Source organism: Streptomyces sp. NPDC055140 (genome assembly GCF_053607285.1).
Map to the genome: position 1 here is coordinate 115,343 of NZ_JBSGTG010000021.1, position 55,503 is coordinate 170,845.

54 protein-coding genes and 1 pseudogene (2 of these 55 only partly in view) are annotated in these 55,503 nt (G+C 70.4%); 24 read left to right on the forward strand and 31 right to left on the reverse strand.

What is annotated here, in order from left to right; genetic code table 11:
* Positions 1 to 417, forward strand: the 3' end of a protein-coding gene (locus ACWFR4_RS33150) for an RNA-guided endonuclease InsQ/TnpB family protein (protein ID WP_453655864.1). It extends 804 nt beyond the left edge of the window; the window shows 417 of its 1,221 coding nt (coding positions 805-1,221); its start codon lies off the left edge, out of view; its stop codon occupies positions 415 to 417.
* 56 nt (positions 418 to 473) lie between these two features.
* Here ACWFR4_RS33150 and menC read toward each other — a convergent pair whose 3' ends face one another.
* The 7 genes and pseudogenes from menC to ACWFR4_RS33185 all read right to left on the reverse strand — a co-directional run bounded on the left by menC (position 474) and on the right by ACWFR4_RS33185 (position 6,638).
* Positions 474 to 1,580: an o-succinylbenzoate synthase gene (gene menC / locus ACWFR4_RS33155; RefSeq protein ID WP_453469778.1), complete on the reverse strand. Its 1,107-nt coding sequence runs from the start codon at positions 1,578 to 1,580 to the stop codon at positions 474 to 476.
* Positions 1,577 to 2,473 (reverse strand): GNAT family N-acetyltransferase, encoded by an 897-nt coding sequence (locus ACWFR4_RS33160; RefSeq protein ID WP_453655812.1) that lies wholly within the window; start codon positions 2,471 to 2,473, stop codon positions 1,577 to 1,579. Before ACWFR4_RS33160 ends, menC begins: the two co-directional genes overlap by 4 nt.
* Before the next feature lie 85 nt (positions 2,474 to 2,558).
* Positions 2,559 to 3,671, reverse strand: a complete 1,113-nt coding sequence (locus ACWFR4_RS33165) for a M20 family metallopeptidase (RefSeq protein WP_453655813.1) — start codon at positions 3,669 to 3,671, stop codon at positions 2,559 to 2,561.
* On the reverse strand, positions 3,668 to 5,143 hold the full coding sequence (locus ACWFR4_RS33170; protein WP_453655814.1) for an amidohydrolase family protein: 1,476 nt from the start codon (positions 5,141 to 5,143) through the stop codon (positions 3,668 to 3,670). Before ACWFR4_RS33170 ends, ACWFR4_RS33165 begins: the two co-directional genes overlap by 4 nt.
* Positions 5,144 to 5,402: 259 nt before the next feature.
* Positions 5,403 to 5,618 (reverse strand): annotated as a pseudogene (locus ACWFR4_RS33175) (ATP-binding cassette domain-containing protein); the annotation flags it as partial.
* Positions 5,619 to 5,671: 53 nt separating this feature from the next.
* Positions 5,672 to 6,001, reverse strand: a complete 330-nt coding sequence (locus ACWFR4_RS33180) for a branched-chain amino acid transporter permease (RefSeq protein ID WP_116501327.1) — start codon at positions 5,999 to 6,001, stop codon at positions 5,672 to 5,674.
* Positions 5,994 to 6,638 (reverse strand): AzlC family ABC transporter permease, encoded by a 645-nt coding sequence (locus ACWFR4_RS33185; protein WP_453655815.1) that lies wholly within the window; start codon positions 6,636 to 6,638, stop codon positions 5,994 to 5,996. Before ACWFR4_RS33185 ends, ACWFR4_RS33180 begins: the two co-directional genes overlap by 8 nt.
* 218 nt (positions 6,639 to 6,856) lie before the next feature.
* On the opposite strand from ACWFR4_RS33185, the gene ACWFR4_RS33190 reads away from it, so the two are divergent.
* Entirely contained in the window at positions 6,857 to 7,303 is a 447-nt protein-coding gene (locus ACWFR4_RS33190) for an Lrp/AsnC family transcriptional regulator (RefSeq protein ID WP_453655816.1), read from the forward strand.
* A gap of 7 nt (positions 7,304 to 7,310) precedes the next feature.
* Here ACWFR4_RS33190 and ACWFR4_RS33195 read toward each other — a convergent pair whose 3' ends face one another.
* On the reverse strand, positions 7,311 to 7,802 hold the full coding sequence (locus ACWFR4_RS33195; RefSeq protein ID WP_453655817.1) for a GNAT family N-acetyltransferase: 492 nt from the start codon (positions 7,800 to 7,802) through the stop codon (positions 7,311 to 7,313).
* A gap of 59 nt (positions 7,803 to 7,861) precedes the next feature.
* Here ACWFR4_RS33195 and ACWFR4_RS33200 point away from each other — a divergent pair, with 59 nt between their 5' ends.
* Complete coding sequence (locus ACWFR4_RS33200; RefSeq protein WP_453655818.1) at positions 7,862 to 8,440, forward strand: TetR/AcrR family transcriptional regulator; 579 nt, start codon at positions 7,862 to 7,864, stop codon at positions 8,438 to 8,440.
* Between the two features lie 173 nt (positions 8,441 to 8,613).
* Here ACWFR4_RS33200 and ACWFR4_RS33205 read toward each other — a convergent pair whose 3' ends face one another.
* Positions 8,614 to 9,816 (reverse strand): erythromycin esterase family protein, encoded by a 1,203-nt coding sequence (locus tag ACWFR4_RS33205; RefSeq protein ID WP_453655819.1) that lies wholly within the window; start codon positions 9,814 to 9,816, stop codon positions 8,614 to 8,616.
* Positions 9,817 to 9,884: 68 nt separating this feature from the next.
* Between ACWFR4_RS33205 and ACWFR4_RS33210 the strand changes: the two genes are divergently transcribed.
* Positions 9,885 to 10,616, forward strand: coding sequence for a TioE family transcriptional regulator (locus ACWFR4_RS33210; RefSeq protein ID WP_453655820.1), 732 nt, complete (start codon positions 9,885 to 9,887; stop codon positions 10,614 to 10,616).
* A 95-nt stretch (positions 10,617 to 10,711) separates the two neighbouring features.
* On the opposite strand, the gene ACWFR4_RS33215 is transcribed toward ACWFR4_RS33210, so the two are convergent.
* The 5 genes from ACWFR4_RS33215 to hutU form a co-directional block, all read right to left on the reverse strand.
* The gene (locus ACWFR4_RS33215; RefSeq protein WP_453655821.1) at positions 10,712 to 11,554 is read right to left on the reverse strand and encodes a hypothetical protein; all 843 of its coding nucleotides are present in this window, start codon (positions 11,552 to 11,554) and stop codon (positions 10,712 to 10,714) included.
* Between the two features lie 91 nt (positions 11,555 to 11,645).
* Positions 11,646 to 11,828 carry a hypothetical protein gene (locus ACWFR4_RS33220; RefSeq protein WP_453655822.1) on the reverse strand — a complete coding sequence of 61 codons (183 nt, stop codon included), beginning with the start codon at positions 11,826 to 11,828 and terminating at the stop codon, positions 11,646 to 11,648.
* A 325-nt stretch (positions 11,829 to 12,153) separates the two neighbouring features.
* Positions 12,154 to 13,035 carry an alpha/beta fold hydrolase gene (locus tag ACWFR4_RS33225; protein ID WP_453469841.1) on the reverse strand — a complete coding sequence of 294 codons (882 nt, stop codon included), beginning with the start codon at positions 13,033 to 13,035 and terminating at the stop codon, positions 12,154 to 12,156.
* Positions 13,036 to 13,220: 185 nt separating this feature from the next.
* Positions 13,221 to 14,207, reverse strand: coding sequence for a formimidoylglutamase (gene hutG, locus ACWFR4_RS33230; RefSeq protein WP_453469620.1), 987 nt, complete (start codon positions 14,205 to 14,207; stop codon positions 13,221 to 13,223).
* Positions 14,204 to 15,883, reverse strand: coding sequence for a urocanate hydratase (gene hutU / locus ACWFR4_RS33235; RefSeq protein ID WP_453655823.1), 1,680 nt, complete (start codon positions 15,881 to 15,883; stop codon positions 14,204 to 14,206). The genes hutG and hutU overlap by 4 nt, the downstream gene beginning before the upstream one ends.
* Positions 15,884 to 16,116: 233 nt before the next feature.
* On the opposite strand from hutU, the gene hutC reads away from it, so the two are divergent.
* Positions 16,117 to 16,866, forward strand: a complete 750-nt coding sequence (gene hutC / locus ACWFR4_RS33240) for a histidine utilization repressor (RefSeq protein ID WP_453469685.1) — start codon at positions 16,117 to 16,119, stop codon at positions 16,864 to 16,866.
* Between the two features lie 12 nt (positions 16,867 to 16,878).
* Here the strand turns inward: hutC and ACWFR4_RS33245 are convergent, their stop codons facing one another.
* Positions 16,879 to 17,709, reverse strand: coding sequence for an IclR family transcriptional regulator (locus ACWFR4_RS33245; protein WP_453655824.1), 831 nt, complete (start codon positions 17,707 to 17,709; stop codon positions 16,879 to 16,881).
* Between the two features lie 144 nt (positions 17,710 to 17,853).
* Between ACWFR4_RS33245 and ACWFR4_RS33250 the strand changes: the two genes are divergently transcribed.
* Both ACWFR4_RS33250 and hutH read left to right on the forward strand, forming a co-directional pair.
* Complete coding sequence (locus ACWFR4_RS33250; protein ID WP_453655825.1) at positions 17,854 to 19,335, forward strand: amino acid permease; 1,482 nt, start codon at positions 17,854 to 17,856, stop codon at positions 19,333 to 19,335.
* Positions 19,336 to 19,524: 189 nt separating this feature from the next.
* Positions 19,525 to 21,063 (forward strand): histidine ammonia-lyase, encoded by a 1,539-nt coding sequence (gene hutH / locus ACWFR4_RS33255; RefSeq protein ID WP_453469324.1) that lies wholly within the window; start codon positions 19,525 to 19,527, stop codon positions 21,061 to 21,063.
* 112 nt (positions 21,064 to 21,175) lie between these two features.
* Here hutH and ACWFR4_RS33260 read toward each other — a convergent pair whose 3' ends face one another.
* Complete coding sequence (locus tag ACWFR4_RS33260; protein ID WP_453655826.1) at positions 21,176 to 21,976, reverse strand: IclR family transcriptional regulator; 801 nt, start codon at positions 21,974 to 21,976, stop codon at positions 21,176 to 21,178.
* 249 nt (positions 21,977 to 22,225) lie between these two features.
* Between ACWFR4_RS33260 and hutI the strand changes: the two genes are divergently transcribed.
* From hutI to ACWFR4_RS33275, 3 genes are all read left to right on the forward strand, one after another.
* Entirely contained in the window at positions 22,226 to 23,458 is a 1,233-nt protein-coding gene (gene hutI / locus ACWFR4_RS33265; RefSeq protein WP_453655827.1) for an imidazolonepropionase, read from the forward strand.
* A gap of 73 nt (positions 23,459 to 23,531) precedes the next feature.
* Positions 23,532 to 26,276, forward strand: a complete 2,745-nt coding sequence (locus tag ACWFR4_RS33270) for an aminotransferase class I/II-fold pyridoxal phosphate-dependent enzyme (protein WP_453655828.1) — start codon at positions 23,532 to 23,534, stop codon at positions 26,274 to 26,276.
* Between the two features lie 207 nt (positions 26,277 to 26,483).
* Positions 26,484 to 28,037: an acetolactate synthase large subunit gene (locus ACWFR4_RS33275; protein WP_453655829.1), complete on the forward strand. Its 1,554-nt coding sequence runs from the start codon at positions 26,484 to 26,486 to the stop codon at positions 28,035 to 28,037.
* A gap of 2 nt (positions 28,038 to 28,039) precedes the next feature.
* Here the strand turns inward: ACWFR4_RS33275 and ACWFR4_RS33280 are convergent, their stop codons facing one another.
* Positions 28,040 to 28,492: an Lrp/AsnC family transcriptional regulator gene (locus tag ACWFR4_RS33280; protein ID WP_405637629.1), complete on the reverse strand. Its 453-nt coding sequence runs from the start codon at positions 28,490 to 28,492 to the stop codon at positions 28,040 to 28,042.
* Between the two features lie 111 nt (positions 28,493 to 28,603).
* On the opposite strand from ACWFR4_RS33280, the gene ACWFR4_RS33285 reads away from it, so the two are divergent.
* Together ACWFR4_RS33285 and ACWFR4_RS33290 are read left to right on the forward strand one after the other, a co-directional pair.
* On the forward strand, positions 28,604 to 29,221 hold the full coding sequence (locus ACWFR4_RS33285; protein ID WP_453655830.1) for a LysE family translocator: 618 nt from the start codon (positions 28,604 to 28,606) through the stop codon (positions 29,219 to 29,221).
* A gap of 138 nt (positions 29,222 to 29,359) precedes the next feature.
* Entirely contained in the window at positions 29,360 to 29,737 is a 378-nt protein-coding gene (locus ACWFR4_RS33290; RefSeq protein ID WP_453469087.1) for a PaaI family thioesterase, read from the forward strand.
* Positions 29,738 to 30,425: 688 nt separating this feature from the next.
* Here the strand turns inward: ACWFR4_RS33290 and ACWFR4_RS33295 are convergent.
* Positions 30,426 to 31,097, reverse strand: coding sequence for a GntR family transcriptional regulator (locus ACWFR4_RS33295; RefSeq protein ID WP_453655831.1), 672 nt, complete (start codon positions 31,095 to 31,097; stop codon positions 30,426 to 30,428).
* Between the two features lie 94 nt (positions 31,098 to 31,191).
* On the opposite strand from ACWFR4_RS33295, the gene glyA reads away from it, so the two are divergent.
* Genes glyA through purU form a run of 7 tightly spaced genes read left to right on the forward strand, consistent with a single transcriptional unit; the run spans position 31,192 to position 38,747 of the window.
* Positions 31,192 to 32,547: a serine hydroxymethyltransferase gene (glyA, locus tag ACWFR4_RS33300; RefSeq protein ID WP_453655832.1), complete on the forward strand. Its 1,356-nt coding sequence runs from the start codon at positions 31,192 to 31,194 to the stop codon at positions 32,545 to 32,547.
* Positions 32,544 to 33,773, forward strand: coding sequence for a sarcosine oxidase subunit beta family protein (locus ACWFR4_RS33305; protein WP_453655833.1), 1,230 nt, complete (start codon positions 32,544 to 32,546; stop codon positions 33,771 to 33,773). Before glyA ends, ACWFR4_RS33305 begins: the two co-directional genes overlap by 4 nt.
* A gap of 15 nt (positions 33,774 to 33,788) precedes the next feature.
* Positions 33,789 to 34,094 carry a sarcosine oxidase subunit delta gene (locus ACWFR4_RS33310; RefSeq protein ID WP_453655834.1) on the forward strand — a complete coding sequence of 102 codons (306 nt, stop codon included), beginning with the start codon at positions 33,789 to 33,791 and terminating at the stop codon, positions 34,092 to 34,094.
* On the forward strand, positions 34,091 to 36,961 hold the full coding sequence (locus ACWFR4_RS33315) for a sarcosine oxidase subunit alpha family protein (RefSeq protein ID WP_453655835.1): 2,871 nt from the start codon (positions 34,091 to 34,093) through the stop codon (positions 36,959 to 36,961). Before ACWFR4_RS33310 ends, ACWFR4_RS33315 begins: the two co-directional genes overlap by 4 nt.
* Entirely contained in the window at positions 36,954 to 37,583 is a 630-nt protein-coding gene (locus ACWFR4_RS33320) for a sarcosine oxidase subunit gamma (protein ID WP_453655836.1), read from the forward strand. Before ACWFR4_RS33315 ends, ACWFR4_RS33320 begins: the two co-directional genes overlap by 8 nt.
* Complete coding sequence (locus ACWFR4_RS33325) at positions 37,580 to 37,813, forward strand: hypothetical protein (RefSeq protein ID WP_453655837.1); 234 nt, start codon at positions 37,580 to 37,582, stop codon at positions 37,811 to 37,813. Before ACWFR4_RS33320 ends, ACWFR4_RS33325 begins: the two co-directional genes overlap by 4 nt.
* 4 nt (positions 37,814 to 37,817) lie before the next feature.
* Entirely contained in the window at positions 37,818 to 38,747 is a 930-nt protein-coding gene (gene purU, locus ACWFR4_RS33330) for a formyltetrahydrofolate deformylase (protein WP_453655838.1), read from the forward strand.
* A gap of 76 nt (positions 38,748 to 38,823) precedes the next feature.
* On the opposite strand, the gene ACWFR4_RS33335 is transcribed toward purU, so the two are convergent.
* Entirely contained in the window at positions 38,824 to 39,774 is a 951-nt protein-coding gene (locus ACWFR4_RS33335; RefSeq protein ID WP_453655839.1) for a LysR family transcriptional regulator, read from the reverse strand.
* A 9-nt stretch (positions 39,775 to 39,783) separates the two neighbouring features.
* A complete protein-coding gene (locus ACWFR4_RS33340) occupies positions 39,784 to 40,707 on the reverse strand; it encodes an EamA family transporter (RefSeq protein WP_453469313.1) in 924 nt (307 codons plus the stop codon).
* Between the two features lie 68 nt (positions 40,708 to 40,775).
* On the opposite strand from ACWFR4_RS33340, the gene ACWFR4_RS33345 reads away from it, so the two are divergent.
* Positions 40,776 to 41,660: a LysR family transcriptional regulator gene (locus tag ACWFR4_RS33345; protein ID WP_453469314.1), complete on the forward strand. Its 885-nt coding sequence runs from the start codon at positions 40,776 to 40,778 to the stop codon at positions 41,658 to 41,660.
* Positions 41,661 to 41,665: 5 nt separating this feature from the next.
* Here the strand turns inward: ACWFR4_RS33345 and ACWFR4_RS33350 are convergent, their stop codons facing one another.
* The 5 genes from ACWFR4_RS33350 to ACWFR4_RS33370 all read right to left on the reverse strand — a co-directional run bounded on the left by ACWFR4_RS33350 (position 41,666) and on the right by ACWFR4_RS33370 (position 45,657).
* Complete coding sequence (locus ACWFR4_RS33350; RefSeq protein WP_453655840.1) at positions 41,666 to 41,794, reverse strand: hypothetical protein; 129 nt, start codon at positions 41,792 to 41,794, stop codon at positions 41,666 to 41,668.
* 379 nt (positions 41,795 to 42,173) lie between these two features.
* Positions 42,174 to 42,596, reverse strand: coding sequence for an MmcQ/YjbR family DNA-binding protein (locus ACWFR4_RS33355; RefSeq protein WP_453655841.1), 423 nt, complete (start codon positions 42,594 to 42,596; stop codon positions 42,174 to 42,176).
* Between the two features lie 102 nt (positions 42,597 to 42,698).
* Positions 42,699 to 43,208 (reverse strand): hypothetical protein, encoded by a 510-nt coding sequence (locus ACWFR4_RS33360; RefSeq protein WP_453655842.1) that lies wholly within the window; start codon positions 43,206 to 43,208, stop codon positions 42,699 to 42,701.
* A gap of 170 nt (positions 43,209 to 43,378) precedes the next feature.
* Positions 43,379 to 45,019, reverse strand: a complete 1,641-nt coding sequence (locus ACWFR4_RS33365; RefSeq protein ID WP_453655843.1) for an acyl-CoA dehydrogenase family protein — start codon at positions 45,017 to 45,019, stop codon at positions 43,379 to 43,381.
* Positions 45,020 to 45,048: 29 nt separating this feature from the next.
* Complete coding sequence (locus tag ACWFR4_RS33370) at positions 45,049 to 45,657, reverse strand: TetR/AcrR family transcriptional regulator (RefSeq protein WP_453655844.1); 609 nt, start codon at positions 45,655 to 45,657, stop codon at positions 45,049 to 45,051.
* Positions 45,658 to 45,730: 73 nt separating this feature from the next.
* Between ACWFR4_RS33370 and ACWFR4_RS33375 the strand changes: the two genes are divergently transcribed.
* Complete coding sequence (locus tag ACWFR4_RS33375; protein WP_453655845.1) at positions 45,731 to 47,278, forward strand: class I adenylate-forming enzyme family protein; 1,548 nt, start codon at positions 45,731 to 45,733, stop codon at positions 47,276 to 47,278.
* A 65-nt stretch (positions 47,279 to 47,343) separates the two neighbouring features.
* The gene (locus ACWFR4_RS33380; RefSeq protein WP_453655846.1) at positions 47,344 to 47,952 is read left to right on the forward strand and encodes a TetR/AcrR family transcriptional regulator; all 609 of its coding nucleotides are present in this window, start codon (positions 47,344 to 47,346) and stop codon (positions 47,950 to 47,952) included.
* A 190-nt stretch (positions 47,953 to 48,142) separates the two neighbouring features.
* Here the strand turns inward: ACWFR4_RS33380 and ACWFR4_RS33385 are convergent, their stop codons facing one another.
* From ACWFR4_RS33385 to ACWFR4_RS33410, 6 genes are all read right to left on the reverse strand, one after another.
* Positions 48,143 to 49,357 (reverse strand): cation:proton antiporter, encoded by a 1,215-nt coding sequence (locus ACWFR4_RS33385; RefSeq protein ID WP_453655847.1) that lies wholly within the window; start codon positions 49,355 to 49,357, stop codon positions 48,143 to 48,145.
* 241 nt (positions 49,358 to 49,598) lie between these two features.
* Complete coding sequence (locus tag ACWFR4_RS33390; protein ID WP_453655865.1) at positions 49,599 to 50,762, reverse strand: RNA polymerase sigma factor; 1,164 nt, start codon at positions 50,760 to 50,762, stop codon at positions 49,599 to 49,601.
* Positions 50,763 to 50,782: 20 nt separating this feature from the next.
* Entirely contained in the window at positions 50,783 to 51,190 is a 408-nt protein-coding gene (locus tag ACWFR4_RS33395) for a YciI family protein (RefSeq protein ID WP_389531440.1), read from the reverse strand.
* Between the two features lie 168 nt (positions 51,191 to 51,358).
* On the reverse strand, positions 51,359 to 51,931 hold the full coding sequence (locus ACWFR4_RS33400; RefSeq protein WP_453655848.1) for a rhodanese-like domain-containing protein: 573 nt from the start codon (positions 51,929 to 51,931) through the stop codon (positions 51,359 to 51,361).
* A 33-nt stretch (positions 51,932 to 51,964) separates the two neighbouring features.
* Positions 51,965 to 52,828 (reverse strand): sulfite exporter TauE/SafE family protein, encoded by an 864-nt coding sequence (locus ACWFR4_RS33405; protein ID WP_453655849.1) that lies wholly within the window; start codon positions 52,826 to 52,828, stop codon positions 51,965 to 51,967.
* A 118-nt stretch (positions 52,829 to 52,946) separates the two neighbouring features.
* On the reverse strand, positions 52,947 to 54,317 hold the full coding sequence (locus ACWFR4_RS33410) for a rhodanese-like domain-containing protein (protein ID WP_453468536.1): 1,371 nt from the start codon (positions 54,315 to 54,317) through the stop codon (positions 52,947 to 52,949).
* 198 nt (positions 54,318 to 54,515) lie between these two features.
* Here ACWFR4_RS33410 and ACWFR4_RS33415 point away from each other — a divergent pair, with 198 nt between their 5' ends.
* Together ACWFR4_RS33415 and ACWFR4_RS33420 are read left to right on the forward strand one after the other, a co-directional pair.
* On the forward strand, positions 54,516 to 54,833 hold the full coding sequence (locus tag ACWFR4_RS33415; RefSeq protein WP_453468535.1) for a metal-sensitive transcriptional regulator: 318 nt from the start codon (positions 54,516 to 54,518) through the stop codon (positions 54,831 to 54,833).
* Positions 54,834 to 54,998: 165 nt separating this feature from the next.
* A protein-coding gene (locus ACWFR4_RS33420; protein ID WP_453468534.1) for an MFS transporter crosses the window boundary here: on the forward strand, positions 54,999 to 55,503 show its 5' end (the start). 707 nt of this gene lie beyond the right edge of the window; only the first 505 of its 1,212 coding nucleotides appear in the window; the start codon lies at positions 54,999 to 55,001; its stop codon lies off the right edge, out of view.

Here is a 55,503-nt window from a genome sequence, read left to right on the forward strand (position 1 = left end):
TTGATCCGCGAGAATCAAGCGATCGCCGTGGAAGACCTGTCGGTCAAGGGCCTCGCGCGCACCAAACTGGCCAAGTCCGTCCATGACGCGGGCTGGACACAGTTCGTGAACATGCTGAAGTACAAGGCAGCCCGGTACGGGCGGACCTTTATCAAGATCAACCGGTTCGAGCCCACCAGCCAGGTGTGCTCCACCTGCGGACACCGCGACGGGCCCAAACCCCTGCACATACGCGAGTGGACATGCCCCGCCTGCGGCACCGTCCATGACCGGGATGTCAACGCCGCCAAGAATGTGAAACAGGCCGCCGGACTGGCGGCATCGGCCTGCGGAGCGAAGGTAAGACCAGAACCCGTTCTGGCCCAACGCGAAGAAACAGGAAGCCACGGAATCCCAGCAGGAAGCCGTGCCGCATAGCGGCACAGCAACCCGTAGGACGGCCAGAATCCCCGGGCTTCAGCCCGAGGAGCATGTCAAGAACCGAGCCACACTGTCGAGGTGGTGACCTCCGCCAGCAGGTCGGGAATCGGCGTGACACCGAGGCCCGGCCCCCGGGGCACCGGCAGGTGTCCGTCCTTCAGGACGAACGGTTCGGTGATGTCGGTCCGGTAGAACCGGTCCGACGCCGACGTGTCTCCGGGCAGGGTGAACCCGGGCAGCGAGGCGAGCGCGACATTGGCCGCCCGCCCGAGCCCGGTCTCGATCATGCCACCGCACCACACAGGGATCCCATGGGCGGCGCAGACGTCGTGCACCCGCCGTGCCTCGAGGTATCCGCCGACCCGGCCGGGCTTGATGTTCACGATGCGACAGGCGCCGAGCGTGATCGCGTCGGCAGCCGAACGGGCGGACACGATCGACTCGTCGAGGCAGACCGGCGTGCGGATGCGCCGCGCCAGCTCGGCGTGGCCCAGGAGGTCCTCCTCGTCCAGGGGCTGCTCGATGAGGAGGAGCTCGAAGGGGTCCAGACGGGCGAGCTGGGACACGTCGGACAGCGTGTACGCCGTGTTGGCGTCCACCTGCAACAGCACATCGTCACCGAAGCGCTCCCTCACCGCTCGCACCGGCTCGACGTCCCAACCGGGTTCGATCTTCAGCTTGATCCGCACGTAGCCTGCGTCGAGATAGCCGCCCACGACGTCCAGGAGTTGGGGGACGGAGTCCATGATGCCGACCGAGACCCCGCACGGAACGGAGTCCCGGGTGGACCCGAGCGCGGCGGCGAAGGACAGGTCGTGTGCTCGGAGTTCGGCGTCGAGCACGGCCATTTCGAGCGCGGCCTTCGCCATCCGGTGACCCTTGAACCTGGCCAAGCGGGGCGCGACTTGGCTCGCGGTGAACTCGCCCGCCTCCATCAGGGCCGGGACCAGGAAGTTCCGCAGCACGTGTTCGGCGCCGTCGACGTATTCCGAGGAGTAGAGCGGCCCTCCCATGGTGACGCACTCGCCCCAGCCCTCGCCGTTCGGCGTCACGACGCGTACGAGCAGCAGATCCCGTACGTTCTGCGTACCGAACGACGTCCGGAACGGTGCCACCAACGGCATCTGGACACGCAGAAGTTCCACACCACTGGGCTTCATGACGACTTCTCCCTTGAGACCACGTACCAGCCGGCACGATCGAATCCGATGACCCTGGCTTCCTCCGCCATCAGGCCTCCCAACACCTCCCGCAGCGCGACGCGCCACGCCTGGCCCTGACGCGGGTCCGTGCGCCGAAGTGTCTCGATGTCCGGCGGCACACCGACCAGCACGACCGGCCCGTCGGCCACTGCGGTCAGCGGGCCCCCGTCAAGTGCTACGGACAGGGCAGCTGCCGCACCGCGCTCTCGCAGCGCGGCGGCGTCGACCCGGGCGGGCTCACCGAGCGATGCGGCGGAGGCCGCCGGGCCCGACAGGTCCCAACGGACCATCAGCCGGTCGGTGTCACCCGGGCCGTTGATGCCGTCGCGCATCGGCCCGTAGAAGTCGGGCAGGTAGCGCGCCGGATCGGCGCCGAGCTTGGCCAGGTTGAAATGCGCGTTCCGCCGCACCAGGGGATCGAACGTCCAGGTGATCAGCGAGACGTGCTGGCGCAACGCCCAGGCGCGCTGGTGCAGTTTGAGGGAGAACCCGATCCCCCGGCCGAGGCCTCGCGGCGCGACCCCGGCGATGTGACTGTGCAGGCTCGGCGTGGCCGGGCTGCCGAAGAAGCCGAGGCAGGCTCCCAGAAGCTCGTCCCCTTCGTACGCCCCTGCGACGTAGTTCCCCGCCGCGGCCATCGCCCGCAGCAGCTCGGTCGTCACCGGTTGGGCACCGGCGCCCGGCTGCCAGATCGACGCGAAGAGCCGGCAGACCTCGGTCAGGTCGGACACCTCGGTCAGGTCCCGGATTTCCACACGCGAGGCGGCGGCCGCAGCGGTCGCGGCGGCCAGCGCGGCCGCGCTCACGGCCGGGGAAACCAGACCTGACTCATGTGTCGCAAGATCGGTCACGGGACTGTCCTTTCCGGGCTTACCGGGCGGGCCACCGTGGTGCCGCACCAGGGTTGTCCGCCGCGTTGGTCGTGGCGCACGGAGCTCATTTCGCCAACACGGCGTCGATCAGGGCGGTCAGCAGGGCGGTGCGCCGCGGCAGTTCGGCGACGACGACGTGTTCGTCGTCCGCGTGCGCACCGCCGCCCACTGCGCCGAGGCCGTCCAGGGTGGGGACCCCGAGGCCTGCGGTGAAGTTCCCGTCCGAGGCACCGCCGACAGCGGCGGCGGTGAGAATTCCGAGGCCGAGTTCGCCGGCGAGCGTTGCGGCGAGGTCGAACAGCCCCGAGGACGCGTCCTCCTGCAGCGGCGGGCGGTTGATGCCACCCGAGATCCGGATCCGCGAGCCGTCGAGTACGGGCCGGAGGTCCCGCACGGCCTGATCGACCCGCCGCTGCTCCGCCTCGTCCCACACACGCACGTCGACCGCCACGCCTGCATGGGCGGGAACGGTGTTGGTGGTGGTGCCGGCGGACAGTGCCGTCGGCACGACGGTCGTACCCCGTTCGGCATCGGCAAGTGCGGCGACGGCGAGGATCTGGTGCGCCACCTCCACCCCGGCGTTCACACCCTTTTCCGGTTCGAGCCCGGCGTGCGCGGCCCGGCCGTCCACGTCGATCCGGTACAGGGAGACGCCCTTGCGGCGGCACTTGAGCGCTCCGCCGTCGGCCGATGCCTCCAGCACGAAGACCGCGTCGCAACCGCGAGCCTCTTCCTCGATCAGGCGCCGCGACGACGGGGAGCCGATCTCCTCGTCACCGGTGACGAGGACCGAAAGACCCGACCGGTTCCCGGCGGCCGCGGCGGCATGCAGCGCCATGACGACGCCCGCCTTCATGTCGAAGCAGCCCGGCCCGCGCAGCACTCCGTCCAGGACGGAATACGGGTGCGTCTCCAGCGATCCGGTGGGCCACACCGTGTCGTGGTGTCCGAGCAGCAGCACACGCGGCGCCTCGCCGAACCGCCACCTCAGATGCGTACACCCGTCGATCACCACGCGATCCGGTTCCGCGTCCAGCAGCCTGCGCCCCAGCGCCGCCACGACGTCTGCGCTGCGGGCGACGGCTTCGTGGTCGGACGACGGCGACTCGCACCGCACCAGGGTCTCGATGTCGGCGAGGAGCGCCTCCACCGTCACTTCGGCGCGCGTCGCCGTCATCGCGCCTCACCTCGCAGCGGCTGTCCGGCAAGCGCGTCGACCTGAAGCTCCCCCGCGCTGACCACCGGGACACCACCGACGAACAAGTGCCGCACGCCCACGGACGGCCGCGTGGAGTCGAAGTAGGTCGCGCAGTCGGTGATCGCCACGGGGTCGAGTACGACGATGTCGGCGTCCGCACCGACGCCGAGGTGTCCCTTCGCCCGAGCGCCCGGCGCCACGTCGTCGAGGACTCGCGCCGGCAGGTGGGCACAGCGCCGGAACGCTTCCGGCCAGTCCCAGGCGCCACTCTCCCGCACCATCACGCGCAGCGTCTTGGTGAACGTTCCCGCGGTGCGCGGGTGCGTCGTTCCCCCGGGCGGCAGCGGCCACTCGGTGCTGTCGTTGCTGCCGTCGGGCCAGTAGACCGGCATCGCGTCACTGGCGACGATCGCGTCCGGGAAGGCCAACGCCTGGTGCAACATCGCGAGTTCGCGCGGGTTTCCCTCGTCGAGGAACTCCAGAATGCAGGGCGCCCCGGGGTCACTGTTGCGCAACTGCCGCAGGCGCCCCGCGTCGGCGATGCGTTCCCCCGATTCGAGCATCACGACGCTCGACGGGGACAGGCCCTTCATCCGCAGCCGTTCGGCGTCGAGGAAGGCCGCACCGATCGCGGTGCTGCCCGCCCCGTACGGGTAGGCCTCGACCGTCACCCGGGACCCCGACCGCCGTGAACCGTCCAACGCGCGGAGTACCCGGTCGATGTGGTGGCCCGACGTGCTGTTGACGTGGCAGTGGTGCATCGCGGCGCCGGTCTCGGCCGCGGCGATGACGATCTCCTCGGAGCCGTCTGCCGGAGTGCCGGGATCCACCTCGACCAGCTCACGGACGTGGGTGTACGTCGGCACACCGGCCTTCGCGGCAAGCCGGGCGACGGCGAGGAACTCGGCCGGCTCGCTGTGGGGCGCGTACCCGAGGAGGACTCCGATGCCGAGCGCTCCGGCGGCCAGTTCACCCTCGATCAGGGCCAGCCACTCGGCGAGTTCACGATCGGTGGAGGAGCGCTGCCACTCGTGGTTTCCCAGCATCGCGAGGCCGCTCCCGATCTGTGCGTCGGGCTGGATACCGGCGAGCACCTGGGCTCTGGCGCCACCCCACGAGGCGGAGAAGCCGTAGTGCAGCGGGCGTCCGTCGGCGGCTGCCTCGGCGTACGCACGCCCGATGGGCATGAGGCCCGATTCCAGGTCGAGGGCCGTCGTCACACCGTCCATGGCCTGCAGCCGCTGCCCCGCGATGGAGTGCACGTGGCTGTGCAGGTCGACGAACCCCGGACCGACGACCAACCCCGTGACGTCGACGACCTCACATCCCGGCGGCACGTCGAGCCCTGCGGCGACAGCTCTGACCACGCCGTCGGACACGAGGACGTCGGCGATGCCGTCGAACCCTGTTCCCGGATCAATGACACGGCCGCCACGCAAAAGCGTCTGCATGCTTTCGTCTCCTCGTCGAGGATGCACCGGAGCACCTGCTGGTCTCCAGTGCGACCCTAGGAGGGGGATCAGGCACCGCTGTTGGTCCATGCCGACGAATCCGTGACGGCCTGTTCATGCGCGCCGACGAACCCGGCCCGGAGCACCGTGGCGGCCCCGGGCCGAACGTGAGTGGCTACTGGCGTCCGGCCGCCGCTTCCGTGGGGTGGCTGCGGAGCAGCGCACGCGTGGGCAGACCGGTGGCAGCGAGGCCGAGGAGAACGGGTGTCCAGCGCGCCGGTTGGCTCGTCCGCGAACACCACCTCGGGCCGGGTGATCAGGGCGCGGGCGACTGCCACGCGCTGCTGCTGACCGCCCGAGAGCCGGCCGGGCCGACGGCTGCCGGGTCGGCGAGGCCGACCTCGGTCAGCAGTTCCTGGGCCCGCTTGCGGTCCTGGCGCACACCCGCCAGCCGCTGCGGCAGCAGTACGCGCTGCAGGATGTGTTTTTGCCGGACCCGGGCAGGCCCATCACCGCGGTGAAGCTCCGTCAATGCGCGAAGACGGTGCTCGCGAGGATCACGTGGACCGCGGTGCCGCCGAGGATGCTCAGCAGGGCGTTGCGTCGCCATAGGTGCAGGCCGACGGTGACCGCCAGGGCTGCGAGTGGGGCGATGGCGCGTGACTGGGTCACGGGAAGGTCGCGCAGGCAGTAGGCGAGCAGGATGACCATGACGCCGGCCGGCATGCGGGTGCTGAGGTACTGGACGGTGGCGCTGGCGCGCATGGGGGCCAGGGCTGCGAAGGGCAGGGCGCGCAGGGCCCAGGTGATGGCGGTGGAGACGGCGACAGCGGCGAGCAGGTAGGGGGTGTCAGGCATGGCTGGTCCTCGTGCGGGCGCTGAGATGCCGGGCCAGGAGGCCGACCGTGAACAAGGCGAACGCGACCGGCAGCATCTCGGCGGGGAAGAGAAGGCGGGCGGCAAGTGCGCTGAGCAGAGCCAGGACGGGAGTCGGCAGGTCATCGTGCCGGCCGCGGATCGCGTCGAGGGCCAGGACGGTGAACAGGGCGGTCAGAGCGAAGTCCAGGCCGGTGACGCTGTCAGGGATGAGTGAGCCGAGCAGTCCGCCTGCGGTGGCGCCGCCGACCCAGTACAGATGCATGAAGAGTTGGAGCCACAGGATGCGTCGGCCTGACCAGGATCGGGCGTGTGCGCCGGTCGTCAGGGCGTATGCCTCGTCAGTCAGGGCGAAGGTGCTGTAGGCCTTCGCGAAGCGCCCGTTCACACGGTGCAACGGGAAGGACAGCGTGTAGAAGACGTGGCGGATGTTGACCAGGAAGGCCGTCAGGGCGATGGTCCCCAGCGGTGCGACCGCGGCGACCAGGCCGACGAGCACGAATTCGAACGATCCGGCGTAGATGAGCGCCGTGAACGCGCTCGCCCACCACCACGCCAAGCCGGACTGGGTGACGACGACCCCGAAGGCGACGCCGAGCGGCACCAGCCCCAGGCCCACGGAGGCGGAATCCTTGAACGCAGCCGGCACCGCCACTTTCCGAGACGGAACCGGCAGCGATGGAGGGGACGGGGGTGCAACAGAGGCCGGGGTTACGGTGGCAGGCCGAAAGGCGTCGTCGACAGCGGACGGAGGTATTCCCATGCGGAAATATTAGGACAGAAATGACCTAATATGGTTGCCGATAATGGCTCAGGGATCTGGCAAAGGGCAATCAAATGCATGTCGATCGTATCGACCGTGAAATTTTGTTTCATCTGAGTCAGGACGGCCGACTCACCAACGTCGAACTCGCCAAACGAGTCGGCCTGACCCCACCCCCGTGCCTGCGCCGGGTCAAGCGACTGGAGGAGGCCGGCGTCATCAGCGGATACCGGGCCGTCATCGACCCCGTGGCACTCGGCCGCGGGCTGGAAGTCCTCGTCGACGTGGAGGTCAGCGCCACCGACCGCAAGACGTTCGAGGAGTTCGAGGAGACCGTCTCGTCCTACGAGGAAGTCATCGAGATCCGGCGCATGTTCGGCCGCCCCGACTACTTCATCCGCGTCGCCGTCGCCGACCACGCCGCCTACGAAGCCTTCCTCACCGGCAAGCTCAGCGGCCTGCCTTGCGTTCTCCGGCTCGAATCCCACCTCACCATGAAAAACGTCAAGACCAACCCCTGACGCCCTCCTACAGATTGCGCTGCCAGGTCTGGCCGACCAGGTCCTGGCCGAAACTGTGATGGGACTCTTCGGCGACGAGTTCGAAGCCGTGCTTCTGGTAGATGCGCCGGGCCGACCCGAGCACGTCGTTGGTCCACAGGGTGATCGCCTCGTATCCGGCTTCCCGCGCGAACTCCAGGCACTCCTCGACCAGGCGGGCTCCCAGCCCCAGGCCGCGCGCGTTCGGGTCGACGAGCAGCAGGCGCAGCTTCGCCGTCCGGTCGTCGTGGCGGACGCAGAAGACGCAGCCGGCCCGCACCCCGTCGACCTCGGCGATCCAGGCCGCCTGTGGACCGGGTGCCTTCCCCTCGGCGAAGTCGGCGACGATCCGGCTGACCAGCGCCTCGAAGCCGGTGTCCCAGCCGAACTCCCGGTCGTAGAACTCTCCGTGTGCCATCACCACCCAGCCCAGGTCGCCGGATCGGCCCAGCGGCCGGACAGCCACTTCACGCTCTGCCATGTCGACCCCGACTCCCGCGTCTTCGCTCACTGAAACAACTGTTTCAGTAGACTAACGCGGTGAGCCGATCCGAACCAACCCCCTCCCCGCGCCGGCAGGAACTGCTGGAAGCGGCGTACGCCTATGCCCTGCGCAGCGGCCTGGGCGAGCTGTCCCTGCGTCCGCTGGCCGAAGAAATCCACTCCAGCCCGCGCGTACTGCTCTACCTGTTCGGCAGCAAGGACGGCCTGATCCGCGCCCTGCTCGCGCGGGCCAGAGCCGACGAACTCGCACACATCCAGCAGGTCGCCGAGTCTCGGGACGGGGCCGTGGGGCTCCAGCCAATCGCCCGGGAGCTGTGGCGATGGCTTTCCGACGAGGCCCACCGAGGGCTCCTGACACTGTGGGTCGAGAGCTACGCCCGTTCCCTCATCGAACCCGACGGGCCGTGGGCGGGGTTCGCCCGCGACACGGTCAGCGACTGGCTGGCGCTGCTCGCCTCCGGCCAACCTCCCGCGCTACGTGACACCGAGGCCGCTCGCACCCAGCGCACCCTCGTACTCGCAGTCCTGCGGGGCGCGATGCTGGACCTGCTCGCCACGGGCGAGACCACGCGCACCACCGCGGCGGTCCGCCATCAGTTGGCCGCACTGGGGTGACACGGGCCCGTCTCGGTCACGCGGTGCCGCGGTGGTCTTGCCTTCAGGGCTACGTGCTCCGGTCACCTCACCCGCCGTGCAGCCAGGTCGAGTTCGAGCCGGCCGTTCATGTCGAGTTCGAACCGGCCGAACCGGCTGTTGGCGCCGCCGCCTCGATCGGGTAATTGCTGACGCTAGCTCTGCGGGACGTCCTTGACGTACACGATCCCGTCATATCCGGCCAGGTGGGCCGGGTCGAGTGGGGCGTAGCCGTAGTAGGGGGACACGCGGGGGGCCGGCTGCGTACCGCCGAGGGCGGCGGCCAGGCGGTGGGCGTCGACGACGAAGCGGTCCTCCGGAAGCGCGTACAGGAGACCTTCGACGGTGTCCGGGGGCGGGGTGTCCACCCCCTTGTGCCGGATCGCGCCGAGGGCCGTGGCCAGGAAGGCGTACCCCTCGCCCAGACGAGAGCTCACGAGCGCACCGGCGCTCCACCACTCCACCAGCCGGCCGCCCATCCGCATCGAGCTCTTGTCCCGCTGAAGGTGACCATTGTGGGCGTGGATCAGTGCCGGGTCCCGTTCGGCGAGGGCGAGGAGGTTGGCTGCCATCATCGAATCCCGCAGGCCGACGAGCCGCGTCATGCGGCTCGGGGAGGTGTCGGCCATCCAGAAGTGGTAGCGCAGGAGGCCGGTTGCGGTACGCCCGTACAGGCGCGCCCGGTCCCAGTCGTCCCTCGATGTCGCCGTGATGATGAACGGCGTCTCCTCGTCGAGCAGCGCCACCAGATCGTCGGCGAGCAGCCGCAGCTCCCTCGCCTCGGCAGATTGCCCCACGGACTCGGCCGGGTCCGTCATCGCCGCGGGATTGGTCCACCGGCCGTCGGCGCCGAGCAGGCGGTCGAGTGTTTCCGTCGTACAGGGAAGCAGGTCGGCGTCCACCCGGGCCGAAAGGCAGCCGTGCAGTGCGGTGAGGGCCTGCCGGGGGCTCGCGGCGCCGGTGATCTCCAGCGGGCCGTCGAAACCGGCGAAGCGGAGCCGCTCGGGCGCGGGCCGGCCGTCGTTGTGGGCGCGCATCCAGCGTACGAGCTCGCGGTTGGCCGCAGACGCGCCCCAGCCGTGGCTGAATCCGTGCTCCATGACTTCGTCGAGGGTGCCCGTGCCCGTGGTGACGTAGTCGTCCACGACCAGGCCCATCATGCAGTCGCTCTCGATCGCGATCGTCCGGTAGCCCTCCTGCTCGACGAGTTGCCGGAAGAGCTCGTTGCGCAGGTCGAGCAGAGCTTCCTCACCGTGGGTGGGTTCCCCCAGAGCGAGCAGCCGCGGCCGGGCCGGGAGCAGCCCCATGACGGTGGTCGCCTCAACGGGGCGGGCGGTGTCCTTGATGTCAGTAGCCATGCCTTAAACGCTATCGTTGAACTTTCGATTGAAACTTTTTCGCGATATCGGCAGGATTTGGCGGGCTCATGGGATCAAACCTTCAAAGCCATGTGCGGCTCAGGCCGGTCGATCTGGCGCGCGAGCACGGTCTGTCCACACAGGCGATCAGGAACTACGAGGAGGCCGGCATCCTTCCGGCTGCCCGTCGCACACCCCACGGCTACCGCACCTATACGCCGCTGCACGCGGGAGCCCTGCGCTCGTTCCTCGCCCTGCTGCCCGGACACGGCCACCGGACGGCGACGTCGATCATGCGGGCGGTGAATCAGGGCACGGCCGAGGAGGCGTTCCGCCTCATCGACGAGAGTCACGCCCAGCTCCTCGACGACCGCCGGACCCTCCGGGCCGTGGAGAGCGCACTTGGCGACCTGGAGCCCACCACGGCGCCCGAGCCCGGTGCGGGGTCCGAGCCCGGCGGCACGTTCATCGGGCCGCTGGCCGGGAAGCTGGGAATCCGGCCCGCGACACTGCGCAAATGGGAGGCCGCCGGGCTGGTGCGCCCGCGCCGCGACCCGCGAACCGGATACCGCGTCTACGACGACGCCGACATACGGGACGCCCGGCTCACCCATCAACTCAGGCGGGGCGGCTACCTGCTGGAGCAGATCGCCCCGCTGATCGCCCAGGTGCGGGCGGCCGGCGGCCTTGAGCCGCTGGAGGCCGCACTGAGCGACTGGCACGGCCGGCTGTCCGCCCGCGGGCGGGCAATGCTGACCGGAGCCGCAGAGCTGGAGGCATACCTCCGCGAGCGCGGTTGAGACTTCGGTAGGCATCCGCAGAGAAGCAAGGACCAGCGGCGGTCCTTCGCGGCTGACCCGTCCACCGGTGGCTCAGGACGGCTTCCCGCCCTCTGTCATCCGCCGGAATTCCTGCGGCCGCGTCGGCGTAGGTGCCACACTGCGCCGACCGCGACGGAGGCAATGAACAGGACGATGCCCACGACCGGCCAGTTACTGTCGGCGATCCGCGCGCCCGTCAAGAGAGTGGCCGCGACCAGGACGACCGGCAGCAGCAGGGAGAGGAGGGTGCGGGCGGCGCCGGCGATCAGGGAAGGGTCGAGGTGCGACCGCCGCCGTGAGACCGGCGCGGAATCGGTGAAGTAGAAAGCTGTGGCCCGGTCTGTCAATCGAGTGGTGGCCTGGTGGTACGACATCGCCATGTAGGGCAGCCAGATCAACGGGGCGACGAACCCCACCACGAACACCAACCCCAGCAGAACCCATCGACCTGCCTGCACCAGCCGGTGTGACCAGCCGGTGTGCTCGGACGTAGTGAGCAGTCCCAGCACGCGAGCCATGCGCAGGGTCAGGTACCACAGCACAGCGGGACGCCGTAACGCGGATCGCTCGCCGGCTGCCTGTTTCCGATGGCAGGCCGCGAGGGCGTCCCGGGCCTGGTCGACGTTCTCGTGCACGCCCTGGAGGACGAGGAGTTCGGCGGCGCGGTCGTCGACCGTGGGATCGCCGCCTTTCAGAGCGGCCAGCTCCAGGACCGTACGGGCCTGGCGGAGCAGCGCAGCACAGAACGCGACCGGCACGAAGATTAGGAACGGGCCGCCGACGAAGGCGCCCTCGGACACCGTGGCACGCCACCCCCTGGCGATCACCAGTGCGCGGAGCCCCGTCGCATCCATATCCGGGTGGTCCTTCTTGATACGGGCGACCGAGCGGGCGGCGGTCGGGCCGAACCGCCGCACCGCAAAGCCGGCCAGGGTCTCGGGAAGGCACTGCGGATCGTGGAGTGTCGACCTGAGGAGCCACCGTGCGGGCGACAGCGCCGGCGCGGTGTCAGGGGGGACTGATCGCGAGTCTGGCACGGGGTGGCTTCGGTTTCATCGCGTCCTGCGGCCAGGTGACGACCGCCGCGTATCGAACCTTGATCAGTTCTTGCTTCTGCGACTGGAGCAGCGTGGCCTCGACTGCTTCGGCACTGCAGGACGCGTCGAACTTCGAAACGGTCAGCGTGGCCACGCTCGTCCTCCAGCGATCAGCCGGTCCTGGGGCAGTGCACATCAGTAAACGCCGAAGGCCCAAAAGGTGCATCTTGGGTGTGTTTCGAGAAAGAGCACTGTGACGGCGACCCCCGCCAGGACCCCACAGCCCAGGAGGCTCGCGTATAGCGCGGTTTCACCAGCGTGGCCTTCGTCATCGCACGCTCCCTCGTGACACCGAGACCCCCTAGTGGACTGACGGCCACGGTGTTCCACGTGTGACACGCCTTCGGCGGGATCGCTTCTACAGACGTGCCCTGTCCAGCACACCCACACGGCACGTCGGCCTGCCCCGACAGTGGCACTCAGGCAGTGTGCGCCTCCACCGCGTCGATGATCTCGGGCCAGAGTTCGCGCGGGCGGTCGTGGCCCATGTCGGGGATCAGCAAGAGCTTCGCTCCGGGTACGAGTTCCGCGGTGCGTTCGCCTCCGCTCGGGGTGATCAGCGTGTCGTCCAAGCCGTGGATCACCAGAGTTGGCACCCCTAGGGTCCGGAGCACCTCCGCACGCGAGCCGTCGAGGATCATCGCTCCGAGTTGGCGCCCGACTCCCGCCGGGTAGTAGGCCCGGTCGTAACTGTCGGCAGCCAGCTCGCGAAGGAGTGCGGCGTCTCCGTATCGCCTGGACGCCCACACCAGTTCGCGATCCGCCGCTGTGATGTATCCCTCGCGGTCCGCCGGCTTCGGGCTCAGGAGTACCGCTTGGGCCTCGGGATCGGACCGGCCGTATTCGGGTTCGCCGGTCGAGGACATCATCGACGTCAGGGTCAGGACCCGGGTGGGCTGGGTGATGGCCATCTTCTGGGCGATCATTCCGCCCATCGAGGTCCCGACCACGTGAGCGCCTTCGATGCCGAGCGCGGTGAGCAGGTCGAGGCCGTCGGCTGCCATGTCCGTCAACGTGTACGGGATCATGGCGAGGGCGGAGGCAATGTCTCCCGCGCTCACAGCCGCGATGAACCGGGCCATGTCGACGGGGTGGTCGTCGAATTTGGTGGACAGCCCGCAGTCGCGGTTGTCGTAGCGGATCACGTAGCGGCCACGGTCGGCCAGTGCACGGCAGAAGTCCTCGTGCCAGGCGATCATCTGGGCGCCGAACCCCATCACCAGCAGGACGGGCGGGTCGGCAGGATCACCGAACGTCTCGTACGCGAGAGACATTCCGGGCGAGACTTCGACAAGTGGCATGCCGGGATCTTCCCAGCATCGCGTGTCGCCGCGCATGTGGAATATGGGCCGCCGGATATTGGTGGTGCCGATGCCTTCCACACCGCACACCGACCTGTCGCGCCCAGCACTCCTGGCCCGTGGCCGAGGGTTCGCAATGCTCCCCCGGCCACGGGCCCTGCCCGTGCGGTCGGTGATGTGTGTGGTCAGACCTTCGTGGTCCTCGCCTGGTGTGTCGTCAGGATGCGGTGGATCAGGCGGGCGCCCGCTCGGGCGGTGCGGTGGTCGGTGTCGAGGTCCGGGTTGAGTTCCGCGACGTCGACCACGAGCGGCTTTCCGCTTGCCGCCACCTTGACGCAGACACGCTCGACGATCTCCATCTGCACGCCGTGGGCGGCCGGGGCGCTGACGCCGGGGGCCACTGCGGCCGGGAGCACATCGAGGTCGATGCTGAGGTGCAGCACGTCATGGCTGTCGATGAACTCGTCCGTGAAGGCGTCGACCGCCGGGAGGTTGAGCACACCGCACTCGGTGTCCGGCAGGTAGCGCACGCCGAGCCGGTCGGCGGTGCGGAACAAACGCGCGGTGTTGCTCGGCTGGCTGACGCCGAGCACCCGGTAGTTGAGCCGGTGCCCGCGCCGCTCCTCGCTCTGCGCCATCTGCAGGAACGGCGTTCCCGAGCTCGCACGCACGTCGTCACGGAGGTCGAAGTGCGCGTCGAGGTTGAGCACTCCGAGCCGCCCGCCGGCCTGGACGGCCCGCGTGGAGACGAGGCCCAGGTACGTGCCGTACGCCACTTCGTGGCCGCCGCCGAGGACCACGACGGGAACACCCCGGTCGACGAGTGGGCCGACGACCTGCCCGAGGCGGTGGTGGCCCAACTCCAGCTCTCCGTCGGTGACTTCGATGTCTCCGGCGTCGAGCGCGGTCAGCGGGGCGGGCAGAGCCATCGAGGCCAGGGCGGCGCGCAGTTCGCCCGGACCGTTCGCCGCGCCCTGGCGGCCCTTGTTGCGGCGTACGCCCTCGTCGCTGCGGAAGCCGACGAACGCGGCGTCCCACGGCCCCGCAGCGCCGGTGTCGGTACTGATCGCGTGGTGCCAGCGCAGATGCTCGTTCCCCGGGCCGTCGTCCCGGCCGTGCCAGCGTTCGGGGGCCGCGTCCACGGTGAGTTCGATCGTGGCGACAGCACTCACTGGGAGTCGTCCCCCTCGGTCATCGGGATGCGCACGCCGCGGTCCTGTGCCACGGAGGCGGCGTGCTCGTAGCCGGCGTCGACGTGGCGGATGACGCCCATGCCGGGGTCGTTGGTGAGCACACGCGACAGCTTCTGCGCGGCGAGTTCGGTGCCGTCGGCGATGCAGACCTGACCCGCGTGGATGGAGCGGCCCATGCCGACACCGCCGCCGTGGTGGATGGACACCCAGGAGGCGCCGGAGGAGGTGTTCACCAGGGCGTTGAGCAGCGGCCAGTCGGCGATGGCGTCGGAGCCGTCGAGCATCGACTCGGTCTCGCGGTACGGGGAGGCGACGGAGCCGGAGTCGAGGTGGTCGCGGCCGATGGCGAGCGGGGCGGACAGCTCGCCGCTCGCGACCATCTCGTTGAACTTGACGCCGGCGCGGTGGCGTTCGCCGTAGCCGAGCCAGCAGATACGGGCGGGCAGGCCCTCGAACTCGACGCGTTCGGCGGCCATCTTGAGCCAGCGGTGCAGGTGCTCGTTCTCAGGGAAGAGCTCCATGATCGCGCGGTCGGTGGCCTCGATGTCCTTGGGGTCGCCGGACAGGGCCGCCCACCGGAAGGGGCCGAGGCCCTCCTCGAACAGCGGGCGGATGTGGGCGGGGACGAAGCCGGGGAAGTCGAAGGCGCGCTGGTAGCCGGCCTTGCGGGCCTCGTCGCGGATCGAGTTTCCGTAGTCGAAGACCTCGGCTCCGGCGTCGAGGAAGCCGACCATGGCCTCGACGTGGCGGGCCATCGACTCGCGGGAGCGGCGGGTGAAGTCGGCGGGGTCCTTGCGGGCCTGCTCGTGCCACTCCTCGACGCTCACGCCGACGGGGAGGTAGGCCAGCGGGTCGTGCGCGGAGGTCTGGTCGGTCACGATGTCGATCGGCGCGCCCATGTCGAGGAGCCGCGGGAAGAGCTCGGCGGCGTTGCCGGTGAGGCCGATGGACAGCGGGCGGCGGGCTTCCTTGGCCTCGATGGCGAGGCTCAGCGCATGGTCGAGGTCGTCGGCGGCGACGTCGAGGTAGCGGTGGGCGATGCGGCGCTCGATGCGGGTGGGGTCGACGTCGACGCAGATCGCGACGCCGTCGTTCATGGTCACCGCGAGGGGCTGGGCGCCGCCCATGCCGCCGACGCCGGCGGTCAGGGTGATGGTGCCCGCGAGGGTGCCGTTGAACTTCTTGCGGGCGACGGCGCCGAAGGTCTCGTAGGTGCCCTGCAGGATGCCCTGGCTGCCGATGTAGATCCACGAGCCGGCGGTCATCTGCCCGTACATGGTCAGGCCGCGGGCCTCGAGGGAGCGGAACTCCTCCCAGTTGGCCCAGTCGCCGACCAGATTGGAGTTGGCGAGCAGGACCCGGGGCGCCCACTCGCTGGTGCGCATGACACCGACCGGCTTGCCGGACTGCACCAGCATCGTCTCGTCGTCCTTGAGTGTCTTCAGGGTGCGCACGATCGCGTCGAAGGACGCCCAGTCGCGTGCGGCCTTGCCGGTTCCGCCGTAGACGACCAGGTCTTCGGGGTGCTCGGCGACCTCGGGGTCGAGGTTGTTCATGAGCATGCGCAGGGCGCCCTCCTGCTGCCAGCCGAGGCAGTTGAGTTCACTGCCACGGGGGGCGCGGATGTGGCGGGACTCGGGGGAAACGCCGGTCATGTTCTCTCCTGGTCGATGGCGGTGCAGTTGCGTGTTCCATGACAGGCGGGGCGCCGGACGCGTTCCAGCGGCGGCCGACGAGATTCTCGGATCCGAGAACGTCGCTGGCTGCCGGTGATGTGGGGCGCCCAGGGGCGCGGGTTCCGTGCGGGCCGCCTCGCCTAGGATTGCCGTGGTGTTCGCGATGTGGCGCGACGGATCCATGGGGTACGAGGACGGTGGACGGCTTGGTCGTGGACGCTGCGGAGATCGCCCGGCTCTATGAGCGACAGACGCCCGGTTCCGCCCCGGCCTATCAGCGGATCAAGGACCTCGTGGCCGGGGAGATCGTGGGTGGGCGCTGGCGCGAAGGCGAGGCGCTTCCCTCGGAGAGCCAGTTCGTGGAGTCGCTGGGCCTGTCGCGTATGACGATCAACCGCGCCCTGCGCGAGCTGAGCGCCGACGGGCTGCTCCGGCGCGTCATGGGCGTGGGCACGTTCGTGGCGCGGCGCAAGAGCAGTTCCGCGCTGGCCGGGGTGCACAACATCGCCGACGAGGTCCGGGACCGCGGCCATGGCTACTCGGCCAGGGTGCTGTCCCTGCGCGAGGAGCTCCCCGACCCCGAGATCAGCGCACAGCTCGGCCTCGACGGGCGGCGCAGCGCGTTCCGCTCACGCGTCGTGCACCTGGAGGACGGTGCGGCGGTCCAGTTGGAGGACCGCTACGTCCACCCGGACTTCGCCCCCGGCTATCTGGACCAGGACTTCACCGCGGGTACGCCGTTCACGTTCCTGTCCGAGGTCGCCCCGCTGGGCAAGGGCGAGCACATCGTCGAGGCGGTCCTGCCGTCCGCCGAGGAGTGCGAGATCCTCGGCATCGGCCCGTCCGAGCCGTGTCTGCTCATCCAGCGCCGCACCTGGTCCGGGGATGCTGTCGTGAGCGTCGCGCGGCTGATCCATCCCGGGTCCCGGTACCGCCTGGTGGGGACGTTCGACGCCCACTGAGTCGGGCTGCCGTCAGCGTGCCCGCGTCGGGGCCGGTTGCGCGGTCGGGCGTCGACCGGACATCGCGGCCGTCAGCCGTGCCGCCCCCTGCTCCAGGACCTCGCGGACGTGGTCGGCGTCGTGCCGGCTGTAGTGCCGTTGCCAGGTGCTGCTGAGTGCGGCGACGGGCCGTTCGTTGTGGTCGAAGGCCGCGACGCCCAGCGACCGGAAGCCCTCGGAGACCAGCTCGACCTCCTCGGACCAGCCGCGTGCGCGGTCACGGGCCAGCAGGTCGAGGAGTTCTGACAGCGAGCGGGGTCCTTTGCCGGTACGCGTGATGAGATCCGCCTGCCGGGGGAAGAGAGCCCGCACCTGTGCCGGGGACACGTGGGCGAGAAGGGCGCGCCCGTTGGCCGTCAGGTGGGCGGGCAGCCGGACGCCGACGTCGGTGACGAGGGAGATGTCCACGTCGCCGGACCGGTTCGACGGGGGCCGTTCCTTGAGCAGGTAGACGGTCTCCGCGCCGTGGACGATGCCCAGGTGCACGGTCTGGCCCAGACGTGCCGAGGCGGTGCGCAGGATGGGGCGCGCGAGGCGCTCCAGCGGTTCGTGGCGCAGATAGGCCGAGCCGATCTCGAAGGACGCGACCCCAAGGCCGTACGCCTGCTCCTTGGGGAGGTAGGTGACGAAGCCGCGGTCCACCAGGACCGAGAGGACGTGGTAGGCGGACGATCTGGGGATGTCGAGTTCGCGGGCCAGGGCCGCGGCCTGGACGGGGCCCGAGCGTCCGGCGAGGTGCAGCAGGATGTCCAGCGCGCGGCCGACGGCAGGCGAGGCGCTGGACGCCGTTGTCCGTTCACCCATTGGTCCACCTCTTGACTCATCTGTATATACAGGAATATACAAGGGGCCTTCGTCATGCGGGAGTGCTGACGAACGCCGTCGACCGGCAAGTGATTCAGCCCCGCCACCTCACCCGGAACCCGGCGTTCCCAAGGAGGACCTGCTTTGTCCACCGACACCACGTCCCTGCAACGCGGGCTCAAGTCCCGGCACATACGCTTCATCGCCCTGGGTTCCGCGATCGGGACCGGTCTCTTCTACGGCTCCTCGGAGTCCATCAAGGCGGCGGGGCCCGCCGTCCTGCTGGCCTATCTGATCGGTGGCGCCGCGGTCTTCCTCGTCCTGCGCTCGCTGGGCGAGATGGCGGTGAGCCGCCCGTGCGCCGGATCCTTCGGCGAATACGCCACAAAGTACCTCGGACCGCTGCCGGGTTTCCTCACCGGCTGGACGTACGCCCTCGAAATGGTCTTCGTCTGTCTGGCGGACATCACGGCGCTCGGCGTCTACATGAGCTTCTGGTTCCCGGACGTGCCACGGTGGATCTGGCTCCTCGCGGCCGTCGGCATCATCGGCGCGATGAACCTGTTCAGCGTCAAGGTCTTCGGTGAACTGGAGTTCTGGCTCTCCTTCGCCAAGGTCGTCGCCATCATCGCGATGATCCTCGCCGGCCTTGCGATCATCGTCTTCGGCTTCGGCAGCAACGGCGACGCGGGCATCTCGAACCTGTGGAGCAACGGCGGGTTCATGCCCAACGGCATCCAGGGCCTGGTCCTGTCCTTCGCCGTGGTGATGTTCGCCTTCGGCGGCACGGAGATCATCGGCGTCACCGCCGGCGAGGCGCAGAACCCGGAGAAGACCATTCCGAGCGCCGTGAACTCCATCCCGATCCGCATCGTGCTCTTCTACGTGCTGACGCTCGCGGTCCTCATGTCGCTCAACCCGTGGGAGCACATCGGCGCAAAGGGCAGCCCGTTCGTCGAGATCTTCGCCGGCATCGGCGTCGCCTCCGCGGCCACCGTGCTGAACGTCGTGGTCATCATCGCGGCCCTGTCCGCGATCAACAGCAACATCTTCGCCGCCGGACGCATCATGTACGGCATGGCCGAGCGCAACCAGGCGCCGTCCGTCATGCGCCGCCTCTCCCGCAACGGCGTGCCCTGGATGACCGTCGTCATCATGATCGGCGCACTCCTCTTCGGTGTGCTCCTGAACTACCTCATGCCCGAGCGGGTGTTCCTCGTCATCGCCTCGATCGCGACCTTCGCCACGGTGTGGGTCTGGCTGATGATCCTCCTGTCCCAGGTCAGCGCGCGCCGCAAGATGTCCGCGCAGGAGGTCGCCGCACTGAAGTACCCGGCGCCGTTCTGGCCTTACGGCCAGATCATCACCATCGTCTTCATGGTCTGCGTGGTGGTGCTCCTCGCGTTCTCGGACAGCACCCGGATCGCGCTGGTCGTCGGCGGGGTGTGGCTGGCCCTGATGACATGCGTGTACTACCTCTGGCTGCGCCCCCGTGCCCGGCTGGCGGCAGCGGCCGACACCGCGCCACAGGTCTCGTACGAGAACGAGTCCGCCGAAGGCCAGGAGCCCTCGGACGACGACGAGGATGGCGTCAGGGCCGGCATGGAGCCCGTGCACCAGCGATAACGGCGACAGAAAGGGCCGGCGGAACCGCGAGAGCGACGGTTCCGCCGGCCCTTTTACGTGGGGCCGAGACCACCACCGCGCCCGTGATCAGCGCGAGATCCCGGCGCAGGCGGCAACTGTCTGGGATCCCAGACAGTAACCCTCCGCAGCCACTGACGAAGACGTTCCGTTTTCGGGCTTCATGGAGTCATGAACGAAACCTTCGTAGGGGTCGGCCCCCTCTCCGTCGCCGATGTCGTGTCCGTCGCCCGGCACGGGGCCCGTGTGACCCTCACCCACGAAGCCCTGGGCGAGATATCCCAGAGCCGCAAGGTGGTCGAGAACCTCGCCAACGACGTCGTGCCCCACTACGGCGTCTCCACGGGCTTCGGTGCCCTGGCCACCCGTCACATCCCGCTCGAGCTGCGCGCGCAGCTCCAGCGCAGCCTCGTGCGCTCGCACGCCGCCGGCTCCGGCGCCGAGGTCGAGCGCGAGGTCGTCCGCGCCCTCATGCTGCTGCGTCTGTCGACGCTCGCCACCGGCCGCACCGGCGTGCGCCCCGACACCGCGCAGGCCTACGCCGACCTGCTCAATGCCGGCATCACCCCGGTCGTCCACGAGTACGGCTCGCTCGGCTGCTCCGGCGACCTCGCCCCGCTCGCCCACTGCGCCCTCGCCGTCATGGGCGAAGGCCAGGTGCGTGACGCGAAGGGCGACCTGATGCCCGCCGCGGACGCGCTCGCCGCCGCCGGCCTCTCCCCCGTCACGCTGCACGAGAAGGAGGGCCTGGCCCTCATCAACGGCACCGACGGCATGCTCGGCCAACTCGTGATGGCCGCACACGACTTGCAGATGCTGCTGCGCACCGCCGACATCGCCGCCGCCATGAGCGTCGAGGGCCAGCTCGGCACGGACGCCGTGTTCGCCGCCGACCTCCAGGCCCTGCGCCCGCACCCGGGCCAGGGTTCGAGTGCCGCCAACCTCACCGCCCTTCTGAAGGGGTCGGAGATCGTCGCGAGCCACCGCGGTCCGGAGTGCACCCGGGTCCAGGACGCGTACTCGCTGCGCTGCACCCCGCAGGTCCACGGCGCCGCCCGCGACACGCTGGCGCACGCCGAGACGGTCGCCGCGCGTGAGCTGGCCAGCGCCATCGACAACCCCGTCGTCACGCCGGACGGGCGCGTCGAGTCCAACGGCAACTTCCACGGCGCGCCCGTGGCCTGTGTCCTGGACTTCCTGGCCATCTCCGTCGCCGACGTGGCCTCCGTCAGTGAGCGGCGTACCGACCGCTTCCTCGACGTCGCGCGCAACCACGGCCTGAACGCCTTCCTCGCCGACGACCCGGGCGTGGACTCCGGCCACATGATCGCCCAGTACACCCAGGCGGGCATCGTCTCCGAGCTCAAGCGCCTCGCCGCGCCCGCCTCGGTCGACTCCATCCCCTCCAGCGCCATGCAGGAGGACCACGTCTCCATGGGGTGGGCCGCGGCCCGCAAGCTGCGGCGCGCCATCGACGGCCTGACCCGCGTGGTCGCCGTCGAGATCCTCACCGCGGCCCGCGCGCTCGACCTCCGTGGCCCCCTGGCCCCCGCGCCCGCCACGGCGGCCGTCCTGGCCGGACTGCGCCGCGATGTCGAGGGCCCCGGCACCGACCGGTACCTCGCTCCCGAGATCGAGGCCGCCGTGCAGTTCGTGGCCACCGGCGGCGCCCTCGCGGCCGCCGAGTCGGTGACCGGCCCGCTGGGCTGAACCGTTCGGACCTGGTTCCTGTGACCGTTCGGGCCTGGTCCGAACAAGCCGAACTCCCGCCGCCGGCCTGTCCGGCGGCGGGAGTTCGGCTTCTGTGTGAGGCGTACTGCTTCTAGGTGAGGTGTCCCGCCGTCTGCGTACGGGCCTGTGCGTCGGCCACCCCACCGATGCGCCGGCTCAGTTGGTTCGCCGTACGGGTCACCTGCGCGGCGATCCGCCGCTGTTGCTCGGCCCCGACCTCGTCGCCGCGAAAAGTGACCGCGACACCGGCGACGGGGTGCGCGCCGTGGTCGAGGACCGCGGCCGCCACGGACGAGAAGCCCGGCGTCACCTCGCCGTCCTCCGTGGCGTACCCCCGGCGCCGCGCCTCCACGAGGAGTTGGCGGAGTGCGGTCAGCGAGCCGGGACCGGACTCGTTGCGCAGGACGAAGGCCGACGCGTCGGGGAACAGGGCCCGCACCTGCGCCTGCGGCAGACGGGCCAGGACCGCCCGGCCGCTGGCGGTGAGGTGGGCCGGCAGCCGGACACCGACCTCGGTCACCAGGGGCGCACGTCCGGGCGCCCGCTCCTCGATCACGTAGATGACCTCGCGGCCGTGCAGTACGGCGAGGTGCGCGTTGTGGCCCGTGCTGTCGACGAGCTTGGCCAGCGGCACCCGCGCCATGCGTTGGAAGGGCGCCTGCCTGCTGTATCCGGAGGCGAGTTCGAAGGCGCTGACGCCCAATCCGTAGCGTCGCTCCTCCAGCAGGTGCACGACGAAGCCCTCGCGCTCCAGGGTGTCGAGCAGGTGGTACGTCGTCGAACGGGGAAGCCCGACGTCACGGCTGATCGCCGCGGCGGGTACGGGCCCTGCCTGGCCCGCGAGATAGCGGAGGATGGCCAGCACCTGGGCGGCGGCGGGAACGGGAGACATACCGGGAGGTTACGTCCGCCCGCCGGCCCCGCCCCGGACCACCCGTACGAAGTCTGGGATACGAGACGCAATGCGGGCGGCGGCCCTGGCACCGCCCCCGGCGTCTGGTGCTTGATGGAAGCCCCCGGTGCGGACGCGCGATGGAACGCCGTCCGCACCGGGGCACTCACTCATCCGCTGCCCGGCCGTGTGCCCACGGATCACGCCGCGCCGCCAGGACCTGGCGGCAGCATCCACGGAGAGATTCACATGCCAGTCCCCCAGCCCCTCGCCGAAGCCGGACGCGCCGGTGCTGATCAGTCCGGCGCCTCCACGCTCATCACGAACATCGGCGCCCTGGTCACCAACGACGCCACGCGCGGGACGGGTGCGCTCGGCCTGATCACCGACGCCGCGCTGGTCATCGACGGCACCGACGTCGCCTGGGTGGGCCCCCGGGCCGATGCGCCCGCGACCGACCGCAGCTTCGACGCCCAGGGCCGGGCAGCCATCCCCGGATTCGTCGACTCGCACTCCCACCTGGTCTTCGTCGGCGACCGGACCGCGGAGTTCAACGCGCGGATGTCGGGCCGCGCCTACAGCGCCGGCGGCATCCGTACGACCGTCGAGGCCACCCGGGCCGCGCCGGACAGCGCGCTCCACGCCACCGCCGGGCGCCATGTGTCCGAAGCGCTGCGGCAGGGCACGACCACCGTCGAGATCAAGTCGGGCTACGGCCTCACGGTGGAACACGAGGCCCGGTCGCTGGCCGTCGCCGCCGCCCACACCGACGAGGTGACGTTCCTCGGCGCGCATGTCGTGCCCGCCGAATTCGCCGAGGACCCGGCCGGCTATGTCGACCTGGTGACGGGCCCGATGCTCGACGCGTGTGCACCGCACGCCCGTTGGGCGGATGTCTTCTGCGAGCAGGGAGCCTTCGACGCGGACCAGGCACGCGCGATCCTCAAGGCAGCGTCCGCGCGCGGACTCCTGCCGAGGATGCACGCCAACCAGCTCAGCCACGGGCCGGGCGTCCAGCTCGCCGTCGAACTCGGCGCCGCCTCCGCCGACCACTGCACCCACCTCACCGACTCCGACGTCGACGCGCTCGCGCACGGCGACACCGTGGCGACTCTGCTGCCGGGCGCGGAGTTCTCGACGCGGGCGACCTACCCCGACGCACGTCGTCTGCTCGACGCGGGCGCGACCGTGGCGCTGTCCCCCGACTGCAACCCCGGCTCCTCCTTCACGAGTTCGATGGCCTTCTGCATCGCCCTTGCCGTACGGGAGATGGGCATGACGCCGGACGAGGCGCTCTGGTCGGCGACGGCGGGCGGCGCACGGGCGCTGCGCCGCGACGACGTCGGCACGCTGTCGCCCGGGGCGCGCGCCGACCTCGTACTCCTGGACGCGCCCTCGCACGTGCACCTCGCCTACCGCCCCGGTGTTCCCCTCGTCTCCGCCGTCTGGCGCGCCGGCCGGTGCGTCGTCCGGCCCACCTGAGGCATCCCGCGCGCCACCCCCGTTCGATCACCGCCCTCCCGAGACACGACGTCACAAACGAGGAAGCCACACCATGGGTGACACACCCGCCAATCCGCCTGCCGGCGTGTACAGCAGCGTCCGTCAGCTGCGCGCCGACGCCTGGAGCTCACTGACCGAACTCGCACGCCAGTGGGCGTCCGACACCTCGAGCGCAGCACGCCGGCAGGCGACACAGGAGCGGCTGGACGAACTCTTCCGGCAGTTGCTGCCGATCGAGAACTGCTGGGCCTTCCCCGGCAGGTCCGCCTTCACCGAACTGCGCCGCCTGCGCACGGCCGAGGACCGGTACGGCCTGGCCCGGCGCACGGACGAACTGCATCGCGCCCTGGGCACGGAGTCGTACCGCAGCGCGACGCCCCGGAAGGCCGAGCCGACCGCTCCGGTCGGGGAGGAGCCACTACCTGGCGGGACAACGCCCAAGCCGTACTTCGAGGTCCTCGTCGTCGGCGAACTGACCGCGGCGGAAGAGCAGGCGCTGCGCATCTCGCTGCGCGGCCGGCGCCGCGCCGAGGACGAGTTCGTGTACGAGATCGTCGTCGCGCCCAGCTTCGAGGACGCGGTGATGGCGGTCCTGGTCAACCCCGGTCTGCAAGCCGTGGTCATCCACCGGAGGTTCGCCGACCGTTCCCCGTACGACCTGAGTGTCGTCGCGGGCCTCGTCGAACAGCCGCAGGCCGACCCGTTCGCGCAGGACGGGCCCTACGAGCAGCGGGCGCAGGCGCTCGGTGCGCGGCTGCTCGAGCTGCGGCCCGAGATGGATCTCTATCTCATGACCGACGGCTCGGTGGAACGGATCGCCGGTGTGCTCAGCAGCGGATTCGCCCGGGTCTTCCACGCCCGCGAAGGACTGCTCGAACTCCACCTGTCGATTCTGCACGGCGTCAGCGAACGCTTCCGCGCACCGTTCTTCACCGCGCTCAGAGCACACAGCAGACGTCCGACCGGTGTCTTCCACGCGCTGCCCATCTCCCGCGGAACGTCGCTGCTGACTTCGCACTGGATCCCCGAGATGGTCGAGTTCTACGGGCTGAACATCTTCCTCGCCGAGACCTCCGCCACCTCGGGCGGCCTCGACTCCTTGCTGGAGCCGACGGGCCCGCTGCGGGAGGCCCAGGACCTCGCCGCCAAGACGTTCGGAGCGCGCCAGTCGTACTTCGTCACCAACGGCACGTCCACCGCCAACAAGGTGGTCGTACAGGCGCTGGTGCGGCCGGGCGACATCGTCCTCGTCGACCGCAACTGCCACAAGTCCCACCACTACGGGCTGATGCTCGCGGGCGCCCAGGTGGTCTACCTCGACGCCTATCCCCTGGACCGCTACGGGATGTACGGCGCCGTGCCGGTGAAGGAGATCAAGCGCAAGCTGCTGGAACTGCGGCGAGCCGGACTCCTCGACCGCGTCAAGATGCTGATGCTGACCAACTGCACCTTCGACGGCATCGTCTACAACCCGACGCGGGTGATGGAGGAGTGCCTGGCGCTCAAGCCCGATCTGGCGTTCCTGTGGGACGAGGCGTGGTTCGCCTTCGCCCGCTTCCACCCGGTCTACCGCCGGCGCACCGCCATGGCCGCCGCTCGCACCCTCACGGAGAACCTTCGCGGACAGGGCCTCGCCGACCAGTACGCCCGGCAGCACCAGGAGTTGGGCGACGACCCCGACGACGAGACACTCCTCGACCGCAGACTCGTCCCCGACCCCGCCAAGGCCCGGATCCGGGTGTACGCCACGCAGTCGACGCACAAGACGCTCACCTCGCTGCGTCAGGGTTCCATGATCCACGTCTTCGACCAGGACTTCAGTCACCGCACGGCGGAGACGTTCCGCGAGGCGTACATGACGCACACCTCCACCTCCCCCAACTACCAGATCCTCGCCTCCCTCGACCTGGGCCGAAGACAGGCCGCGCTGGAGGGCTACGAGCTGGTGCAGAAGCAGCTCGAACACGCAGGGGTACTGCGTGACGCGATCGACCAACACCCCGTACTCAGCCGGTACTTGCGCTTCCTGACGACACCCGACCTGATCCCGGGCGAGTTCCGGGCCTCCGGCGTGGAACAGCCGTTGCGGACGGGCCTGGCGCGGATGTCGACCGCGTGGGAGGACGACGAGTTCGTGCTCGACCCGACCCGGGCGACCCTGCACATCGGTCTCACGGGCATCGACGGGGACACGTTCAAGCACGAGCACCTGATGGACCGCTACGGGGTGCAGGTCAACAAGAGCACCCGCAACACGCTGCTGTTCATGACCAACATCGGCACCACCCGCAGTGCCGTCGCCTACCTCATCGAGGTGCTCCTCAAGATCGTCGAGGAACTGGAGGACCGCAAGGACGAGTTGGGCCCGCCGGCCCTGCGTCGACAAGACGCCGACGCCTCCCGGGACACGGTCGTCGCCCTGCCCGACTTCAGCTCCTTCCATCCCGCCTTCCGACCGGGAGGCCGTACACCCGAAGGGGACATCCGCCGGGCCTTCTACCTGGCGTACGACGAGACGCAGTGCGAGTACCTGTCGGCGGACGAGGTCACCGAGGCCATGACCGGCGGCCGGGACGTCGTCTCGGCCACCTTTGTGACGCCGTACCCGCCCGGATTCCCCGTGCTGGTCCCCGGCCAGGTCGTCAACGACGCCGTACTGGACTACATGCGGGCCCTCGACACCCGGGAGATCCATGGATACCGGCCGGAGACCGGGTACCGGGTGTTCACCGAGCAGGCGCTGAAGGAGCAGCAAACGCTCCTGGAGTCCGGTAACGGCCCCTGGGCGGCGGCCTGATCGGTCCGGTCCGGTGTCGGAGCGCCCTCCTTGCCGCGTTTTGACGAGACCGACGCGCGCGGGAGCAAGGTCGATGCCTCGACACAAGGTTACCGACCGCTTAGTATCCGCAGGCAGCGCACGCAATCCTCGCGTATCCCACGACAGACAGTCGCCGGCCGTCAGCCCTGGCAATCAGCGCGGACGGCCACGACGGAGAGGCCGCCCATGAACGGCGCGCAGTCGCTGATCCGTACTCTCGTCCGTGCCGGTGTCGAAGTGTGCTTCGCCAACCCCGGCACATCGGAGATGCACTTCGTCGCCGCGCTCGACTCCGTACCCGAAATGCGCGGCGTGCTCGGCCTGTTCGAGGGTGCCGTCACCGGGGCCGCCGACGGATACGCGCGTATCGCCGACAAGCCGGCCGCCACGCTGCTGCACCTGGGCCCCGGCCTCGGCAACGGGCTGGCCAATCTCCACAACGCGCGGCGGGCCCACACCCCCCTCGTGAACGTGGTGGGCGACCACGCCACCCACCACAAGAAATATGACGCTCCCCTGGAGTCCGACATCGATCCGGTGGCCGGTTCGGTGAGCGGCTGGGTGCGGCGCAGCGACCGGGTCGCCGAGGTCGGGGCGGACGCTGCGGCCGCGGTGGCGGCCTCGATGGTGGCGCCGGGACAGGTCGCGACGCTGATCCTGCCCGCCGACGCGTCCTGGGACGAGGGCGGCCAGGTCGCCGACCCGGTGCCCTCGCGCACTCCTGCGGCCCCCGATCCACAGACGGTGTCATCCATCGCCGACATCCTGCGCAGCGGCGAACCCGCCGCGCTGCTGATCGGCGGCCCGGCCTGCCGTGAGCCCGGCCTCCTCGCGACCAGCCGGATCGCGAACGCCACCGGCGTGCGCGCACTGGTGGAGACCTTCCCCGCGCGACTGGAGCGCGGCGCGGGTCTGCCCGCCCTCGAGCGCCTCCGCTACCTCGCCGAGCAGGCCGTCCGCCAACTGGACGGCGTCAAGCACCTGATCGTGGCGGGAACCCGCTCCCCGGTGTCGTTCTTCGCCTACCCCGGCAAGCCGAGCGACCTGGTACCGGAGTGCGCCCTTGTGCACACCCTCGCCGATCCGTCCCAGGACGTGGTGGCCGCTCTGGAAGCGCTGGCCGAACAGGTGGCCGCGGACACGCTCCCGACCCTGGCCGAGCCTGCTCTCCCGTCGCTCCCGAGCGGCCCCCTCACCGCGAACAACTGGGCCGAAGTTGTCGGCGCCCTGCTCCCCGCCGGCGCGATCATCTCGGACGAGGCGAACACCTCCGGCGCGGCCCTGCCGGCGGCGACGGCCGGCGCGCCCCGGCACGACGTCCTCACGCTGACCGGTGGCGCGATCGGGCAGGGCATCCCGGTGGCCACCGGGGCGGCGATCGCGGCACCGGACCGGCCGGTCATCAACCTGGAGGCCGACGGCAGCGCGATGTACACGATCTCGGCCCTGTGGACCCAGGCACGCGAGAACCTCGACGTCACCACCGTCATCCTGAACAACAGCGCCTACGCCGTACTGCGCCTCGAAATGCTGCGGGTCGGCGCCGACCTCTCAGGCCCTGCCGCGAAGACCCTGCTCGACCTCTCCTCCCCCGACCTGAACTTCGCCAAGATCGCGGAAGGGATGGGCGTCCCGTCGTCCCGGGCGACCACCTGCGAGGAACTCGCCGAGCAGCTCCGCCGCGCGTTCGCGGAACCGGGCCCTCATCTGATCGATGCCGTGGTCCCGCCTCATCTGTAGGACTACTCGGGCAGAGGCCGGTCCTGCACCACGTTCTTCATGACGAGGGTGGAGGTCAGGCGCTGCACGCCGGGCAGTTGGGCCAGTTGCTGGTCGTAGAGCTGCTGGTAAGCGGCGAGATCTGCGGTGGCCACGCGCAGCAGGTAGTCGGGGTCGCCGAAGAGGCGCTGGGCCTGGATGACGTGAGGGATGGCGGTCACGGCCTCCTCGAAGGCGGTGACGGTGTCACGGTGCTCCCAGCGCAAGGTGGCGAAGACAAGGGCTTCGAAATCCAGGCCGACGGCCGCAGGGTCGACGACTGCCCGATAGCCGCGGATGGCGCCCTCGCGTTCGAGGTCCCGCAACCGGCGGTGGCAGGGCGAGACGCTCAGCTGTACACGCGCGGCCAGCTCGGTGATGGTCAGGCGGCCGTCCAGTTGCAGCTCGGTAAGAATTTTCCGGTCCATGGCGTCCATGGGGAAGATTCTCCCTCAGATGGCGCGATCATGAAGTAAAGACAGGAACACTTTCGGACACATCGCGCCTAACCTTCCCTCTCAAGCACGGAAAGCGAGAGGGATCGATCGATGGACACGACAACAGTGGCGGCATTTCTGGCGGTGGATCTTCTGCTGGTGTTCACACCGGGCGCCGACTGGGCCTACGCGATCTCGGCCGGGCTGCGGAACCGGTCAGTCGTCCCGGCGGTCACCGGACTGATAGCCGGATACGTGGGCTACACGCTGCTCGCCGTCGTGGGCCTGGTGGCGATCGTGGCGAGTTCGGCGACCGTCCTCACCGCGCTCACCGTCGCCGGCGCGGCCTACCTGATGTGGCTGGGCTGGGGCGTTCTGCGCCGGCCGGCGGCCCTGGGCGCGTCCACCGAGCCGATGGCCACCTCGCGCGGGCAGATCATGCTCAAGGGCGCCGGGATCAGCGGGCTCAACCCCAAGGCGCTGCTGCTGTACTTCTCGCTGTTCCCGCAGTTCATCCACCCTGCGGACGGCTGGCCGGTCGCCGCACAGACGGGGTTGCTCAGCGCGCTCCACATAACGGCGTGCGCCGTCGTCTACCTCTCGGTCGGCGTTCTCGCCCGCACCGTCCTGAAGACCCGGCCTTCGGCAGCCCGGGCCGTCACCCGCGCTTCCGGAGCCATGATGATCGCCATCGGCGGCTTCCTTCTGGCCGAACGCCTGGCCGTCTGACGAAGGCGGCCTCACCGCGCTCACCCACAGCACCCGATATCCGACGAAGGAGAACACGTGGAACGCCACGAGCACCAGGAGCATGCGAGCACCGAGGTGCAGGAGCGCGTACGGGCCAGCTTCGACCGACAGGGACTGATGGCCCACCTCGGTGCGCGGCTCACGCGCATCGCACCGGGCGTCGTGCACATCGTGCTCCCGGCCCGGCCCGAAGTCACCCAGCAGCACGGCTACTTCCACGCCGGCGCCACCAGTTCCATCGCCGACAGCGCCGGTGGCTATGCGGCCTTCACCCTGTTCCCCGAGAACACCGACGTACTCACGGTCGAATACAAGATCAACCTGCTCGCGCCCGCCCTCGGGATCCACCTTGAGGCCGTCGGTACCGTCCTCAAGGCCGGGCGGACCCTGACCGTCTGTCAGCTGGAGGTTTTCGCCGCCCGGGACGACGGCACGCGCAAGCTCGTGGCCAACGGGCAGCAGACGCTGATCCGGGTGAACAGGACCGAGCAGTGAACGAGGGCGACTCGGCCACGCCCTCTCATCAGACGTTCCCTCGACCTCAACTTTAGGGTGAGACTTCGGCGCCCCTCCCCTGCCGGCCACGCAGTCTCGGCGATGACCCGGAGGCTGTCCACGTACCGGCCGTGGCCTGCGCCTTTGCCGCTCTGCGGGGCGAACCGCGCAAGGCGGACGCCCCTGAGGCAGGCCACTTCGACCTGCGCACGTTCGTGGAACAGGTGGCATCGGCCGCGGGTCCGGGCACCACGGTGCACCTGCCGGCACACGGCATACCGACGACCGCAGGCACCGACGACCAGTCGGACACGGTCGGCCCCGTGCGTCTGCGCCGGCACCACGCACCCGCCCCGGCGACCCGGACCGACGAGGCCCGCCGCCTTCTCACCGCCGCCTCCTCACCGCCTGGCACCGAGGCCCCGCGTGAGGTCACAGCAGCCGGTCTGCCCCTCCTGCGTGACGCGCTCCTGCCGTGGTCCACCACACGGACCTCCTCGGCAGCCCCCTTCAGCCGGACTGTCGGGCCGCGCCCTGGTACGAGATCCCCGCCATCTGCGGCCCCGAAAATGACTCGGATGCCCGTGAGCCGCGCGCACCCGGCCGAAGAGCTTCCGACTCGTCAGGACTTCGTCGACTCGCCCCCTGCTGAGCGAGTTGGACCGGCGGCCAGGGCCACGAGGCACGATCAGATGGCGTCGCGCACGGCCCGTTCGAAGCCCTCGACATGCGCGCGGGCGATCTGGGCCGCCGCATCCGGCTCACCGGCGACGATCGCGTCGATCAGCGGTCCGTGCTCCTCGACGTGGCCGGCCATGTCGGCGAGCCGGTCGATGAACAGGCACCAGATCCGCGTGGCCAGGTTGTCGTGGCGGATGAGGGTGTCTTCCAGGTACGGGTTGTGCGTGGCGGCGTACACGGCACGGTGGACCTTGAGGTCCAGGTGCATCAGCTCGGCCGCATCGCCGTGCCGGGGATCCACGCCTGCCAGTTCACGCCGTACGGCCGTCAGGGCCGCACGGTCCTCGGCCGTGGCCCGCCGCGCCGCACGGGCGGCGGCCAAGGGCTCGAGCTCCAGGCGGACTTCGGAGATATGGGCCAGGTCGGTGATGTTGACTTCGGTGGCGAAGGTGCCGCGCCTGGGGTAGGTCGTGACGAGGCGCTCGTACTGGAGCCGCTTGAGGGCCTCGCGCACCGGGGTGCGGCCGACTCCGAGGGCCTGGGCGAGCTGGTCCTCGTTGATGGGCGCGCCCGGGCGGATGTCGAGCATGACGAGCTGGTCGCGGATGGCGCGGTAGGCGCGCTCGGCGAGGGACAGCTCCCCGCCACCGACCGTCGGCTCGGTCGCCACGTGCTGCATGAGGCCCCCTTGACCTGTCCATCGAGGTCCCATACCTTACCGCACAGACTGATATATCAGTTGCTCATTAGTCGGCTCTCAGAATGGTGTGCAGATGGCAACGGACGCCCAGTCGATCACCACGCCTACGACCCCTGCTTCGCTCCACGCCCTTCCGCTCAGCGAGCTCGACCCGGACATCGCCGCCGCCGTCGACGCCGAGCTGCACCGCCAGCAGTCGACGCTGGAGATGATCGCGTCGGAGAACTTCGCCCCGGCCGCCGTCATGGAGGCCCAGGGCTCGGTCCTCACCAACAAGTACGCCGAGGGCTACCCCGGCCGGCGCTACTACGGCGGCTGTGAACACGTGGACGTCATCGAGCAGTTGGCCATCGACCGGGTCAAGGACCTGTTCGGCGCCGAGGCCGCGAACGTACAGCCGCACTCGGGCGCCCAGGCCAACGCCGCCGCGATGTTCGCACTCCTCAGCCCGGGCGACACGATCCTCGGCCTCGACCTGGCGCACGGCGGTCACCTGACCCACGGCATGCGCATCAACTTCTCCGGCAAGCTCTACAACGTCGTGCCCTACCACGTAGGCGAGTCCGACCTGCGTATCGACATGGACGAGGTCGAGCGGCTCGCGCGCGAGCACCGGCCCAAGCTGATCGTCGCCGGCTGGTCGGCCTACCCCCGCCGCCTCGACTTCGCCGCGTTCCGGCGGATCGCCGACGAGGTGGGCGCCTACCTGATGGTGGACATGGCGCACTTCGCCGGGCTCGTCGCGGCCGGACTGCACCCAAGTCCCGTTCCGTACGCGGACGTTGTCACGACCACCACCCACAAGACGCTCGGCGGCCCGCGCGGCGGAGTGATCCTCAGCCGGGCCGGCCTCGCCAAGAAGATCAACTCCGCGGTATTCCCCGGGCAGCAGGGCGGGCCCCTCGAGCACGTCATCGCGGCGAAGGCGGTGGCCTTCAAGGTGGCGGCGAGCGAGGAGTTCAAGGAGCGCCAGCAGCGCACCCTGGACGGCGCCCGCATCCTGGCCGGGCGACTGCTCAGCGACGATGTGGCCGAGGCCGGGATCACCGTGCTCACCGGCGGCACCGAGGTCCACCTGGTCCTCGTCGACCTGCGGAACTCCGCGCTCGACGGGCAGCAGGCCGAGGACCGCCTGCACCGCGTCGGCATCACCGTCAACCGCAACGCGGTGCCCTTCGACCCGCGCCCGCCGATGGTCTCGTCCGGCCTGCGGATCGGCACGCCGGCGCTGGCCACGCGCGGCTTCGGCACCGAGGAGTTCCGTGAGGTCGCCGACATCATCGCCGGGACGCTCACGCCCGAACACCTCGACGAGGAGCAGGCGAGCCTGCTGCGCGACCGGGTCGAGAAGCTCGCCGACGCGTTCCCCCTGTACCCCCACCTGCCCCAGCCGCCCCACCTGCCTCGCCTGAACGGAGACGCGGCATGACCGCCCAGCCGCAACCGACGCTGCCGGAACACCCGGACTTCCTCTGGCGCAATCCCGAGCCGCGCTCCTCGTACGACGTCGTCATCGTCGGCGCGGGCGGCCACGGCCTGGCCACCGCCTACTACCTCGCGAAGGAACACGGCATCACCAATGTCGCGGTCCTGGAGAAGGGCTGGCTGGCCGGCGGCAACATGGCCCGCAACACCACCATCATCCGCTCCAACTACCTCTGGGACGAGAGCGCGGCGATCTACGAGCACGCGCTCAAGCTGTGGGAAGGACTCCCGGAGGAGCTGGACTACGACTTCCTGTTCAGCCAGCGCGGCGTCCTCAACCTCGCGCACACCCTCCAGGACGTCCGCGAGGGCATGCGCCGCGCCAACGCCAACCGGCTCAACGGCGTCGACGCCGAATGGCTCGACCCGGACCAGGTCGCCGAGGTCTGCCCCATCCTCAACGTCTCCCCGGACACCCGGTACCCGGTGCTCGGCGGCACCTTCCAGCCCCGCGCGGGCATCGCCAAGCACGACCACGTCGCCTGGGCGCTCGCCCGCCGCGCCGACGAGATGGGCGTCGACCTGATCCAGGGCTGCGAGGTCACCGGCTTCGTCAAGGACGGCGAGAGGGTCGTGGGTGTCGAGACCAACCTCGGCCGCATCAACGCCGGCCGGGTCGGCCTCGCGGCCGCCGGGCACAGCAGCGTGCTCGCCGAGCGGGCCGGAGTCCGCCTCCCCGTCCAGTCCCACCCGCTCCAGGCACTGGTCTCCGAGCTCCACGAGCCGGTCCACCCCACCGTCGTCATGTCGAACCACGTCCATGTCTACGTCTCCCAGGCCCACAAGGGCGAACTGGTGATGGGCGCGGGCGTCGACTCGTACAACGGATACGGGCAGCGCGGATCCTTCCACGTGATCGAGCAGCAGATGGCCGCCGCCGTCGAACTGTTCCCGATCTTCGCACGGGCGCATGTGCTGCGGACCTGGGGCGGCATCGTCGACGTCACCCCGGACGCCTCGCCGATCATCAGCGCCACTCCCGTGGAGAACCTCTTCGTCAACTGCGGCTGGGGCACCGGCGGCTTCAAGGCCACGCCGGCCGCGGGCCGGACCTTCGCACACACCATCGCGACGGGTGAGGCGCACCCGCTGAACGCCCCCTTCGCCCTCGACCGCTTCACGACGGGCGCACTGATCGACGAACACGGCGCCGCGGCCGTGGCCCACTGAGAGGACGCTGCTGCGATGCTGCTGATCAACTGCCCATGGTGCGGTCCCCACAACGAGAGCGAATACCACTACGGGGGCCAGGCCCACGTCCCGTACCCCGAGAACCCCGCCGGCCTCGACGACCGGCAGTGGGCCGAGTACGTCTTCTACCGGGACAACCCGAAGGGCCCCTTCGCCGAGCGGTGGATGCACAGCCACGGCTGCCGCCGCTGGTTCAACGCCCTGCGCGACACCGTCAGTTACGACGTGCTCGCCACCTACCGGCTCGACGAGCCGCGCCCCGAACCCCGCGTCACCGACCCGGCCGGAGAGCAGCGATGACCGACCAGCAGTTCCGGCTCGGCGACGAAGGCCGCGTCGACCGCACCACTTTCCTCCACTTCACCCTCGATGGAAGGGAGCTGACCGGCCACCCCGGCGACACCCTTGCCTCCGCCATGCTGGCGAACGGCATCGTGGAGGCCGCCCCGTCGCTCTACCGCGGCCGCCCGCGCGGCATCGTCTCGGCGGGCGTCGAGGAGGCCAACGCCCTGGTACAGCTCGGTGGTTCATGCTCGGAGGGCATGCTCCCGGCGACGACGGTGGAGCTGTACGACGGCCTGTCCGCGACCACGCTGTCCGGCATGGGACGGCTCGACCCGACCCCCGACCCCGCCGTCTACGACAAGAAGTACGTCCATACCGACGTCCTGGTCGTCGGCGCGGGCCCGGCCGGGCTCGCGGCCGCCGCCGCGGCAGCCGGGTCCGGCGCGCGCGTGATCCTGGTGGACGACCAGCCTGAACTCGGTGGCTCACTGCTGTCCGGACGCACTCGGTCGGGGTGGGTGGCCGAGGTCCGCGCGACGCTCGACGCGGCCCCCGAGGTCACTGTCCTGACGCGCACCACGGCGTTCGGGTCGTACGACGACAACTACGTCCTCGCCCTGGAGCGGCGCACCGACCACCTCGGAACCGACGCACCCGACCCTTCCTCGGGTGTCTCGCGCCAACGGCTGTGGCACATCCGTGCCCGCCAGGCAGTCCTGGCGACCGGCGCGCACGAGCGTCCGCTGACCTTCGCCGGCAACGACCGTCCCGGCGTGATGCTCGCCGCCTCCGTACGCACGTACATCAACCGGTACGGCGTGGCCCCGGGCAGGCGAGCCGTGGTCGCCACCACCAACGACAGCGCGTACGACACGGTCACCGATCTGCGCGCAGCCGGGATCGACATCGCCGCCGTCGTGGACGCCCGGCCCGAACTGTCGCAGCGGGCTGCCGAGATCGCCACGGCGACCGAGGTACGGGTACTGACGGGCAGCGCAGTGGTCGACACCACGGGCGAGTCCCGGCTCACCGGCGTGACCGTCCAGACCCTCGATGCGGACGGGCAACTCTTCGGCGAGGCCGCGGAGTTCGACTGCGACCTGCTCGCCGTCTCCGGCGGCTGGAGTCCGGTCGTCCACCTGCACAGCCAGCGCCAGGGCAAGCTCCGCTGGGACGACGACCTGGTCGCGTTCGTGCCCGACGGCACGGTACGCGACCAGCAGATCGTCGGGGCGGCGCGTGGGACATACGGTCTCGACGGGGCTCTGGCCGAAGGCGCACGGGCCGGTGCACTGGCGGCGACCGAGGCGGGCTTCCCCGTTCCGGTGCCCGCGGCGCCGTCCGAGGACGCACGGCCCGACGTCCGCGCCCTGTGGCTGGTGCCCTCCCCCACCGGCGAACCCGGCACCTGGGACACCCACTTCGTCGACCTCCAGCGCGACGTCACCGTCGCCGACGTCTGGCGGTCCACCGGCGCCGGCATGCGCGGCGTCGAACACGTCAAGCGCTACACCTCCCTCGGCACGGCGAACGACCAGGGCAAGACGTCCGGCGTCAACGCGATCGGCGTGATCGCCGAGGCCCTCGGCGCGGGCGCGTCACCCGGCGAGATCGGCACCACCGCCTACCGGGCGCCCTACACTCCGGTGGCCTTCGCCGCCCTCGCCGGGCGTGAGCGCGGGGACCTCTTCGACCCGGAGCGCACCACGTCCATCCACGGCTGGCACGTCGCCCACGGCGCCGAGTTCGAGGACGTCGGGCAGTGGAAGCGGCCCTGGTACTACCCCCGGCCGGGCGAGGACATGGAGGCAGCCGTCGCCCGCGAGTGCCGCGCGGCCCGTGAAGGCGTGGCGGTCATGGACGCCACCACCCTCGGCAAGATCGAGATCTGGGGCGCGGACGCGGGCGAGTTCCTCAACCGCGTCTACACCAACGCCTTCAAGAAGCTCAAGCCCGGCATGGCCCGCTACGGCGTGATGTGCAAGCCCGACGGCATGATCTTCGACGACGGCGTGACGCTGCGCCTCGACGAGAACCGCTACTTCATGACCACCACGACAGGTGGCGCCGCCGGGGTCCTGGACTGGCTGGAGGAGTGGCTGCAGACCGAGTGGCCCGAGCTCGACGTCCACTGCACCTCGGTGACCGAACAGTGGGCGACGGTCGCCGTCGTCGGCCCGAAGTCACGTGACGTCATCGCAAAGCTCGCCCCCGAACTCGACGTCTCCGCCGAGGCGTTCCCTTTCATGGCCTTCCGCGAGACGACGCTGGCCTCGGGCATCCCGGCCCGCGTCTGCCGGATCTCCTTCTCCGGTGAACTCGCCTTCGAGATCAACGTCTCGTCCTGGTACGGCCGAGCCGTCTGGGAACAGGTGCACGAGGCCGGGAAGCCGTACGACATCACTCCCTACGGCACCGAGACGATGCACGTCCTGCGCGCCGAGAAAGGGTTCATCATCGTCGGCCAGGACACCGACGGCACCGTCACCCCGCAGGACGCGAACATGGACTGGGTGGTCTCCAAGCGCAAGGACTTCATCGGGAACCGGTCCCACTCCCGAGCCGACACGACGCGCGCCGACCGCAAGCAGCTGGTCGGCCTACTGCCCACCGACCGTACGACACGACTGCCCGAAGGATCCCAACTCATCGCGCAGCACACGCCGTTGACCCCCGAGGCCGGGCCGGTGCCCATGCTCGGCCACGTCACCTCCAGCTACCACAGCGCCGCACTCGGCCGCCCCTTCGCCCTCGCCCTCGTCGCCGGCGGGCGGGCCAGGATCGGCTCGACCCTGCTCGCCCCGGTGGGCGACGACCTGGTGCCCGTCGAGGTCACCGACTCCGTCCTCTACGACCCGGAAGGGACCAAGCGCGATGGCTGAGCCCACGAACGATGCGCGCACCGGCCTGTCGGCATGGCGCGTGAGCCCTTTGGCGCATCTCGCGAAGCGGATGCGGGACGCGGCCGTCACCGGGGCCCGCGGTGTCACGCTGACCGAGTGGCCCTTCGTCAGCATGGTGAACGTGCGCGTCGACCCCGCCTCCGCGGCGGCGACCCGCATCGAGAAGACCTTGGGGGCACCACTCCCCCGCGAGCACGGCCAGACCACCACCTCCGGCGGCCACACGGCGTTCTGGCTCGGCCCCGACGAGTGGCTCGTGCTGACCCTGGGCGAAGCGGGGTCTGTGGTCGCCGAGTTGGGGGAGGCGCTCGCCGCGGATCCGGGTTCGGTCGTCGATGTCTCGGCGAACCGCACCACCCTCGAACTGAGCGGCCCGGCCGCCCGTCAGGTGCTGGAGAAGGGCTGCCCGCTGGACCTGCATCCTCGGGTCTTCGGTCCGGGCCGGGCCGTGTCGACCACGGTGGGACCGATCGCGGTCCTGCTCTGGCAGGTCGACGACGGGCCGACGTACCGGCTGCTGCCGCGCTCGTCGTTCGCCGATTACCTGGCGCGCTGGCTCATCGACGCGATGAGCGAATACCGCGGCCCCGAGGTGCGTTGACCGCACCGGGCTCGTTCGGCCCGCACTCGGTCCGTGTCGGCCCCTCCTCGCGCACGGTGGGGCCGACACGGGCGGCCCGGCGCTTCGCCAGTAGCTGGGCCGACCACCGCACGTACACGGACAGCCTCGCCAAGGTCACCACGACCATGCGCGACACCGGCCGGGACATGAAGGCCACATGCCAGGAGGCCGCCCGCGGCTGCCTCGCCGTCAACGTCACCGAATGCTGACACCTTGACTGATTCCCCGGCTTCCGCCGCGTCCCCCGCCCCCGCTTCCCCCACCCCTTCTCCGACCGGCCCCGCCACGGCGCCGGCCGAACATGTCCTCACCCTCGACTGCCCCGAGGCGCCTGGCATCGTCCACGCCGTCTCGCGGTTCCTCGTCGACCACGGCAGCGACATCATCGACAACCAGCAGTTCGGCGACCGCCGGGACGGCCACTTCTTCATGCGGGTGCACTTCGCCGCAGCCGGCGGCGAGAACACCACGCAGCCCACGCGCGACGACTTCGCCGCCGTGGCCGCCCCCTTCGCCATGCGGTGGCACCTCGAACCGGTCGGCACCCGCCGACGCGTGCTGATCATGGTGTCCCGCTACGACCACTGCCTCAACGACCTGCTCTTCCGCACCCGCAGTGGCGACCTGCCCATCGACGTGGTCGCGGTCGTCTCCAACCACCGCGACCACGAGCCACTCGTCACCTGGCACGGCATCCCCTTCTTCCACGTGCCGGTCACCGCCGCGACCAAGCCCCAGGCCGAGGCCCGACTCCTCGACCTCATCGACTCGTTCGACGTCGACGTAGTGGTCCTCGCCCGCTACATGCAGGTGCTCTCCGACGACCTGTGCACCCGGCTGCCCGGCCGGCTGATCAACATCCACCACTCGTTCCTGCCGAGCTTCAAGGGCGCCAAGCCCTACCACCAGGCCCACGACCGCGGCGTCAAACTCGTCGGCGCGACGGCCCACTACGTCACCGCCGACCTCGACGAAGGCCCGATCATCGCCCAGGAGGTCATCAGCGCCGACCACAGTCACACCCCCGAGGACCTGGCCGCCATCGGCCGCGACGCGGAATCGGCAGCCCTGGCCCGGGCCGTCCGCTGGCACTGCGAAGGCCGGGTGTTCGTCCAGGGGAGGCGCACGGTGGTGCTCCGCTGAGGGCGAGGGACAAAAAACCAGAGGGACAACGGACCGAAGAGACAGGGGGCAGAGGGGCAGCCACTTGCCGTGGGCCTCACGACCTTCTGGCTGTCCGCTGCCTCCATGTCGGTTCCCACACCTCGACGTCCGGGGTTCGTGCTCGTGTCGCCTCCAGGTGGGCGCGGAACGCGTCGAGCACCGGATGCCGATTGTCGCCGCGCCAGATCAGTGACATCGGGTAGACCGGCGTCGGGTTCCGCACCGGGATGCGCCGCAGGTCGTAGCTGTCGGGCCAGAGATAGCGCGATCCTTCGCCCACGAGGGTCGCCAGGTCGGCCGAGTCGGCGATCTCGTCCAGCAGCGCCTCGTTCCCGAAGACGGGCCCGACGACGTCGATCGTGAGCCCGAATGCGGCGGCGAACTCGTCGTAGTAGTCGGCCCACTCGGTGCCGGGTGCCATGCCGGGCATCCAGATGCGGTGTCCGGCGAGTTGTGCGGGCGTGACGCTGTCGGCGTCGGCCAGCGCATGGGAGGGGCCGACGAGCAACTCGTGCGGGTCGTCGATCACTCGGGCGGTCTTGATCGAGGCCGGCAGGTGATGCTCGGGGACGGTGATCGCGTGGAACGTCGCGTCGATCGTCCCGGCTTCGACGGCGGCGATCGCTGTGTCGACGTCGGCGTTCAGGGTGACGACGTCGAGCTCGATCTCGGGACGCGTGCGGTAGAAGTCCTGGAGGAGCACGGCCGGAGCGATCCGCCGGTTGAGGACGTCGACGCGCAGGGGGCGCCGGCCGGGGCGCACGGATGCGTCGGCCCGGTCTTCGGCCCGGAGGAGTTCGCGGGCGTGGGGCAGGAACGCCTGCCCGTCGATGGTGAGCTCGGCTCCGCGCGGGGTACGCGTGAACAGCCGCACCCCCAGATCCTTCTCCAGCACGGCGATGCGCTTGGAGACGGCTTGCTGGGTGATCGACAGGGCCACGGCGGCTTCCTGGAACTGGCCGGCGTCCGCAGCCGCGACGAAGGTGCGCACAGCGTTGAGATCCACCCGCCCACTCTATTCACACAGCATCCGGGGGGCCGTAGGGGCCGGAGCGCGGTGCGCTGCCGTGCCCACGGCCACGGCGTTGGCGGCAATGATCACGGCGATGGCCGTCCATGATGCCGGGTCGAGGTGCTGACCGAGTATCAGGAGACCCACCAGTGCCGCGCACACCGGGTTGACGCTCATGAAGATTCCGAAGAAGTGGGCGGGGACGCGTCGCAGCGCGAGCAGGTCGGCGAGGAAGGGCACCGCGGAGGACAGCACACCGGCTGCCAGCGCGCACAGGAGTGCGGTTGCGGTGGGCCGGTGCAGCCACAATGCGGTGATGCCGACCGGCACGTAGAGGGCGCCGGAGACGAGTGCGGCGGCCGCCGATCCTTCGATTCCGGGCAGGCGCTGCCCCACCGTGCGGTTGAGCAAGATGTAGCAGCCCCAGCACACGGCGGCGAGCAGGGCCAGTGCGATGCCCAGGTAGTCGGTGCTGGGCCGGGGCCGGGTGAGGACCAGTACGGCCGCGCAGGCGACGAGCGCGCAGACCAGGTCGACGCGGCGGCGGGAGCCGGCCAGCGCGACGGTGAGTGGCCCGAGGAACTCCAGGGTGACGGCCAGGCCGAGCCCGATCCGGTCGATCGCCATGTACAGCGTCAGGTTCATCGTCGCGAACACCAAGGCCAGTCCCATCACCGGCCGCCATTGTGTCGCGGTGAATCCGCGCAGGTTCGGCCGACCGGCGCTCAGCAGTACGCCGGCGGCGACCCATTGGCGCACCGCGACCACGCCGACCGGGCCCAGGACCGGGAAGGCGAGTGCAGCGACGGAGGCTCCGAGCTGGTTGGACAGGCCGCTGCCCAGCATCAGGGCCACCCCGGACCAGCGAGGTGAGGCGAGCTGCGGTGCGGTGGACACGGTCGGCTCCGCGCGAGCATCGGTTTTCATGCCGCGACCATCCGCCTGGTGGGCTCATACGCAAAATGCATCCGACGCCGGACCTATACGCTGGACGTATGGATGGTTCTACGGGTCTGGAGCTGCGGCACCTGCGTTGCCTGGTCGCGATCGTCGACACCGGAAGCTTCACCGACGCCGCGATCGAGCTGGGCGTGTCCCAGGCGTCCGTGTCCCGCACCCTGCTGGCCTTGGAGCGGATCCTCGGCGTACGGCTGCTGCACCGCACGAGCCGTACTGTCTCCCCCACCACCGCCGGCGTGGAGGTCCTGGCCCGCGCGCGGCACATGCTCGCCGATGCCGACGAGCTGGTCCGCCAGGCCACCACCGGTCACACGCGTCTGCGGATCGGCCACGCCTGGTCCGCGATGGGGCGGCACACCGCCGAGTTCCAGCGTCGCTGGCGCGACCGCTATCCCGACGTCGCACTTCACCTGATTCGCCACAACACTCCCACCGGCGGGCTCGCCGAGGGCCTGTGCGACCTGGCCGTCATCCGGACCGCCATCGACACCCGGCGCTACGCTCACGCCCTGGTCGGGCACGAGCGCCGCTACGTCGCGCTCGCCTCTGACGACCCGTGGGCCAGGCGCCGCGGCATCCGCCTGTCGGAGATCCGCGAGCGTACCCTCGTCGTGGACCGCCGCACCGGCACCACCACCCTGGACCTGTGGCCCGAAGGGGCCGGCCCCGACGTGGAGTACATCCAGGACGTCGACGACTGGCTCGCCGCCATCGCCACCGGCCGCTGCGTCGGCATCACTCCGCAGTCGACCGCCACCCAGTACCGTCGCGACGGCATCGCCTATCGCCTTCTGCGCGACACCGACCCGGTCCCCGTCCACCTCATCTGGCCCCTGCAGAGCCCGCATCCCGCCACCCATGCCGCCGTAGCCCTGCTGGCCGACCTCTATCGAGAGGACGCACGCAGCCCAAGGGCGTGAAGGGCTCAGCGGTGCGACCTGCCCGGCAGCCACAGCAGATACGGCGCTCTCACGAGCGCGGTCAGCGCGCCGACCGGCACGTCGAGCGGTACGGGAATGAGGCGGGCAGCGAAGTCGGCCGGCGTCAGCGTCACGGCGCCCCGTCAACGCCGTCCAGACGAGAGGCAGTTGGGACGTACGGGTCAGGAGGCGGTCGAGCTGCGGCGCGGGCAGGGCGACGAAGCCGGTGGGACCCGCGGCGCCGGTCGCGCTCGCCTCCGAGGACCACGCCGATCACGGTCAGACCGAGCCGGGCCCGGCGCACCCGGAAGCCGAGCACGGCGGCCATGTCGGGGCAGCCCTGAGGGGCGCAGGGCGCGGCTCGCCCACACGAGGGCGAGCAGGCCGAGCAGGAGGACGAGCCCATGCGGTCCGGCCTGGTCCGAGCCGCGCCCGTCGAGGCTGCCGGTCAGCCACAGTTCGACATCTCGGCCTGCCGGGTGCTCCGCTCGGCTCCAGTCACGCGTCAGCCGGTCACTGCTCCCCTCGGGCCTTGAGCCAGTTGGCGGCTCTGGTCGCCGAGGCCTGGGACAGCCAGGCGTCCTGGACGACTTCGGTCAGTTCCCTCAGCGTGAGTTCGCCGATCCGGCCGGCCCGGAGGAGTACCGAGAGATGACCGTCGAAATGGGGCGTGGTGAAGAACGGTGACGCTTGGTCCTGCACCAGGGCCTGCTTGTCGGATTCGGACGGCACCCAGAAGACGATCACGTCCGGGTAGCGCTCGCCGGTCCCGGGATCGAAGGCGTCCGGGCGAGGAGTGCGGAAGAAGACGAACGACTTGTGTCCAACCTGGTAGACCGGGTTACCGGCGGATCCCTGGACGACCGTGACGTGAGGCATCCCCAGTGCCAGCTCGTGCACGTCCTCGACCCGCGCCCGGCGCGATCTGGGCGACATGGCGGCAGGATACAAGGGGCACTCGGTGCGTTTCGGTCCACTCGGACCGGAGTTTCGTCGGCCGGTACGCCGGACCGTCTCACTGGATGCCAGGGCGGGGCGTCATTCACTGTCGCCACGGACCACGGCGGCGTAGCGGTCCCCCAGCGTGGTGCGAAGGTTCCTCAACTGCTGGGCGGCAACGGACGCAACATGTGATGAGGCGGGCTGTATCGCGGTGGTGATCCACCAGCTCGCGTCAGGCCGGCCATCCTCCATCCTGGTACGGAGCACGGTGTCGATCTCCGTCACATGTCGCGCGAAGGCCGTTGCCCACTCCTGCTCATCGGGACGCAGGAACGGTGAGCGCCTGAGAAGGAGCAGATTGACCCGCGTCAGTCGTTCCGTCGCGTCCTGGGCGTCGTACTCGACGACCAGGATGGATGCCCGCTGAGCCTCCTCCAGGTCGGAGAGCGCCTCCCACACCGCCCTGAGCGCCTCCACCCTCTGCACACGGAACTCCGCGCGCTGTTCACGCGCTTGGACGCGCCGCCACTGCCACAGTCCCGTCAGGGTGGCCAAGGCAGTTCCGACGAAGGTGAGGACTCCTACAGCGACCGCATCGGAAACCATACGGCGAAGCTACCGGCGTCCCGGATCAGGGAACCGGTCTTCAGACAAGGTTGCGGTCAATCCGAACCGACGGGGCGACGGTGGCCGCGAAGCTGTTGCCCGACGCGGCCACCCGGTGAAGGCCACCCCCGCCCGCGCGTCCGCTCCGCGCGGGCCAAGGCCCGCGAGGGTCACGCAGGCAGTCGCTCCAGCAGCGCCGTGAAATCGGTACCCGGCGGCAGCGTCCCGAAGGCGAGTCCGCGGTCCCCGGCGAGCCGCGAAGCGCAGAACGCGTCCGCGACGGCGGCCGGGGCGTGCCGGACCAGGAGCGCACCCTGCAGGACGAGTGCCGCGCGTTCGATGACCCGGCGGGCCCTCAGCGGCGCGTCCTCGGTGAGGACGAGTTCGCCCTGCAACTCCTGCCAGGCCGCGTCGAGCCGCTGATCGCGGCCCGCCGCCGCCTCGATCTCCGTACGGAACGCCTCCAGGGACTCGGGCTCACGGGCCAACGCACGCAGCATGTCCAGGGCGTTGACGTTGCCGGAGCCCTCCCAGATGCCGTTGAGCGGCGCATCGCGGTACAGGCGCGGCATACCTGAAGCCTCGTCATATCCGTTGCCGCCAAGGCATTCCAGGGCCTCTGCCACCGCTACGGGCTGCCGCTTGCACACCCAGTACTTGCCGACCGCCGTGGCGAGGCGCAGGAAGGCTCGCTCACCCTCGTCGCCGCGCTGGGCGCGGTCGGCGGCACCGGCCAGGCGCAGGGCCAGGGTCGTAGCCGCCTCGGACTCGATGCTCAGATCCGCGAGCACATTGCGCATCAGCGGCTGGTCGATGAGCTTGGCGCCGAACACCGAGCGGTGCCGGGCGTGGTGGGCGGCCTGGGCGAGGGCGGCACGGGTGCCGGCGGCGGAGCCGAGGACGCAGTCGAGCCGCGTCATGGTCACCATGTCGATGATGGTGCGGACCCCCTTGCCCTCGGCGCCGACGAGCCAGGCCACGGTGTCGTCGAACTCGGGCTCGCTCGAAGCGTTGGAGCGGTTGCCGAGCTTGTCCTTGAGGCGCTGGATACGGAAGGTGTTGCGGCTGCCGTCGGGCAGCACGCGCGGGACCAGGAAGCAGGACAGGCCGCCGGGTGCCTGGGCGAGTACGAGGAAAAGGTCGTTCATCGGGGCGCTGGTGAACCACTTGTGTCCGCGCAACCGCCAGGTCCCGTCGGCCTGTTCGGTGGCGGAGGTGGTGTTGGCGCGCACGTCGGTGCCGCCCTGCTTCTCCGTCATCCCCATGCCGGCGAGCAGGCCTCGCTTGCCGCCCGGGGCGTGGAGACCGGGTTCGTAGACACGGCTGGTGAGCAGGGGTTCGTAGATCTTGGCCAGGTCGGGGGCGTGGCGCAGGGCGGGGACGACGGCGTACGTCATGGAGACGGGGCAGCCGTGTCCGGCCTCGGTACTGCTCCACACCATGAAGGCGGCGGCCCGCGCCACATGCGCGCCGGGCCGTTCGTCCGCCCAGGCGCTGCCGGCCAGGCCCGCACCGACCGCCACGTCCATCAGTGCGTGGTACGAGGGGTGGAAGTCGACCTCGTCGATGCGGTTGCCGTAGCGGTCGTGGGTGCGCAGCACCGGCTCGAAGCGGTTGGCCTCGTCGGCCCAGCGCTGCACCTCCTCGCTGCCCGCGCGGCGGCCGATCCGGTGGAGGTCGTCGAGAGACCATGCGGCGCCCTCGCGGCGCACACCCTCCAGGAGGACCGGGTCGTCGGCGATGTCGTGGCCGGCCAACGGCGGTACCTGGTTGGTCACTTCGTGCGTCACGGCGGTGGGATTGCTGGACATGGGGCCTCCTCGGGGGGAGCGGGTGGGATTCAGGCGGTCGGGGCGCCCGCGCAGCGCAGCGCCGCGGCGCTGAGGTCGGCGAGGAGTTTCTCGGTGGCGTTCTCGTCGGGGGTACCGAGCGGGTCGACGAGCACTTCGCCGATGGCTCCGGTCAGGGCGGCCGCGGTGATCTCGGCGTTCTGCGGGGGCAGCCGGCCCGTCGCCGTACCCTCGCCCACCACCTCGGCCCACAGCGCGCGGTAGCGGCGGCGGAAGTCGAGTCGCTCGGCGCCGACCGCGGGTTCGGCGGGGGCGGCGAGCAGTGCGTAGGCGAGGCCGCGGTTCTCCAGGGCACGGCGGGCGAAGACCTCGACGCCGCGGCGGAGCCGTTCGACAGGGTCTCCCGGACCGTGCAGCACCTCACCCAAGACGTCGACCTCGCGTCCCGCGGCGCGCCGGAACACCTCCACGGCGAGGGCCGCCTTGGACGGGAAGTGCTGGTACACGGAGCCTGCCGCGATGCCCGCCGAGTCGGCGACAGCGGTCACGGACGCCTGTGACCAGCCCACTTCCGCCACGACCGAGGTGGCGCAGGAGATGAGGCGCTCTCTCGCGGCTTCGAGCCGACTGATTTCGGCTGGGGTCTTGCGGTAGGCCATGAAAGAAGTGAACCATGATTCAGAGTTTCCCGCCACGGTCGGTTCCGCCGGCCCGGCTCGTCAGGAGAACGTGATGCACCTCAGTGCCCTGCTGGACAGCGTGGTTCGCTCGGCCGGCGACAAGGAAGCGGTCGTCTATCGCGAACAGCGGTGGAGCTACCGGGAGTTCGACGAAGCCGCCCGGCGCGCCGCGACGGTACTGAGCGAGGCCGGACTGCGGCCGGGAGACCGTCTCGCGGTGATGACGTACAACACCCCCGCCTTCCTGTTCGCGGCGTTCGGCGCCTGGTATGCGGGCGCCACCCTGGTGCCCGTGAACCACAAACTGCAGACGGCCGAGGTGACGCGCCAGCTCCAGCACTGCGGAGCCCGGCTGATGCTCGTCGACGCGGAGATCGGCGAGCGCGCGACCGAGGCCGCCGACGCGGTGGACGTGCCCTGGCTGGTCAGCCATCCCGACGCCTACCCGGACACCCGTCCCGTGGACTGCTTCGAGTCCCGCTTGGCGCGTGCCGAGCCGTATCGCGGGGAACCGGGCCCGGACAGCGGCATCGCGCAGATCCTCTACACGTCGGGCACCTCCGGGACCCCCAAGGGCTGTGTACACACGCACCGCGGTGTCGCCCTGACGGCCGAGTACACCGCAAACGCCATCCCCCTCCGCCGCGACGAGCGGTTCCTGATCTGCATGCCGATCTGGCACGCGTCCCCGCTCAACAACTGGGCGCTGGCCACGCTGTCGCTGGGGGCCACGGTCGTTCTGCAGCGCGAGTACGACCCGCGCGGCATGCTGGAGACGATCCAGCGCGAGCGGGTCACCGCGATGTTCGGGGCACCGATCGCGCTCATCGCCCCGGTGCAGACCGTCGCCGACTTCGCCGACTTCGACCTGACATCCGTACGCGCCTGGATCTACGGCGCCGGGCCTCTGGACGCGGACACCGCGCGCCGGCTGATGAAGGCATACGGTTCGCAGGACTTCCACCAGGTGTACGGGATGAGCGAGATGGGCCCCGCGGGGACCTCGCTCTCCCCCGCCGAGCAGGTGACGAAGGCCGGTTCGATCGGGCGCGGCGGCATACCCGGCGTGGATCTCCGGGTCGTACGCCCTGACGGCACGGACGCCGGATCGGGTGAGACCGGGGAGATCTGGCTGCGCTCGGACACGCGCATGGTCGGCTACCTGGACGACGAGGCCGCCACAGCCGAGGTGTTCGCGGGCGACTGGTACCGCAGCGGCGACCTCGGACGGGTCGACGAGGACGGCTTCGTCACGGTCGTGGACCGGATGAAGGACGTGATCATCACCGGCGGCGAGAACGTCGCCTCGCAGGAGGTGGAAGGCGCGCTGCGCGGCCATCCCGACGTGCTCGACGTCGCCGTCGTCGGCCGCCCGCACCCGCAGTGGGGCGAGACGGTGGTGGCCGTCGTGGTGCCGCACGACGGTACGGAACCGGACCTGGCGGGCGTGCGCGCGTGGCTCGAGACACGGATCGCCCGCTACAAGATCCCGCGCGAGCTGGTACTGCGCCGGGAGCTGCCGCGTACACCGTCGGGGAAGATCACCAAGCATGTGCTGCGGGCCCAGCTGACCGAGCCGGCGCGCTCGGTGAGCGGCTGAGCTTCCACATCCCGCGGGCCGTGCCCCGTGCGCATCACGGGGTACGGCCCGCGTAGGGTCGCCGCATGGCGGAGGAACAGGTGGAGCGGGCACGCCGGGGTCCGGGGCGACCTCGCCAGGAACACGTCACGCAAGCTGTGCTGGACGCCGTCGTCGACCTGGTGGCGGAGAGCGGAATGGCCGCGCTCACGATGGACGCCGTCGCGGCCCGCGCCGGGGTGAGCAAGCCGGCCATGTACCGGCGCTGGTCCACCAAGCAGGACCTGGTCATCGCCGCCGCGGAGTCGCGGATCGGGCCGCTGACCGTGCCCGACATGGGGGACTTCCGGGCCGAGCTGCGGGCCGTTCTGACGGCGCGCATGAAGGCCTACCGGCGGCCGGGGATCGGCCGCCTGCTGGCCGGGGTGATCGGTTCCGCCGCCGAGGCGGGAGCGGAGCCGGGGGCCTATCGCGCCTACACGGCCCGCGTGATGAGCGAGACGCGGCACCTGCTGGAGCGCGGTCTCGCGCGCGGCGATGTCAGGCCGGACGTCGATGTGTCCGCCGCCTCGACGCTCGTGGCGGCGTCACTGGTCTTCCGGATGGTCGGCGAGCAGCAGATGCCCGACGAGTCGCTCGTCGAGTCGGTGGTGGACCTGATCGGCCGGGCGGTCGACGCCCGGCCCCGACCTTGAACCGACGTCCCTCCACCTCCTTCGCGCAGGGCACTTCATCGTGCCCGCGCGCACTTCGCCATGCCCGGATGTTCGCCAACGACAAGCTGCCCGGCAGACTGGAACGCCTCACGGCCTACGCCACCGATCCGAGGGCGAGCAGGCTGCCGGGCGTCTTCGCGTAGGCCCTGTCCGGCTGAGCGGGTTCCGGTCACCAGGCCTCCGTCTCGGGTGCCTGCGGCAGGTGGGGTGCGATGTCACGTTCCCGGGCCCGCAGGCGCAGGGCGAGCAGCGGGAAGACGAGGACCGAGATCATCGCCGCGCCGACCAGGGCCGCCGCCTCGCTCTTCTTCACGACACCGTCGCCCACGCCGATCGCTGTGATGGCCACGACGAGCGGAAGGCAGGTGGAGGAGTAGACCGTCAGCGCCCGGCGGCTGAGCGGTGACAGGTCCCGCGGCGCGAGTGCGTACGCCGGCAGTCCCCGCACGACCACGAAGAGTACGAGGAAGACCGGCAGCAGCAAAAGTGCGTGACCGCCGTCGAGGAGCGACGCGAGGTCGAACTCGATGCCGGTGACGATGAAGAAGAGGGGGACGAGGAAGCCAAAACCCATCGCCTCCACCCTGGTCAGAATCTCCTCGCTGCTCTCCGGTGCCGAGCCCTGGAGCACGAGCCGGGTGAGCAGTCCGGCGGCGAAGGCGCCGAGGAGCACGTCGAGGCCGAGTTCCTGCGACAGCGCCAGCATCGCGACCAGCAGGAGCATCACGAACCGGACCGCGAACTGCGCGCTGGTGTGCAGGGTGCTGCGGATGATCTGGCTGAACCACGGCCGGCGCGGGCGCATGGCCAGGAACACGGCGGCGGCGGTGATGGCGGCGAAGATGGCGAGAACCACCGTGGCCGCCCCTGGTTTGCGGCCGCTGAGCAGCACCGCCATGGCGATGATGGGCCCGAACTCGCCGACCGCCCCGAACGCCATCATCACCGTGCCGAACCGGCCCTCCAGATCCCCGCTGTCCCGCAGGATGGGCAGCACCGTACCCAGCGCCGTACTGGTCAGCGCGGTGCCGATGATGACGGCGCGCGCCCAGTCCAGGCCCGTCAGGGCCAGCGCCACACCCAGCCCCAGAGCCAGGGAGACCACCCAGGCCCAAACGGATCGGCGCAGCGTGTCCCCTCGGATGGCGGCGAACTGGATCTCGTACCCGGCCAGAAAGATGAGCATCGACAGGCCGAGCTCCGAGAGGACGTTGATGACCTCTCCCCCGTGCGCCCAGCCGAGTACGTCGGGACCGATGAGGATCCCCAGCACGATCTCGAAGATGACCACGGGGATGCGGACCCACCGGCCGACGCCGTGCGCCAGCAGCGGTGCCAGAACGGCGGCCGCCATGATGAGGATGAGCGTTCCCGCCTGTCCCACACCGTCCCCCTGTTCCGCAGCGGATCACGCTCTTCCGACCATCGGCCAAGCGGGCTTCCGGCGCATGCGAGAGCGGACCGTGCGGGTGAGGGGCGCCGGCCGGGGAACCGAGGTCGGCGGTACGAGCCCACGACAGCCCGTGCGGACCAGCCCGTTCCGCACCGGCCGCCGTGAGCCAGGGTGCACCCGATTGCCCCAGGACCCAACCGGCACACGTTGCAGCCCAACTCGCCCCGAACCGCTACGTGTTCCCCTCCAGCCGGTTCAGCCGAGACGCGTTCAGCCTCGCGGCCTGGCGCGTGAGGTGGTCGCGCTCGGCGAGGTTGGGTGCCTTCCTGGCCGCCTCCGCGTACAGCCGCGCCGCCGCCGCCAGATCGCCGCCGCGCTCGTGGAGGTACGCCGCCACCGCGGTGTGGCGCGGCAGCGAGTCGTTCAGCTCCGCGAGCGCCGCCAGGCCGGCGCGTGGTCCGTCGGCCTCGCCGACGGCCACTGCGCGGTTGAGCCGGACGACCGGGCTGTCCGTCAGACGCGCGAGCTCGTCGTACCACTCGACGATCTGCACCCAGTCGGTCTCCTCGGCTGCCGGCGCATCGGCGTGGAGCGCCGCGATGGCGGCCTGGGCCTGGAACTCGCCCAGACGGTCGCGGGCGAGGGCCGCCTGGAGGATCTCGACGCCCTCGGCGATCGACTCGGTGTCCCAGCGGGCGCGGTCCTGTTCGGCGAGCGGCACCAGGCTGCCGTCGGGCGCTGTGCGGGCGGCGCGCCGGGCGTGGTGGAGCAGCATGAGGGCGAGCAGCCCCCTCACCTCTGGATGGTCGATCGCGGCCGCGAGCTGCCGGGTGAGGCGGATGGCCTCGGCGGCGAGGTCCACATCGCCGGAGTAGCCCTCGTTGAAGACCAGGTAGAGGACGCGCAGCACGGTGGCGACGTCGCCGTGCCGGTCGAACCGCACGCCGGAAACCGTGCGCTTGGCCCGGCTGATGCGCTGCGCCATCGTCGCCTCGGGCACCAGGTAGGCCTGGGCGATCTGGCGGGTGGTGAGCCCTCCGACGGCGCGCAGGGTGAGCGCGACGGCGGAGGACGGCGTCAGCGACGGGTGGGCGCACAGGAAGTAGAGCTGGAGCGTGTCGTCCGCCGCGGGCGCGGGGCCGGGCGCCGGTTCCTCTTCGACGAGGTCCTCGCGCCGGCGGCGGGCGGCGTCCGACCGGGCCGCGTCGAGGAACTTGCGCCAGGCCACGGTGACCAGCCAGCCCTTCGGGTCCCGCGGCTGCTCGGCGGGCCAGACGCGGACCGCCTCGACCAGTGCGTCCTGTACGGCGTCCTCGGCCGCCGCGAAGTCGGCTCCGCGGCGGACGAGGATCGCGAGCACGCCCGGCGTGAGGCTCCTGAGCAGGGCCTCGTTCACCTGAGAGGTCACGTGGGAGGTCACTCCGTGATGGTGGGCGGCTCGGTCAGGAACGGGCGCAGCTCGAGCCACTCGTGGATCGGCCTCCCGCCCGCTCCGGGGGCGGCCGACAGTTCCCCGGCCAGTTCGACGGCACGCTCGTAGTTGTCGACGTCGATCACCATCCAGCCGGCGATGACGTCCTTGGTCTCGGCGAACGGTCCGTCGGTGACCGGCGGGCGCCCCTCCCCGTCGTACCGCACCCACGCGCCTTCGGGGGCGAGCGCCTGGCCGTCGACGAACTCGCCGGTCTTCTCGAGCCGGTCCGCGAAGTCCCGCATGTACTGCATGTGCGCCGAGATCTCCTCGGGCGTCCACTTCTCCATGGGGACGTCGTTGACCGCGGCCGGAGCTCCCCGGTAGTGCTTCAGCAGCAGGTACTTGGCCATCGTGTTCTCCTCGGTGGTGGTGCGCCCCATTGTGGTCGCGTTCACCCCAGGGACGCAGCGGGCCAGGGATTCTCGACATCGCGGTCGAAGTTTTTTTCTGGTTCTCGTGGGTGGTCTCGGTGAACGACGTCTCCCGGGCCCAGGCCGATCCAACGCCGGCCATCAGGGTCAGTTGTTTCGCAGGGCGGCGAGGGTGGTGTTCAGGTCGGTGCGGTCCGTGCGGTTGTACGGAAGCTTCCCGAGCAGGGTGGCCATGGCGCAGCTGTTGGAGAGCGCGGAGTAGACGAGGCCGGCGGCGATGCCTGCGGAGAGCAGCTGGAAGGCGGGGTGGATCACCAGGCCCAGGAGCAGGCCGAGAAGGACGACGGAACCTGCGGTCAGGCGGACTTGGCGGTCCATGGCCCACTTGGGTGCTGCGGTGGCGGCGGGACGGTGAAGGTCTCCTCCCGCCGAGGCCCATGCGGCGGTTCCGCCTTCGAGACTGGTGGCGGGTATGCCGTTACGGGACAGGGTGACGCTCGCGTTCTGCGAGCGGGCGCCGGAAGCGCAGACCACGAGCAGGTCGCTGCGGTCGGCCGCCTCGCGAAGGGTGGGCAGTGCCTGTTCGAGGTCGTCGAGGGGGATGTTGTGGGCACCGGGCAGGTGTCCGCCGGCGTACTCGCCGGGGGTGCGTACGTCGATGACGACCAGGGTGTGCAGACGTTCCCGGACGGCGCCGGTGGTGAGGGTGGTCGTATTCATGGGTTTCTGTCCTTCGGTTCTGGCGGGGCTGGGTCAGATGAGGCTGTCGAGGAGCATGAAGGCTGCAACGGCCAGCAGGACGTAGGCGAAGACGTGTTGCAGGCGGTTGCCGGAGATCTTCGCCGCGAGGCGCTTGCCGTCCCAGGCGCCGAGGATCGCGGCTGCGGTGAAGGGGGCGATGACGGCCCAGTCGAGGCCGTCGCCGGTGCCGGTGCGGGTGGCCAGTGCGGCGAGCGAATTGATGACGATGACCAGGAGGCTCGTGCCGACGGCGGTCTTCATTCGCAGGCCGAGGACGCCGACCAGGGCGGGCACGGCGAGGAACCCTCCGCCGACGCCGAGCACCCCCGTCACGGCGCCGAGCCCGGCTCCGGATCCTGCGGCTCTGGGCGGCCGCACGGGGCGGTCTTCTGCGGGACTGTCGTGTACGGGACTGCCTTGTACGGGGCCGTCTTGTACGGGGCCGTCTTGTACGGGGCCGTCTTGTACGGGGCCGTCTTGTACGGGGCCGTCTTGTGCCGGGCCGTCTTGTGCCGGGCTGCTGGGACGGAGCATCCGCCAGGCGGCGAGTGCGGCTGTCATCGAGAAGGCGATGGTCAGCGCGGTGGCGGGGATGTGGCCTGCCGCGAGTCCGCCGAGCATGGCGGGGCCGATGCCCGCGGCGGCGAACAGCAGCCCGGACCGCCAGCGGACGTTGCCGTCCCGGGCGTGAGCGGCCAGTGAGCTGATGGATGTAAGGGTGACGATGATCAGGCTCGCGGTGGTGGCGGCGACGGGGGTGAAGCCGAGCAGGTAGATCAATGCGGGCACGGCCAGAACGCTGCCGCCCCCGCCGAGTCCGCCCAGTGCCAGGCCGACCACCGCGCCTGCCATCAGGGCAAGGATGAGCACACTCATATGCGATCGCGATTGGGGCCGAGGCCTGCATTGAGGCCGAGGCCGGGATTGAGGCCGAGGCCGGGACGGAAAAGGGACATGGCGGGACCAGGACTCCTAGCGGTGTCGATCAAGGGGCTCAGGCGGCAGCGCGGACGGTCAGGCCGGCCTCTGCCGCCCGGTCGAAGCCGTCGTCGACGGCGACCACGTCGCGCCCGGCCGCGTCCAGCAGCGAGGCCGCGATCCCGGCCCGCATACCGCCGGCGCAGTGCACCCACACCTGCCCGGCGGGCACCTCGTCGATCCGCTGGTGCAGTGCGTGTACGGGAATGTGGACCGAGCCCTCGACGTACCCGTCGGCGCGCTCGGAGTCGCGGCGCACATCCAGGACCACCGGCGGCACCTCTGCCCGGGAGAGCTCGGCGGCCAGGTCGGCGAAGGCCGCCCGGCGGAACGATGCCGGAACCTGGCCGGGGCGCAGCCAGTCGGACGGGCTGCCGGTGGCGGCTGCCGCGGGGTGGTCGATCCCGACCCGGACCAGTTCGCGCTGGGCGTCGGCGAGCTGCTGGGGTGTGTCGGCGAGCAGGGTGACGGGTTTGCCCCACGGAATCATCCACGCGAGGTAGGTGGCGATCTTGCCGTCGGCCTCGAAGTTGAACGAGCCCGCGACATGGCCCTGGGCGAACGCGACGCGGTTGCGCAGGTCCACGACCCATTCGCCGGCTGCGAGCCGAACCCCGATCTCTGCGGCATCCGCGCGCCGGGGGGCGGTCAAATCGACGGGGTCCGGGCCGGCGGAGTTGGCCGGGCCCATGTGCGCGTAATAGGCGGGGACGTCCTCCAGGCCGGCCAGCAGACCGGCGACGAAGGAGTCGACGTCCTGGACCAGGGCGGCGTTCACGGCCTTCTCCCGGCCGATGGTGCTCGCCTCACCCTCGGCCTGCCCGGAGGAACAGAAGGAGCCGAAGCCATGGGTGGGCAGGATCGAGGTGTCATCAGGCAGCTCGGCGGCGAGGCGGTGCGCGGAGGCGTGCTGGGCGCGGGCCAGGTTCTCCGTGAGGCGCGGTTCGACCAGGTCGGGGCGACCCACGGTGCCCATGAGCAGGGATCCGCCGGTGAACGCGGCGACCGGCGTCCCGGCTTCCTCCAGGACGTACGCGGTGTGGTGCGGGGTGTGGCCGGGGGTCGCCAGGGCCCGCACGGACAGTTCCTCGTCGATCTCGATCACGTCGCCGTCATGGACCGGGATACGGGCGAAGGCGACCTGCGCGGCGGCCGGTACCAGGTAGGCGGCTCCGGTGACCCGGGCCAGTTCCAGACCGCCCGTCACGTAGTCGTTGTGGATGTGCGTCTCCACCACGTGCGTGATGCGCGCGCCGCGACGCGCGGCCGCCGCGATCACTTGGTCGATGTCACGCGGCGGATCGACCGCCACGGCGGCCCGGGCACCCCCGGCCAGGTAGTGCCGGTTGCCCAGACCCTCGATGTCGATGGTGTCGACGAAGAACATGTGCCGTTCACTTCCTCGGATGAATACCCCCCCCGGGTATTAATTTCACCGTAGCAGATTACCCCCGGGGGTATACTCGGAGGAGATTTCGCCCCGTTCATCCAGACTCGGGGAGTACGGACACCGTGCCCCGGCCGCGAACGAAGCAGCGGGCAGACTGGACCGCGCGCTCGTCCAACTCACCAAGGAGCCCAACGGATGACCCCGACCGTGCCGAACCCGGCCCCCAAGGCCACTGCGGCCACCACCGCCCACGACGAAGCCTCCGCGCGCGCAGTGCTCAACCGCCTGCGCCGCGCTCAGGGGCAGCTGGCTGGAGTCATCACGATGGTCGAGGAAGGCCGCGACTGCCGGGACGTCGTCACCCAGCTCGCCGCCGTCAGCCGCGCGCTGGACCGCGCCGGCTTCAAAATCATCGCGGGCCGCATGCGCGAATGCCTGACCGCCACCGAGGACGGCGGCACCCCCGCCATGAACGAGGCGGAGCTGGAAAAGCTCTTCCTCACGCTGGCCTGATCACAGCTCGGGGGGTGGGACACAGCGCCCCGCCCCCAGAAACCCCCGCCCTCACCGCACACGACGACGCCACCCTCTGAGCGCACGATGCAGCCGCCCGTACCCGCGGCGCGTCGGCGCACGCCGTACCGGGGCGGGACAGCCTGCGGAACTACTGTCGACCGCATGGACGGTGATCGCGGAACATGGCGTAGGTGTTCTCTTGCCGGCGCGGTGTTTGCCGTGTGTATGGCCGGGACCACCCTGCCGACCCCGCTCTACGGGCTCTACCAGGACAAGTTCGGGTTCTCCGAGCTGACGGTGACCGTCGTCTATGCGGTGTACGCCTTCGGGGTCATCGGTGTGCTGTTGCTGGCGGGCAACGCATCGGACGCTGTCGGGCGGCGGCCGGTGCTGTTGTGGGGCCTGGGGTTCGCGGCGGCCAGCGCCGTCTGCTTCCTCAGTGCCACCGGGCTGGGGTGGCTGTATGCGGGGCGGCTGCTCTCCGGGTTTGCCGCCGGGCTGTTCACCGGGGCCGCCACCGTGTACGTGATCGAGTTGGCGCCGCACGGCGGTGGCTCCCGGGCCACGTTCGTGGCGACCGCCGCCAACATGGGCGGGCTGGGCTGCGGTCCGCTGCTCGCCGGACTGCTCGCCCAGTACGCCGCCTGGCCGCTGTACCTGCCCTTCG

What these genes read in the sequence shown, in the direction of transcription:
- hutU (WP_453655823.1), bottom strand. Translation starts at nt 15,883, where the DNA reads ATGACCGGCGTTTCCCCCGAGTCCCGCCACATCCGCGCCCCCCGTGGC.
- ACWFR4_RS33375 (WP_453655845.1), top strand. Translation starts at nt 45,731, where the DNA reads ATGCACCTCAGTGCCCTGCTGGACAGCGTGGTTCGCTCGGCCGGCGAC.
- glyA (WP_453655832.1), top strand. Translation starts at nt 31,192, where the DNA reads ATGGCAACGGACGCCCAGTCGATCACCACGCCTACGACCCCTGCTTCG.
- ACWFR4_RS33320 (WP_453655836.1), top strand. Translation starts at nt 36,954, where the DNA reads ATGGCTGAGCCCACGAACGATGCGCGCACCGGCCTGTCGGCATGGCGC.
- ACWFR4_RS33305 (WP_453655833.1), top strand. Translation starts at nt 32,544, where the DNA reads ATGACCGCCCAGCCGCAACCGACGCTGCCGGAACACCCGGACTTCCTC.
- ACWFR4_RS33345 (WP_453469314.1), top strand. Translation starts at nt 40,776, where the DNA reads ATGGATGGTTCTACGGGTCTGGAGCTGCGGCACCTGCGTTGCCTGGTC.
- menC (WP_453469778.1), bottom strand. Translation starts at nt 1,580, where the DNA reads ATGAAGCCCAGTGGTGTGGAACTTCTGCGTGTCCAGATGCCGTTGGTG.
- ACWFR4_RS33380 (WP_453655846.1), top strand. Translation starts at nt 47,344, where the DNA reads ATGGCGGAGGAACAGGTGGAGCGGGCACGCCGGGGTCCGGGGCGACCT.
- ACWFR4_RS33260 (WP_453655826.1), bottom strand. Translation starts at nt 21,976, where the DNA reads ATGTCTCCCGTTCCCGCCGCCGCCCAGGTGCTGGCCATCCTCCGCTAT.
- ACWFR4_RS33355 (WP_453655841.1), bottom strand. Translation starts at nt 42,596, where the DNA reads ATGTCGCCCAGATCGCGCCGGGCGCGGGTCGAGGACGTGCACGAGCTG.
- ACWFR4_RS33365 (WP_453655843.1), bottom strand. Translation starts at nt 45,019, where the DNA reads ATGTCCAGCAATCCCACCGCCGTGACGCACGAAGTGACCAACCAGGTA.
- ACWFR4_RS33280 (WP_405637629.1), bottom strand. Translation starts at nt 28,492, where the DNA reads ATGGACGCCATGGACCGGAAAATTCTTACCGAGCTGCAACTGGACGGC.
- ACWFR4_RS33275 (WP_453655829.1), top strand. Translation starts at nt 26,484, where the DNA reads ATGAACGGCGCGCAGTCGCTGATCCGTACTCTCGTCCGTGCCGGTGTC.
- ACWFR4_RS33285 (WP_453655830.1), top strand. Translation starts at nt 28,604, where the DNA reads ATGGACACGACAACAGTGGCGGCATTTCTGGCGGTGGATCTTCTGCTG.
- ACWFR4_RS33270 (WP_453655828.1), top strand. Translation starts at nt 23,532, where the DNA reads ATGGGTGACACACCCGCCAATCCGCCTGCCGGCGTGTACAGCAGCGTC.
- ACWFR4_RS33195 (WP_453655817.1), bottom strand. Translation starts at nt 7,802, where the DNA reads ATGGCAGAGCGTGAAGTGGCTGTCCGGCCGCTGGGCCGATCCGGCGAC.
- ACWFR4_RS33395 (WP_389531440.1), bottom strand. Translation starts at nt 51,190, where the DNA reads ATGGCCAAGTACCTGCTGCTGAAGCACTACCGGGGAGCTCCGGCCGCG.
- ACWFR4_RS33340 (WP_453469313.1), bottom strand. Translation starts at nt 40,707, where the DNA reads ATGAAAACCGATGCTCGCGCGGAGCCGACCGTGTCCACCGCACCGCAG.
- ACWFR4_RS33405 (WP_453655849.1), bottom strand. Translation starts at nt 52,828, where the DNA reads ATGAGTGTGCTCATCCTTGCCCTGATGGCAGGCGCGGTGGTCGGCCTG.
- hutI (WP_453655827.1), top strand. Translation starts at nt 22,226, where the DNA reads ATGCCAGTCCCCCAGCCCCTCGCCGAAGCCGGACGCGCCGGTGCTGAT.
- ACWFR4_RS33180 (WP_116501327.1), bottom strand. Translation starts at nt 6,001, where the DNA reads ATGCCTGACACCCCCTACCTGCTCGCCGCTGTCGCCGTCTCCACCGCC.
- hutH (WP_453469324.1), top strand. Translation starts at nt 19,525, where the DNA reads ATGAACGAAACCTTCGTAGGGGTCGGCCCCCTCTCCGTCGCCGATGTC.
- ACWFR4_RS33370 (WP_453655844.1), bottom strand. Translation starts at nt 45,657, where the DNA reads ATGGCCTACCGCAAGACCCCAGCCGAAATCAGTCGGCTCGAAGCCGCG.
- ACWFR4_RS33225 (WP_453469841.1), bottom strand. Translation starts at nt 13,035, where the DNA reads ATGCCACTTGTCGAAGTCTCGCCCGGAATGTCTCTCGCGTACGAGACG.
- ACWFR4_RS33310 (WP_453655834.1), top strand. Translation starts at nt 33,789, where the DNA reads ATGCTGCTGATCAACTGCCCATGGTGCGGTCCCCACAACGAGAGCGAA.
- ACWFR4_RS33245 (WP_453655824.1), bottom strand. Translation starts at nt 17,709, where the DNA reads ATGGGTGAACGGACAACGGCGTCCAGCGCCTCGCCTGCCGTCGGCCGC.
- ACWFR4_RS33400 (WP_453655848.1), bottom strand. Translation starts at nt 51,931, where the DNA reads ATGAATACGACCACCCTCACCACCGGCGCCGTCCGGGAACGTCTGCAC.
- ACWFR4_RS33205 (WP_453655819.1), bottom strand. Translation starts at nt 9,816, where the DNA reads ATGGCTACTGACATCAAGGACACCGCCCGCCCCGTTGAGGCGACCACC.
- ACWFR4_RS33170 (WP_453655814.1), bottom strand. Translation starts at nt 5,143, where the DNA reads ATGCAGACGCTTTTGCGTGGCGGCCGTGTCATTGATCCGGGAACAGGG.
- ACWFR4_RS33190 (WP_453655816.1), top strand. Translation starts at nt 6,857, where the DNA reads ATGCATGTCGATCGTATCGACCGTGAAATTTTGTTTCATCTGAGTCAG.
- ACWFR4_RS33415 (WP_453468535.1), top strand. Translation starts at nt 54,516, where the DNA reads ATGACCCCGACCGTGCCGAACCCGGCCCCCAAGGCCACTGCGGCCACC.
- ACWFR4_RS33210 (WP_453655820.1), top strand. Translation starts at nt 9,885, where the DNA reads ATGGGATCAAACCTTCAAAGCCATGTGCGGCTCAGGCCGGTCGATCTG.
- ACWFR4_RS33295 (WP_453655831.1), bottom strand. Translation starts at nt 31,097, where the DNA reads ATGCAGCACGTGGCGACCGAGCCGACGGTCGGTGGCGGGGAGCTGTCC.
- ACWFR4_RS33290 (WP_453469087.1), top strand. Translation starts at nt 29,360, where the DNA reads ATGGCCCACCTCGGTGCGCGGCTCACGCGCATCGCACCGGGCGTCGTG.
- ACWFR4_RS33360 (WP_453655842.1), bottom strand. Translation starts at nt 43,208, where the DNA reads ATGGTTTCCGATGCGGTCGCTGTAGGAGTCCTCACCTTCGTCGGAACT.
- ACWFR4_RS33410 (WP_453468536.1), bottom strand. Translation starts at nt 54,317, where the DNA reads ATGTTCTTCGTCGACACCATCGACATCGAGGGTCTGGGCAACCGGCAC.
- ACWFR4_RS33315 (WP_453655835.1), top strand. Translation starts at nt 34,091, where the DNA reads ATGACCGACCAGCAGTTCCGGCTCGGCGACGAAGGCCGCGTCGACCGC.
- ACWFR4_RS33165 (WP_453655813.1), bottom strand. Translation starts at nt 3,671, where the DNA reads ATGACGGCGACGCGCGCCGAAGTGACGGTGGAGGCGCTCCTCGCCGAC.